Consider the following 57,671-nt stretch of genomic DNA (forward strand, 5'->3'; position numbering starts at 1 on the left):
TTGGTGTTGAACTGCACGTTGAAGGAGTGGATTGTCCACTTGGCGTACAGCGTCAGGTTGTCGGTAATCACCGTGTTGTCGAAATCAAACGCTTGCGTCAGTTCCGAATCGGTAAACCAGCCTTCAAAGGTATATCCGGTGCGTGAAGGCGTGTCGGGTCGATGAGCCAATGCGTTGTAATCGACCTGCTGTCCGCCGACCGCCGAACCGCCGTTGGTGTTGAACTGCACGTTGAAGGAGTGGATTGTCCACTTGGCGTACAGCGTCAGGTTGTCGGTAATCACCGTGTTATCGAAATCAAACGCTTGCGTCAGTTCCGAATCGGTGAACCAGCCTTCAAAGGTATATCCGGTGCGTGAAGGGGCGTCGGGTCGATGAGCGAAGTCGTTGTAATCGACCTGCTGTCCGTCGACCGCCGAGCCGCCGTTGGTGTTGAACTGCACGTTGAAGGAGTGGATTGTCCACTTGGCGTACAGCGTCAGGTCGCTGGTAATCGTCGTGTTGTCGAAATCAAACGCTTGCGTCAGTTCCGAATCGGTGAACCAACCGGCAAAGGTGTACCCGGTGCGGGATGGGGCGTCGGGCTCCGCCAACCTGCTCGCATAGCGAACGCTTTGGGCAGGGGTACTTGTACCCCCGCTGCTGACAAAGGTGACGGTTCGCGGCGCATAGTATTTGAACGCGACTGTCGTTGTGTTACCTGCGGCGTCGGTTACGACCAGGACATGTGTTCCTTCGCGGCTTACCGTTCCACCGCTGGCAAATGGAGAACCGTCCAGCGTGGCAGTCCCCTCGTTAAAGGCAATGGTTGGCGCTGTCTCATAGACGGCATCATCAGCAACCCCTATGACGACAGGAGGGGTGCTGTCGATGACAAAATGCACGGTTGTGGTGCCGGCATTGTTGGTGACCGCCAAGGTGTAGCTGCCCTCACCGGTGATGGAGGTACCGCTTGTAAAAGGAGAACCGTTTAACAGTGCGGTGCCGCCGTCAAACGTAGGCGTAACCGGACCGTTGTAGGTCGTTTGGTCATTCACTCCGGTAATGACCGGTTTATTTGTCGCGGTAACGGTGATCGTGACTGTTGCCGCGTTGCTGTCGCCTATGCTGCCGCTGCCAATATACTGGAAACGGTCATTGCCAGAAAAACCGATATTCGGCGTATACATAAAAGCCCCGTTCGAATTTAACGTAATTGCCCCGTTCGTTGGGGAATTGATCAGTCTTGCCGTTGAAACGTTGATATCGTTGGCGAGAACCCCTGGTGACGCAACGGTTAGAGTCGTGCCCCCATTGGTTAAGTATTGATCGTTATTGGCCAACGCCCGATCACCGATCGGGGAAGCGCCTACCTTGGAAATATAATAAATGATACCAGACGGGTCGCCGGTGAGGTCGGGAATATTGAACCCAGTCATTCCATCCCCGCCGTACCGGTTTCCGAGCAGGTCGAATAGAGCCCGATTGGCATTGATCGTCAACAGCGTTCCATCGGCTTGAATCCATTCCGGATTGCTCACTTGCACGGGCATCGGAATAATCTCGCCCATGTATTCGTCCCCTGTTCCGCCAGTTAGTGGGGAGTAGGTGCTATTTGTGAAAATCGCATAATGAAGCGGGGTTTGCTCATTAGTCGGCAAGTTAGGAAGCTGGAACGTAGTTTCTCCATCTCCGCCGTATTTCTTGCCGATCAGGGAATAAAGCGACGGGAAACTGGCAATCTCTAAGGTCTGCCCTTCTGCCGTCAGCCAGCCGGAAGGCGAAAAATAGTAAGGGAACAAGCGAATTTCGCCCAGGACGGCATTGGCTATGCCGCTTCCTTCTTCTCTTGATGGAAAAATGCCGTTTGTGGCGATATAATATCTGGTCCCTCCCGGAGCCTGGTTGGACAAATTCGGTAAAACGAATGTCTGATTGTCACCCACGCCGTAATTGGCTCCCAGCAAGGAAAATAACTCGGTGTTGGAAGAAATTGCGAGCAGTTGGCCTTCGGCCGGCACCCATCCGTTAGGCGCAGCATCGTAGGGGAACAGCCTGATTTCTCCAAGAAGAGGTTCTGCTGCCGCCGCGTGGGCACGAGGGGTGACGGGAAGGACCGATGAAAGCCCGCTTATGGCAAGCAGAAAGACAAGCGACAGCATGCCCGCTCTTTTGATTCGTTGTGCGATCACAAAAGTTCACTCCATTTTCTCGATGAATGTGTTAATCCTGACTGACTAATGCAAATATTCGGTGCTGCGAAACCATTGGGCTCTCTTGTTCTGAGTTCAGTGTAATGAATTCGCCCTCAAAAATGAATGAAATTTTAATTATTCCATCTCTGATATATTTATCGGTTGCAGCGAATCAAATGAAGAGACCCCATCGAATCGTATTTGTCACTTCCATAACTTGCATCCCTTTCTATACATTAATATTGACTAAGGTATTGCGCTCCGATAAACTAAAGGGCAGGAATACAGGTCGAAGCTAAGGACAGCAGTTCGAGACATGGTTTCGGGCGGCTGTTTCTTTTTCTTTTTCATCATATAAAAACAGGAACAGGTGATACACATGTGCAAGAGCGCGTACCGCGTGCTTTTATATTATAAGTTCGTGAAGATCGATGACGCCGAGGCGTTGACACAGGAACATCTGCAATACTGCAAGGATCTGGGCGTCAAGGGCCGCATCCTGATTGCCTCCGAAGGCATCAACGGCACCGTGTCCGGAACATGGGAACAAACCGAGCAATACATGAAGGACATGCATGCCAATCCGCTGTTCAGCGACATGGTGTTCAAGATCGATGAAGTCGAAGAACATGCGTTCAAAAAAATCTTTGTTCGCCACAAGGCGGAGCTGGTGACTTTCCGCGTGGATCAAGAGCTGGACCCGAACGAAGTCAGCGGCAAACGCCTCTCGCCGAAGGAATTCTACGAGCATTTGCAGCGCGATGACGTCATCGTCATCGATGGCCGCAATGACTACGAATACGAAATCGGCCATTTCCGCGGTGCCATCCGTCCCGATGTCGAGTCGTTCCGCGAATTTCCGGAGTGGATTCGGGAGAATCTGGGCGACATGAAAGACAAAAAGATCATTACGTACTGCACTGGCGGCATTCGCTGCGAGAAGCTGACCGGCTTCATGATCAACGAAGGGTTTCAGGATGTGGCACAGCTTGAGGGCGGTATCGTAACCTATGGTAAGGACCCTGAGGTGCAGGGCCGTCTGTTCGATGGCAAATGCTATGTGTTCGACGAACGCATCTCCGTGCCGATTAACCGTACGGATGAAGATATCGTTATCGCAAGCTGTTACCACTGCGGAACGACGCATGACCGATATATCAACTGTCCAACCTGCAACCTGCAGCACGTATGCTGCGAGGATTGCGAAGAGACGCATAACCGCTTTTGCTCGGATGCCTGCCGGGAGGCAGCGCCCGTACACGCATAAGCCTGAGAGCAGGTGCTGCACGTGAAGCATGAAAATGAAATGACGACGCGTGAACGGATTTTGTTCATGCTGAAACGGCAAGGCACGTTAACCGCCAGGGAAATGACGGCGGAGCTGGGTTTGACCGGCATGGCGATTCGCCGCCATCTGTCGGCGCTTGAGCAGGACGGCCTAATCGAGGTGCGCGAAGCGAGGGCGACGGCTGGCCGTCCTTCCTCCGTGTACCATTTGACGACGCGAGGCGACAGTTTTTTTCCGAAATCCTACCCGGCGCTTACGCTGGAATTGCTGGAAGAGCTGAACGAATCGGTTGGCGGCGATATCATCGGCACGCTGTTCGAGAACCGGCGCGACAAGCTGCTGCGCAGCGGGATGCCGCAGATGGAAGGCCGGGACCTGGCCGGACGAGTCGAGGAACTGGCGCGCATTCAAAACGCAAACGGTTATATGGCCGATTCTTCTGCGGAAGAAGACGGCACGTACGTTATCACCGAATTGAACTGCCCGATCGTACAGGTGGCCAGCGTGCACAAGCAGGCCTGCCGCTGCGAGCTGGAGCTGTTCCGTTCGCTGCTGCAAGCGGATGTGGAACGAACGGAATGCTACGCCGACGGCGGCAAGAAATGCACCTATCGGGTACGTGAGGCGTCGGGAGAATAAAACGAACAACGGGGACTGTTTTTGTCCGGGGCGTTCCCCTCTTGTAATAAGCCATGTTAGAACTGGCTTTCACATAGAGGGGGTGCTGCCGGAATGCAGTCCTTTTTGTATGGACGGAGCTTGGCCCTTATGGGGATTGAAACTTGCGGGCAGCTTCCTGTTAATCGGCCAAGCGTTTGCAATTTAGCTGTAACGAACCTGAGGCGTCTTATTTCGGGTGGATTTCGCTAGTTTTTGTGGTTACGAATCTCAGGCACGCTATTCACCATCGTGTCATCTATATCTCTCATGTTGCCTACAATAAGGTGTCTGAGGTTCGTTAGGGTGCTGGGAGGGCGGAAATCGTCTGAATTAGGTGCGAGAGGTTCGTTAGGGGTAGGAGGAGAGAGCCCATCAATCTCTTTCCATGCACTAAATGATGTATTTAGCTGTCCGTAGATTTGTACGGATGGCTTTTTGGTGTGTCATGTTTCCTCTCACGTGTGAGCGAAAAAACAAAATTGGAAGCGCATCAACCATTGACGGGAAAGAGGACTCACCTTAATATTAGGGAAACACAAAATTCACACACGGGCCATGGACTTCAGTCGCATGCGAAAAGTCTGCATTTGTCTACTTTTGTCGATCAAAGCAACAATGCGTTGAAGCGTTCGTTTTGTCCCGCCTTGTCGCATCACTCGGTTGATCGCGACAAGGCTCACAAATTTGAGAAGGTAGAGAGGGGTTATCACATGAAAAAAAAGTTCTGGATGTCTCTGATGATGGCTGCAACCATGATCGTCGCCGCAGGCTGCGGCAACAATGGCAGTAGTACGAATACCGCTTCCGAGGGAACGGGCAATGCCAGCGAAGGAAGCACCGAGAAATCGTACCGCATCGCCATTTCGCAAATCGTGGAGCATCCGTCGCTCGACGCGACTCGTGAAGGATTCATCGCTGCATTGAAGGATGCGGGAATCGAAGAGAACAAAAACCTGACGATCGATTACAATAACGCGCAGGGTGACTCCACCAACAACCTGTCCATCGCGCAGAAGATTGCCGGCGACTCGAAAAATGATCTCGTGCTGGGGATCGCAACGCCGTCTGCATTGGCATTGGCCCAACAAGTCAAAGATAAACCGCTGCTGTTTGCTGCGGTAACCGATCCGCTGGGAGCCAAACTGGTCACGGATCTGGACAAGCCGGGCAGCAACGTGACAGGCGCTTCCGACACGAACCCGGAAGCGATCGTGCAATTGGCCGATTTCATCGCGAAATACCTGACTGACATCAAAACGGTAGGTTTGGTCATCAACGAAGGGGAACCCAACGCCGTCGTTATGGCAAACAATGCGGAGAAGGCGTTGTCCAAGCACGGCATCAAGCTGGTGAAGGCGGCCGTAACAAACACGTCCGAGGTTAAACAAGCTACCGATTCGCTCGTGGGCAAAGTGGATGCGTTCTACATCACGTTGGACAACTCCGTCGTTAGTGCGGTGGATACGATGATCCAAACCGCAAACCAGAACAAAATTCCGTTCTTCTCCAGTGATCGCGATACGGTCGAAAAAGGCGCATTTGCCACCGTGGGTTTCAAATACTACGATCACGGCTACCAGGTTGGCGAGATGGCTGCCGACATTCTGAAGAACGGCACCAACCCGGGCGAAATGAAAGTAACCGTACCGGACAAACTGGACCTGATCCTGAACCTGAAAGCGGCTGAAGCGCAAGGCATCACGGTAACGGACGAAATGAAAGCCGAAGTGAAGGACCAGGCAGCAAACATCATTCAATAACCGGACGGAACTTGCTCCGGAGGGTCAGATACGAGGCGGACGCTCAGACGGGTTCGCCTCCCTTTTTTCGACAAGTTTCACAGGGAAACAACGGTAGAGCCGAGTATCCGGAATCGGTGTTTGCCATTCGGTGAGAGCGCTAAGTTGGGTGGAAGTGCATTGACAGATGTTTCGGTTACAGATGGGAGGAAGCAATATGTTCAGTATCAGCTGGGGTGCCATTGAAGGAGCGATTGAGCTCGGGTTGTTATACTCGCTTATGGCGCTTGGCGTATACATTACCTTTCGGATTCTTGATTTTCCCGATCTTACGGTAGACGGCAGTTTCACGACAGGAGGGGCCGTGGCGGCCGTGATGATTTCCAATGGCTATTCGTCATGGGTGGCTTGCCTGGTGGCTATGGTTTGCGGAATGATTGCCGGGGCCTGCACGGGGTTGCTGCATACCAAGGGCAAGATTAACGGATTGTTATCGGGGATTTTGATGATGATTGCCTTGTATTCCATCAATATGCGCATTTTGGGCGGTGCCCCGAACAAATCCATCATGGGCATCGACAATCCGTTTTCGGGCGAGCATGTCATGGTTATTATCATCATTGTCGTTTTGGTATTCAAGATCATGCTGGACTTGTTCATGAAAACGGACATCGGACTCGCACTGCGGGCAACCGGCGACAATAAACGCATGATTCGCAGCTTTGGTGCAAACACCGACGTGACAACGATCATTGGCGTCAGCTTGTCCAATGGGCTGGTTGCGCTGTCCGGAGCGTTTATCGCGCAGCAATCCGGTTTTGCCGACATTACGATGGGAATTGGCATGATCGTGATCGGCTTGGCCTCGGTCATTATCGGTGAAGCGATCCTGGGGGCGCGCACTATTTTCTGGGCTACCCTTGCCGCGGTTGTGGGCTCGATTATTTATCGCGTCGTGGTTGCCTTGGCGCTGCAGGTCGATTGGTTCGATACGTCCGATCTGAAGCTGATCACCGCCGTCATCGTGATCATCGCATTGGTCATTCCGACGATGCGCCGTTCAATGAAGCAAAAGCGGCTCGCCCGCATGCGTACCCAAGAACTGATGCAGGGATCGGGTCAGCAGATGAAGGGGGGCATGTGACATGCTGGAGATTTCACAAGTAACGAAGCTGTTCAATCCGGGTACGACCGACGAGAAGACCGCGCTGGTTGGCGTGAACCTGACGATGAAACCCGGCGATTTCGTCACGGTGATCGGCAGTAACGGCGCGGGGAAATCGACCTTGATGAACATCATCTCGGGTGTCATGAAGCCCGATACGGGAGATGTGCGAATCAACGAACGCTCCATCAAACATTTGCCGGAGCATCGTCGCAGCAGCTGGATCGGCCGGGTGTTCCAGGACCCGATGGCAGGAACCGCTCCGCATATGACGATCGAGGAAAACATGGCGATGGCCTATAAACGGGGAAAAGGGCGTGGACTCAGCTTCGGCGTCACTCGGGCCAAACGCGAGCTGTTCAACGCGCAGCTGGTGAAGCTGGGCATCGGTCTGGACAAACGCCCGAACGCCAAAGTAGGGCTGTTGTCCGGCGGCGAACGTCAAGCGCTCAGCCTGTTGATGGCGACGTTTACCCAGCCGCAAATTTTGCTGCTGGATGAACATACGGCGGCTCTGGACCCGGCCCGTGCCGAACTGATTACGGAGCTGACCGAAACGCTGGTGCGCGAGATGCGGCTGACCACCTTGATGGTTACCCACAACATGGAGCAGGCCATTCGTCTTGGCAACCGCCTGATCATGATGGATAAGGGCCGCATCATTCTGGATGTAAGCGAAGAGCGCAAGCGCACGCTGACCGTACCCGAGCTGCTGGGCGAATTCGAGCGGATCAGCGGCAAAACGCTGGCCGATGACCGCGTGGTGCTGGGTTAATCCCAAAAACGCAACAATCAAAAATGATGCCGATTGCAGCTCTGCTGCAGCGGTGATTCCCCCTTTTGCATTTCTGCAAAAGGGGTTTTTGTGCAGACTGTGCGATGCACGGCTATAATGGAGTATACATTTTATGAAAATCCCTATGGGATGACGGCATATATTAGGAGGCGCTGTGCATGTCATTGCAATTTGACGAAGGATCATATACCGTAACGCGCCGTACCGAATCCATTCGCCTGTTGGCCAAGGAGTTTGCGCTGCTCCGCTTTCTCTACGAAAACAAGGAAAAGGCGTTTACGCGCAGCCAGCTGCTTGACCGGGTATGGCCGCTGGAGTATCCAGTGGAGCGCACCGTGGACGACCATGTCTATCGCCTGCGTAAAAGGTTAAGGGACTGGGAAGAGGTGATGATCGAAACCGTGCGCGGTTACGGCTATAGATTGACGATCCGTATGCCTGTTCATGCCATGCCTGCTAATCCTTCCGAAGCGGATCAGGAGCTGCGCGAAGCCGTTCATGGCCTGTTTCGCAAATATCATCTGTTCGGCCAGGGAAAATCCATGTTGACGCTGATCGAACAGCAGGATGTGCTCGGCATCCAAATCGACCCGTTCTACCGGCTGTATATCCGCTTTGTGCAAGGGGATCTGAAATGGCTGGTCACCACGAAGGAAATTCCGTTTGAGGATCGCCTGTACTGGCTGCTTATCTTCATGCATGCCTTGACGGAACCCAAGGAAACTCTACGGCTATATGAAAAAGCATTAAACTCACATGCTTTGTCGGCGGATCAGCAGCGGGAGCTGCGCATTCTCAACATTGTTGAAGTTTATGCGGAAACAGGACGGTATGGGCGCGCAAGATCGCAATTGGTCGAAACGTACGAAGTGATGGAACGGGACGGCCTGGTGAACTTCAGGCTGCCGGTTGCGTTAGCACGGCTCTATGTCGAGCTGTGGGGCGGGAGTGAGGATGCCGTGGAACCGTTGATTGCGTCGTTGCGTGCCAGTTTGAAGGAAGCTCCGTATTTGCGAGAGGTCGGACGATTTCAGGTCATGGAAGGCCTTTGGTTGCTGAGACAGGGCAGGCTGCGCGAGGCGGAGCCAAGGCTGGATGACGGATTGGACGTGTTGAAAATGTCGCTGAATGCGCCGTTGGTCCTGAATTCGGCTTCGCAGATTCTGCTGTTTATGGATCATCATCACATTGAGGGCCGTTTGCGGCGAAAATACAAGATCGTATCCGAAGAAATCGCCAAACACTATGAAGTTCCGGTCTATAGACAACAAATGCTGGATGAAGTCCGCACATTTTTATCCTCGTTTTCCCCGGGCCAAGGCCTCTGATATTCCTCTGATATTGCTCCTATATGATCACAGTCATAAGAGATGCAGCCGTCCAGGCTGCTGGACTGGATCAGGAGGAGACTAACATGACAACAATACCTGAAGAAAAGCATGCCGCCCATTCATCGGCTTCGGCACCCCAAGGCAGCTTGTGGAAAAATATACGATTCGTGCGGTTGTTCCTGGCCTACGCGCTGGCCACGTTCGGCGACTGGTTCGACGCACTCGCCATCCAGGTCATGATTGCTTACCGCTGGGGAGCAGATCCGCTGATTATTGCTCTGGTTCCCGTATGCATGGCCATTCCGGGCATCCTGTTCGGCTCGATTGCAGGCACGCTGGCCGACCGGTGGCCGAAGGTGAACATCATGCTGATTTGCGATGCGGCGAACGTGCTGCTGACCGTGGGCATTCTGTTCGCGCCAGGGCCGGGCTGGCTGCTCCCATTGCTCGGTGCGAGAGCGATGATGGGCGTGTTCCACATTCCTGCACAGCAGGCATTGACACGCCAAGTCGTGTCGGAAAAACACCTGCTGCAGGCCACCTCGATGAACGGCTTTGTTGCCCAATGCTCCAAGGTGGCAGGGCCATTGCTCGGTGCCGTGATTTTGGCGGTATTTTCGCCGCAAATCTGCATTGTCGTCAATGCCTGCAGCCGCCTGCTTTCAGGGATGGTCTTGTGGCCGTTAAGGCGTTTGACAGAGAAGGCGAAGACTACAGATGTCGACCTAGTGGCTGGGAACGATCAAACTCGGCAGGCATCGTGGATAACGCAGTGGAAGGAAGGATGGATTTTCTTGCGCAGCAAACCGGCGGTATTCCGGACGATTTGGTTTGGATGCACAGGGCTGTTGGCCATTCTTATGATCGATTATCAATTCGCCACCCTCTTTCGAAGCATCAAGCCGGACAACGAGGTGTTGGTCGGCTGGCTCGGAGCTTCCGCAGGCGCAGGTGCAGTTGTCATCATCATGGTGCTCAATCGTTTGTCACGCATTAGTTACGGTTGGGGGCTTGGGGGAGGTTTTCTGTTGATCGGGGCGGGGATTGCCGGACTTGGCTGGCTGGAGCCGTCTACGCATGAAGGGTGGATTATCTTCTGGGGACTATGCATCGGTCTCGGCAACGGCTTGTCCATGGTGACCATGAATTATTTGCTGCAAAAGGAAAGCCCGCCGGACATGGTGGGCAGAGTATTCGGTATTCAGAATTCCATGTCGAGCATCGTGCTAGTCGCGGCCCCGCTTGCAGGAGGTGTTCTGATTCAGGCTGCCGGCCCTGGTTTGACCTTTGTGTACATTGGGGCAGCAACGTTTCTCATTGGGTTGGTTGGGGTTGTGCTGCAGCGCCTGTTATGGGGTGCAGCGGGGAATCAGCCGTTCGAAAAGAAACATGCGTCTGATTGAATTTGAACGATACAGCGGGTCGGGCCGGCGAAACGACTGCGGTCAGCCGGTTCGATTTCCTGATATCCAAGATTAAATTTTTATAAATTGTGTGACCGCCATCACTTTTTTTTGTGGACATGCCAAAGTTTGTGATAATTGTCACATGTGCAAATTTAGCGATCTGGCACAATAACGTTCATTAGGACGTGTTTGGCAGGGTGAGGCAAAGGAGACAAACCGATGCCAAACGCGAAAATTTTGCATGTGAACAGAAAGAAGGGGTAAGTTATGGATCCGATTATGCTATCGCGTATCCAATATGCGCTTACGACGATCTTCCACTTTTTCTTTGTGCCGCTGTCCATCGGTTTGGTGCTGCTGGTCGCAATCATGGAGACGTTGTACGTCGTCAAAGGCAAGGAAATTTACAAGACGATGGCCAAATTTTGGGGCAAGCTGTTCCTGATCAATTTCGCCGTCGGGGTAGTTACGGGCATTCTGCAGGAATTCCAGTTCGGCATGAACTGGTCCGAGTATTCCCGCTTTGTGGGCGACGTGTTCGGCGCACCGCTCGCCATTGAAGCATTGCTGGCATTTTTCATGGAATCGACGTTTATCGGATTATGGATTTTCGGGTGGGAGCGCTTGTCCAAAAAGGTGCATCTGGCCTGCATCTGGCTGGTGTTTACCGGCACGTTCCTGTCCGCGCTTTGGATTTTGGCGGCGAATTCCTTCATGCAGCATCCTGTCGGATTCACGATCAACAACGGCCGGGCCGAGATGAACGATTTCTTCGCCTTGATTACCAATGGGCAGCTGCTGGTCGAATTCCCGCATACGATCTTCGGGGCTTTGATGACAGGAGCTTTTGTCGTGACCGGGATCAGTGCGTTTAAGCTGATGAAAAAGCAGGATGTGGACGTGTTCCGCAGATCGTTCCATATCGGCATCGTCGTGGCGCTGGTTTCTTCGATCGGGGTAGCATTCTCCGGTCACTTCCAGGCGCAGTACCTGGTCGAAACACAGCCGATGAAGATGGCTGCCAGCGAAGGAACGTGGACGACGACGGAGGATCCTGCCCCATGGACAGTGGTTGCCTTTATCGATCCGGACAAGCAGGAAAACTCGGGTGAACTCAAAATTCCCGGGCTGCTCAGTTACCTGTCTTACAGCAAGTTTTCCGGCAGCGTAACGGGCATGAAGGAGCTGCAGGCCGAGTATGAACAGAAGTACGGACCTGGCGATTACATTCCGCCTGTGCGCACGACGTTCTGGAGCTTCCGCATCATGATTGCTGCAGGCGGATTGATGATCCTGCTTGCGCTGTACGGCTGTTACCTGGCACTTCGCCGGAAACTGGAAGGTGCCCGCCCTTGGTTCATGAAATCGATGATTTTTGCGATTTCGTTGCCGTTTATCGCCAACACGGCCGGCTGGATCATGACCGAGGTGGGCCGGCAGCCGTGGACGGTCTTCGGTTACATGACGACGGAAGCCGGGGTATCGCCCAATGTGACGGCAGGACAGATTTTGTTCTCGACGATTGCCTTTACGGCAGCCTATACGATTCTCGGCATCGTGATGGTCTACCTGTTCGTTCGCAAAATCAAAGCAGGGCCTTACGCGGTCGACCAATCGGAGGAACAGGATGAATCGGCCGATCCGTTCGGCATGGATGGGGGTTATTCAGTTGTCACTAAGTGAACTGTGGTTTGTGCTGATTGCCGTGTTGTTTATCGGCTTTTTCTTTCTGGAAGGTTTTGATTTCGGCGTGGGCATGTCGACAGGACTGATCGCGCGGACAGACCGGGAACGACGGACGATGATCAATTCGATCGGACCGTTCTGGGATGGGAACGAGGTGTGGCTGCTGACGGCGGGCGGTGCGATGTTTGCCGCTTTCCCGCACTGGTATGCGACCTTGTTCAGCGGATTTTACCTGCCGCTGGTCGTGGTGCTGCTTGCCCTGATCGGACGGGGAGTAGCGTTTGAATTCCGCAGCAAGATGAAACACCAGCGCTGGCGCAAGACATGGGACATTATCATTGTTGTCTCCAGCGCCCTGCTGCCGTTCCTGTTCGGCGTAGTATTCGCAACGCTGATGAAGGGATTGCCGATTGACGGTGACATGCAGCTTCGGGCAGGTTTCCTGGATATCGTAAACCCGTACACCGTGGTAGGCGGACTTGCCGTAACGATGCTATGCCTGGTGCACGGCCTGTTGTTTGCTTCGCTCCGCACGGTCGGACCGCTCCGGGAACGCGCGCTGCACATGGCCCGCAAACTGATGCTGCCGCTGGCAGTCGTTCTTGCGCTTTATGCCGCATTGACCTATTTCATGACGGACATGTTTGACGTCCGCGGATGGGCGCTTTGGATTCTGGTGGCGCTTGGTGCCGCTGCCCTCGCCGCCGCTGCCTATTTTGTGCGGCAGCAGCGCGAGGGATGGGCTTTCGGCATGACGGGTGCCGTCATTGCGATTTTGTTTGCCTCCGTGTTTGTCGGATTGTTCCCTAGAGTCATGATCAGTTCGTTAGGAGAAGCGTTCAACCTCACGGTACATAATGCATCGTCGGGCGCTTATTCCTTGAAGGTCATGACCATCGTTGCCTGCACGCTGCTGCCGTTTGTGCTGGGATATCAGATCTGGAGCTATTACATTTTCCGCAAACGCTTGAACGAGCAGCATCACCTGGAGTACTGAGATGGGAAGGGGGCTGCTGAAGCTGCCGGGCGTGCGCCCTGTGCTGGCACTAGCATCGGCGTTGGTGCTGCTGCAGGCCATGGCCATCATCATGCAGGCCAAATGGCTGGCCCAGGCCATCACCGCTTTATTTGAAGGTGCTGCCGTATCGTCGCAGTATCCTGTACTGCTGCTGTTCCTGGCCGCATTTGCCGCCCGTTACGCGATCTCCTTCTGGTTGCAGTTGATCGTGTCGCGATATGCAGAGAAGACGGGAACCGACTTGCGCAGGCAGATGGTGGAGCAATGGTTCCGGCTCGGGCCGCGTTTTGCCAAGACGGAAGGAACGGGCCATTTGGTCACGCTGGCGCGGGAAGGGACAACGCAGTACAAAACGTATTTGGAGCTGTTTATCCCCCGCATGCTGGGCATGGGACTTGTTCCATTGGTCATATTGTTGTATGTGTTCAAGCTGGATGTGATGTCCGGGATGATTCTGGCCGTAACGCTGCCCATCCTGATCGGTTTTCTCATTCTGCTCGGTTTGGCGGCGCAGCGGAAAATCGACTTGCAGTTCAAGTCCTACAAGGCGCTGGCAAACCATTTCGTGGATACGCTCCGCGGCCTGGAGACGCTTAAAACGCTTGGACAAAGCGGCAGGCACGCCGGGACGATCATGCGGGTGAGCGAGCGCTACCGCAAAGCGACGATGTCTACGCTGCGGATGGCGTTCCTGTCTTCGTTCGCGCTGGATTTCTTCACGATGCTGTCGGTCGCTTCGGTGGCGGTCAGCCTTGGGCTGCGCCTGACAGAAGGAAGCATACTGCTGGCTCCGGCGCTGACGGTGCTTATTTTGGCACCCGAGTACTTTTTGCCTGTGCGCATGCTGGGAGCGGATTATCATGCAACGCTGGACGGCAAAGAGGCCGGAGAAGCGATTCGCGACATGATCTTGAAGGGGGAATCTGCCGAGCAGAAGCAGAAGGAGGCTTATATCCACGCATTAAACCATCAGCCGGCATCTGACACTATGGATGAAGGGGATGCGGCATTGCCGGTATGGGATGCATCCAGCAGGCTGGCATTAAGGGATGTGCAGGTCAGCCATCAGGACGGTGGACCAACATCCTTGAAGGATGTGACTTTCCAGGTTTCCGGCATGGGCAAGGTTGGAATCATCGGCGCGAGCGGGGCGGGCAAATCCACCCTCGTTGACGTGCTGGGAGGTTTCGTGCTGCCGACTTCCGGGCAGATGCTGTACAACGGCCGCCCGTTGTCTCTGGAGATGACAGAGGCCTGGAGGCGGCAGACGGCGGCCATTCCGCAGCATCCGCATATTTTCAGCGGCAGTCTGGCAGACAACGTGCGTTTTTATAGGCCCGAGGCTTCAAATGAAGAGGTGTGGAGCGCCATTCAGGCTGCCGGATTAAGCCATCTGGTTTCGACCTTGCCAAGGGGAATCGACGAGCTGATTGGAGCCGGGGGCAGACAGCTTAGCGGCGGGCAGGAGCAGCGCGTGGCGCTGGCACGGGCTTTAATTAGCAAACGCCCTGTGCTTTTGCTGGATGAGCCAACAGCACATCTCGATGTCGAGACGGAATACGAGCTGAAATCGACAATGCTGCCATTGTTCAAGGAAAAACTGGTGTTTCTGGCGACCCACCGGCTGCATTGGATGCCGCATATGGATCGCATTATCGTCATGGAGAACGGCACCGTGGCCGAGACGGGAACGCATGAACAATTGCTGGCCCAAAAAGGCGTATATTATGAGATGGTTCAGGCTCAGATGGAGGCGGTGTAACATGCAAGGTAGATATGAAGGGGAGGCAATGGAAGGCAAAGCGCCACGGCGTGGCTGGATTGCTCCCCATGCGTTCCGGCATCGCTGGCGCTTCGTGCTCGTTATAGCGCTCGGCACGCTTGCTGCGCTGTGCGCGGTTATGCTGCTGTTCACCTCCGGCTATCTGATCTCCAAGTCTGCCCTCCGTCCGGAAAACATCTTGATGGTGTATGTGCCGATTGTAGGCGTGCGTGCATTCGGCATCTTTCGGGCGGTATTCCGGTATGCCGAACGTCTCGCCGGTCATGATGCGGTATTGCGCGTGCTTGCCGATCAACGCGTGAAACTGTACCGCATCCTTGAACCGCAAGCCTTGTTCCTGCGTTCCCGCATGCGGGCCGGGGATGTACTGGGCGCATTGGCGGATGATGTGGAACGGCTGCAGGACATCTACCTGCGCACCGTATTCCCGGCGGTTACCTCGCTGATTCTCTATGCGGCAGCCGTGGCGGCGTTTGGCAGCATGGACCCGGGATTCGCGCTTTGGATCGGTCTGTATCTGCTGGTTTTGGTAGGCATCCTGCCTGCCTTGTCCCTTAAGATGACATGGAAGCTGCATGTGCGGATGAAACGGGAAAACGCCAACCTGTACACCCGCTTAACGGACGGCGTATTGGGACTGGGCGACTGGATGGCCAGTGGACGCGTACGCGAATTCGTCCTGCAGCAGGAGGCGGAGGAAGGGCGGGCCGATGAGGTTCGCGGCAGATTGCAGCAATGGACGCGCTGGCGCGACCTGCTTGCCCAGTGCGTTATCGGCCTGACGGTCTGCTCCGTCACCATCTGGGCAGGCGGACAAGCCTTTGCCGGGCATGTCCCGGCAGTGATGATCGCGGCCTTTGCGCTGGTCGTGTTTCCGCTTGCGGAAGCGGTACTGCCCGTGTCCGAAGCGGTCCAGCATATCCCGAGGTATCGGGAATCGCTGGACCGCTTGCGGCGGTTGGAAGGTACCGAGGGCGAACAAGGGCAGCAGAAGGAAGCCGAGCCCCGCCTGGAGCGCATTTCGCCGAATCCTGCCGAGCCAAGCCTGGAACGGCTGTCTGACCATCGCATCCGCATCCGGATTCATCCGAAGTACAAAGCGGATATCCGCCTGGACCGCGTCAGCTTTCGCTACGGCCAGGATGACGAGGACGCGGTGCATGAACTCACGCTTCATCTGCCGCAAGGCAAGCGACTGGCGATCCTTGGGCGGAGCGGCGGCGGCAAATCGACGCTGCTTAAACTTATTCAAGGCGCGCTTGAACCATCCGTCGGAAAAGTGTTATTCAACGAACAGCCTGTACAGTCCCTCGGCGAGAGCCTGCCTGAGGTGATTTCCGTATTAAACCAGCATCCGCATCTGTTTGATACGACGGTTGCGAACAATTTGCGGATCGGCCGTCCGGACGCGACAGACGAACAACTGCGCCGCGTTGCAGCCCAAGTAGGGCTTGCCGACCTCATTCAGTCGCTGCCCCTGGGTTACGAAACGCCGATGCTGGAGACGGGCCAACGATTCTCGGGTGGTGAGCGGCAGCGGATCGCGCTGGCGCGGGTTCTGCTTCGTGATACGCCCGTTGTCATCCTCGACGAACCGACGGTAGGGCTTGATCCGATGACGGAACGCGCGCTGATGCGTACGATGCTGGAAAGCATGCAGGGCAAAACGATGATCTGGGTGACCCATCACCTGATGGGCGCCGAACAGATGGATGAGCTGATCTTTATGGAGAACGGGCGAATTGCGATGCGGGGCTCTCACGAACAGCTGCTGGCGAAGGAAGAACGATATCGTCGCTTGGTGGAACTGGATCGACCGGGATGGGCGGGAAACGCTAAACGGGAGCCTTGGGCACAGACCTGGCAAAAGCCCGAGCCGCTTTTCAATCGGAAGATATAAGCGATGATCTGCATGAAGCCTTTTTGTGAAGCCTTCTTGAAGTCCCCTTAATGACGCAAAAACGCAGCAAAGCCCGCTTCCTTTATGGAATGCGGGCTTTGCTTGTACCGGGATCAGCGAATACGGTGGGATATTCGCGCCGGCCTGTTTTTGCAATGGGATCGAATCAGAAAAACTTCTCCAATTGTTGGGCGATTTCCTCATTGGAATTGCCAACGGTCGTTTGATACTGCGGCTTCTCGAACAAGGCCTGAATTTGCTCAGGGTACTCCTGCTCGATGTTCACGAGCGCAATCGATTCGTTGAATTTAGCCGGATGAGCAGTGGCCAAGGTCACGTTGATTTCATCCCGGCTGCCGCGATGCTCCGCGGCCACAACGCCGCAAGAAGTATGCGGGTCAAGCAGGTAGCCCGTGCCGGCATGAATTTCGGCGATTTTATCGAGACACTCCTGGTTTTTAACGCCATAAGCTGCAAAATCGCGCTGAACGATGGCCAGTTTGTCCTCAGGGATGACCACTTTGCCTTCGTTTTTGAATTGGTCCATCAGCGCAACAACCGCGGAGGCATCCTCTTGGTACAGATAGTACAGGTAACGCTCGAAGTTGCTTGCCACCTGAATGTCCATCGACGGGCTATGCGTGCTGCGGAATGCGCCAGGCTGATAAACGCCTTCGCTGACGAAGCGTTCCAGGATATTGTTTTCATTCGTAGCCAGGATGAGTTTGCCGATCGGCAGTCCCATCCGTTTAGCCAGGTAACCCGCGAAAATGTCGCCGAAATTGCCTGTCGGCACGCTAAAGTTAATCGTAGCTCCGTTCGCCTTGTTCAGACGGAAGTATGCGTAGAAATAATACACGGTTTGTGCCAAAATACGGGCGATGTTAATGGAATTGATGGCACGCAAGTGATAACGATGCTTGAAATCAACGTCTGCGAACAGTTCCTTGATAATGCGCTGGCAGTCGTCGAAGTTGCCGTCGACGGACAGGTTGAGCACGTTGTCGCTGTGCACGGTCGTCATTTGCAGCTCCTGCACTTTGCTGACTTTGCCGTGCGGATGCAGGATACAGATCCGGATGCCTTCCTTGCCGCTTACGCCTTCAATGGCGGAAGCGCCGGTATCACCCGAAGTAGCGCCGAGTATGTTGACTTTGATGTCGCGTTTGCGGGAGACGTAAGCGTACAGGTTGCCGAGGAATTGCAGAGCAACGTCCTTGAAGGCAAATGTAGGCCCATGGAACAGTTCCAACACGTATTCGTTGTCTTGCAAGTGCCGCACTGGCGTTACTTCCGGATGACGGAACGTGCCATAGCTGTCGTCTACCAGTCTCCGAAGGTCGTCCTTCGGAATGTCGTCACCAATGTATAGCGAGAACACTTCCGTAGCGAGCTCCTGATAGCTGAGCGACTGCCAGGATTGAAGTGTTTCGGATGATAATTGTGGTATGGCCGTCGGTACGAGCAGGCCGCCGTCGTCGGCAAGCCCCATCAAAATGGAGTCCACAAAACCGATGCCGCCGACATTTCCCCGTGTGCTAATAAATTCCATAGTCATCCCCTCAAGTTACTGAAATTTTTTGCTATTATACCAGATGTGAGAGGGAATCCCTATCTTTTTAGCCCAAGTTTGGCTAAAAATTTTTTTATAGCAACGCGGTGATGCTTTTATGAAGCTGAGGATTTAGCCGTTTGCGGTCCTGCTGTGCGGCGATTAACCAGCACGATGCTGAACAAAATCAGGACCAGGCCGGCAATCAGATTCAGGCTGACGCTCTCGCCGAACATGAGCACGCTGGTCAGGATGGAGATCAGCGGAATCAGGAAGGTGAACGAACCGACCTTGCTAGCTTCGCCGGAGCCGAGCAGTTTGAAATACAGCAACCATCCCAGCGCGATGACCAGCAGTGCAATGAACAATGTGTCCAGCATGAACGGAATCGTCCAGCGCACCGAGGCCCAGCTCTCAGTGATGCTTCCCGTGGCCGTCAACACGATGCCTCCGGCCAATACCGACGTTGCCGTCATCCATAGCCCGTCGACGCGAGCCGCATTTTTTTTCATATAAATCGCGCCGAGGGCCCAGCTAATGGCAGAGGCCAGCGCCAACGCGATGCCCGCTGCCGAGACGTTGCCCGTGATGCCTCCGATGCTGATCGTGGCGACCCCTGCGAAGCCGAGCACCAGTCCGACGATTTTGATGGCATTCATCGACTCGCCCAGCCATAGCCAGGCTCCAATGCCAATCAGCACGGGCTGCAGGAAAACGATGGAGGAGAACAGGCCTGCCGGCGCATGGGCCAAACCAACGGTCTGAAAACCGTAGTAAAACACGATGTTCAGTAGTGCGGACAGGGCATATACGGGCCAGTTCTCCTTTAGCCGCAGCATGTGCAGCCGCGGAAGGGCGATGAGCACGAGAATGACGCCCCCGATCAGCAGGCGGAAGCCTGCAAACAGAAGCGGAGGCATAAAGATTAACCCATACTTCGTGAGCGGCCAGTTCCAGCCCCACAGGAGGACAAGAATGCCGAGATATACGTTCGTTTTGAAACGGGAAAGCTGCATGTGAATCCCTCTTTTCCTTAATTGCACCTGACACGGACGCATGATAGTCACGATGTATCGTCCTGATGGATGATACTGTATACTACATGGTACAATATAAACACCCATGATTGAAATGCATGTTATTCATAAGGAGTATAACCATATTGTTATGAATAGAGCACAATTGGAATTATTCGTTCAAGTAGCCGAAACCGGCAGCTTCACCCGGGCCGGGGAAAAGCTGAACATCACGCAACCTGCCGTCAGCCGGTCCATCTCCGCATTGGAGAACGAGCTGGGCGTCAGGCTGATGATCCGCGACCGCCGCCAAGGACTGATGCTGACCGATATCGGCAGCCGCCTGCTTGTCCAGAGCCGCGTCATTTTGAAGCAGTTTGAACAGATGGAACAATTGGTCGCTGCCGAGAAAGGGTTGGAAATCGGCAAGATTCGCATCGGATCGTTCCCAATGACGTCTACGCACCTGCTGCCACGCGTCATTCGCGACATTCGCGAACGTTACCCGGGCATTGAATTCGACTTGCGTGAAGGAACGGTAAACGACATTAGGGAGTGGCTGGACCAACGCGAAATCGATGTCGGCCTGATTATTGCATCGGAGCAGGGGGAATTCGAGAGCATTCCGCTGCTTGAAGAAGAGATGCAGCTTGTGTGCAGAGATGACCATGCGCTGGCAAGCGAAACCGTACTGTCCATCCGCCAGCTTGAAGGCGTGGCTTTCATTATTTGCAACGGCGGTTACGAGGTGCCAATCTACGACATCTTCCGGCGCAGCAAGGCAGGACTGAACGTCAGTTTCACGGTCCATAACGTCAACGCTTGCCTGAACATGGTTCAGGAGGGGCTCGGCGTGGCATTGCTGCCGACCATGCTTCTCGCCGGGCTGCCGGCAGGACTGAAGGCCATTATGCTGGAGCCTAAAATCTACCGTGAGGTAGACCTGGCCTTGCCTTCGTTTGCCGAAGCATCCAGTGCGACGAAATTGTTCGTAGAAACCGTGCAGCGGCTGTATGGAAGGTCTGGTCGCAGCGGCAGCAACAACGTCATTCAAAACGGCCTGATGTAAACTGAAGAAGGCGGTGGGGGTAGCGACAAGTTCAAATGAAAGCCAAAAGGAACGATTCCCTGCGGGAATCGTTCCTTTCTGCATGCTTCAGGTTGCCAAGCCACACGCTCTAACATCGACTGAATATTGCAAAGTCTGGCAGACGCCGGGATGGACATCTTCTATCGCTCGACGAGCAGCAGAATGATCGATGAAAGGCAAAGGCATGTGCTGATCAGATAGAGCACGCCTACGACCTGTTTATGGCTCAAGCCTGCCCGAAGCAGACGATAGTGGGCTTGGCTGGCATCGGCTTGGTAGATCGCTTTTCCTTGCAGGAAACGTTTGACCACGACAAAGATGTTGTCAAAGATCGGTACGCCAAGCGCAAGGATCGGAATAAAGAGCGACAGCATCGTTGCTTGCTTGAATGCTCCGTCAAGAGCGATGACTGCCAGGATGAAACCTAGGAAGGTTGCGCCCGCATCACCCATGAACACTTTCGCAGGCGGCTTGTTGTATTTCAGATAACCAACCGTGACGCCTACCAGTACGATGGACATCAGGGCTGAATCAGCCTGTCCTTTCGCCAGCGCTACGACGAACAGCGTGACAGCGGAAATGGCCGAAAGTCCGCCAGCCAGCCCGTCCATACCGTCGGAAAAGTTAATGACGGTAGTTACGCCGAAAATCCATAGAATGGTCAGGATGAACTGCAGCCAGACCGGGAGCATGATATACTCGGACGTCAACGGATTAACGAATCCCGTAAAAGCGATGCCTGAGGCAAAAACGAGCACCGCCGCGGAAATCTGGATAATCATTTTGGGCAGCGCTGGAAAGTCCTTGCCCTTCGTTTTATACCAATCGTCGATGGTGCCGATCGTCAGAAGCAGCATCCCGCCGACGAACAGGGCGGCCGTTTCCATAGACAACTGTTTGGTGAACAAAATATATGTAAGAAAAAATCCTGTAAATATCGCATAGCTTGCCGTCAGCGGAATGGGCTGCCTGTGGAGTTTGCGCTCCACGTCCTCGCGGGGCTTGTCCACGAAATCAAGACGGTGGGCAAGACGCCCAAGCGGAGGAATGAGCAGAACCACGACAGCAAATGACAACAGAAATGCAGCTAAATATAACATAACTTTGCTTGTTTCACTCCCATCTCCATATTTCCCCTATTATACGAGTTCGGCAGGAAGTCTGTCGATGTCATTATTGTCATTATTGCCCGGAAGCTCTTGTCGCCATCGTGGTAAGTTCAGGAAAGCCAGGCTCCGAAATACGATTTCACAGCTTCTTCACTGTACCGGTCATTCCCTTGCCAGGTCGAGGCAAAACGGAAATCGCTTGAACCACCTCTTCCGATGCGCGGTGTATCTGTCTCGGCTAAAATGCCGGCTGCGCTCCAAATTTCCAGAATGGCATCGCGCTCATATTGGTTGGACGGGAAGATGGTTTTCCACCGCTTCTCCAGCTTGCGAGCACCCTCACCAGGCTCACAGGCATATATCGTTTCCAGCATGCCGCGCAGGATGGCGATATCGGCATCGGTTACTTCATAGGTATCTTCGTCAGTTAACAGCAGCTCCAAATCCATCAGGCAGTATAACAGCAGATCATGGCGCACTCCGCCCCACCGTATGCGTTCAAAATTCAGGACGTTCAAGTCCTGAGCGACGTACTCGCGATCGGAACGCAGCCGTTGGAAGTTGCAGTCTCCACATGCGCTGGAATTGGCGTGAAGCGCCGGACGCTCGCCGTAGGTATGCAGCGGCAAAGGCGCCGTCAGGGCCCAACTGGAGAGCGCGCTGCGAAGATGTACTTTTCGCGTGGACAGGCTGTGCAGAAATGCGATGGCCGCCTGTTCCTTGATGTTGTGTTCCTGGTGCATGGAGTGCAGCCGCTGAACGATTTCATCATGCGAAATGGTGAGAGGGTCGAACATGACGCCTTTGCTTTTGGCATACTCGAAGTCTTCCCCCGTAAAAGGAGTCTGCGGCGATTTCCATCCGCCGTTTCCCCAGAAGAAACTTTGCAATATTTTGAGTGCTTTTTTGTCCATGAAATTCATTCTCCCATCATATATAGAATAAGGTCTCCAAGCGAGATGAGATACCATAGAAAAAAGAAAACCGACAACCCTCCCGATACCGGAGGGCTGCCGGATTCTACGCCCTGATCACGGGAACGCTGCCGTTGCTGTGATCAGGCGATGCTTATTGCCGTGCAGCCTTGTTCTGGAAAGCGGCGATGTCCGCGTACTCTTCATCGAATTTGCGCGAGATGCGGATGAAGATCGGCAGCAGCTCGCGGTAGACACGCACGCTGTCCGGGTCCGGCTTGTGCCGGTGGGTCGAACCGATCATGCCCGATACGGCGCTCAGCGAATCGATGCGGCCCAGCGCATACAGGCCGAGTACGGCTGCGCCCAGGCAGGAGCTCTCGATGCTTTCCGGAATGATGACATCCTGATCGAAGATGTCGGCCATCATCTGCCGCCACAGCTCGGAGCGTGCAAAGCCGCCCGTAGCCTGGATTTTGGCGGGGCGTCCGATTTTTTCCTCGATGGCCAACATCACCGTGTACAGGTTGAAAAGCACGCCTTCGAGCGCCGCGCGGATCATATGCTCCTTTTTGTGATGCAGCGTCAGGCCGAAGAAGGAGCCGCGCGCATTCGGATTCCAGAGTGGGGCGCGTTCTCCCGTCATGTAAGGGTGGAACAGCAAGCCTTCGGAACCCGGAGGCACGTTTTCGGCAACCCGGGTAAGCACTTCGTACGGATCGATGCCGAGCCGTTTGGCCGTCTCCACCTCCGATGCGGCGAATTCGTCGCGAATCCAGCGGAAGATCACGCCGCCGTTGTTGACCGGACCGCCGATCACCCATGCATTCTCGGTGAGTGCGTAACAGAAAAAGCGTCCCTTCGGATCGGTTACGGGTTTGTCCACGACCGTACGGATGGCGCCGCTGGTACCGATCGTGACCGCGACCACGCCCGGATCGATGGCGTTGACCCCGAGATTGGAGAGTACGCCGTCGCTTGCTCCGATCACGAAAGGAGTCGTTTCGGCAATTCCCATCGCCTTGGCGTGTTCCGGATTCAACCCTTGTTTGATCACATGGGTTGTCGGCACGAGCTTGGACAGGTGTTCCGTCGTAATGCCCGCGACATGGAGCGCTTCTTCGTCCCAATCCAGCTTCTCCAGGTTCATCATTCCGGTAGCCGATGCCATGGAATGGTCGATGACGTAGTCGGAGAACAGCTGGTAGAATACATATTCTTTCATGGAAACCAGTTTGTGCGTCCGTTTGAACAACTCGGGCTCTTCCCGGGTGAACCACATGATTTTGGTCAAAGGCGACATCGGGTGAATCGGCGTCCCGGTCCGCAAATATATTTCGTGGCCGTTCATATCGGCTTTGAGCGCTTCCGTCCATTCGGCGCTACGGTTGTCCGCCCAAGTCATGGCCCGCATTAACGGTTTGCCATGCTCGTCTACGGGCAAGATGCTGTGCATCGCCGAACTGAATGACACCAGCATGACCTCGCCCGGCTGAATGCCTGCAGTGGAGGTAGCCTGTTTGACCGAAGCCAAGACGGCGTTGAAAATGTCGTCCGCATCCTGCTCCGCAATGGCAGGCGTAGGCGTGTATAGCGGATAATCGACACTGCCCTGGGCCACGATCGTTCCGTTTTGTTCGAACAGGACGGCCTTGGTGGAGGTAGTGCCGATATCCACGCCGATCATATAACGTGAAGAAGCCATGGTTGCTATCCCTCTTTTCTGAAACGTCTGGTGGGTACTCTGCCATCAAGCATATCAGAATTCAGGGACGGATCAAAATTACCCGTATCTGGAATTTAAATTAATCTTTTACTGCCCCGGCTGCGATATCCGAGATGAACTGGCGGCTGATGAACAGGAACATGACGATGAGCGGAATGACTGCCAGCAGCGTGCCGGCGATAACCATGGCATAGTCCGTGTTGTATAGCCCGTTCAGTTGGGATAACGCAATCTGCAGCGTGTACTTTCGTTCGTCGGTCAGGACGATAAGCGGCCACAAATAGTCGTTCCATACGCCGATGAACGTGAAGGCGCCGAGGAAAGCAAAGGCAGGTCGCAAGATCGGCAGGGCAACGTTCCAGTATAGTCGGAAGAATCCGCATCCGTCGATCCGACCCGCGTCGAGCAGGTCGCTTGGAATCGACTCGGTCGCATACTGCCGGATCCAGAATATGCCGAAGGCGTTGACCATGCCCGGAATGATCAATGCTTTGAACGAGCCGACCCAGCCGAAGGTAGCCATCAACACGAACGATGGAACGAGCGACAGCTGAGAAGGTACCATCATCGTGGCGAGCAGCACAACGAAGAGCCACTTTCTGCCGGGGAATTCAAACTTTGCAAAGGCAAAACCGGCAAGGGAATCGAAGAACAGCACCAGCAGCGTGACCGTGGCTGCGACGAGAAACGTGTTTACAAAAGCTCCCCAGAAGTCGATTTGCTGCATCACCCGGGTGATGTTGTTCCATAGCTCCCCGCCGAACCAGAGCCTGGGCGGAAAAGCATAAATGTCGGACGTGGTTCGGGTAGACATGACGACCAGCCAGTAGAACGGAAACATCGAAATGATCATGCCTGCGGCCAAGCCGATATAAAGCACGAACGATTTGAGGTGTTTGGATGCCATGAGCGCTCCTCCTTGTCACATCAGGATGACTTGCCTTGAACGAGCTTCCAGTTCACGATCGAGAACAGCGCGATGATCAGGAACATGCCCCACCCGACGGCAGCGCCGTATCCGAAATAGTTGTTGATGAACGATTCCCGGTACAAATAAAGCACGATCGTCATTCCGGCAGCGCCTGATCCGCCGTCATTGCCCACCAGAATTTGCGGTTCCGTAAACAGCTGCATGCCGCCGATGGTCGACGTGATGACTGTGAACAGAATGACGGGCCGCAGCATCGGGATCGTAATTCGGAAAAAGGACTGCACGCCCGAAGCCCCGTCAATGCGGGCAGCTTCGTACAGCGTTTGGGGAATGCTCTGGAGACCGGCCAGGTAAATGACGGCATTATACCCGGTCCAGCGCCAGACGACCATGGAAGAAATCGCAACCTTGATGCCCCATGGCGCATTCAGCCATTCCACGACCGGAAGGCCGACCGATTGCAGCAAATAATTGAGGAAGCCGTAATTGTTGGCAAACAAGGCCCCGAAAATAATGGCAACGGCCACGATGGACGTGACGTTGGGCAGAAAATAGCCGACGCGGAAGAGGGTACGGAATTTCACAAACGGTGCATGCAGCAGGAAGGCTATAATCAGGGCAAAGAAGAGCATCGGAATCGTCGAGTAGATCCAGATGGCAAAGGTGTTCCCCACCGCCTGCCAGAACTCGGCATCGGTTAACATGTATTTGAAATTGTTCAGTCCGTTATAGGTCATGATGCCGATGCCATCCCACTTGTGGAAGGCAAGATATAATGAAAATCCGATCGGAAAGAGTCCGAAGACGGCAAACAGAATATAAAACGGCGAAATAGCTACATATAACGAGCGGTTTTCCCAGATGCGGGACAGGAGAGGTTTCTGACGATCCAGATCGGGGCGTGCGCCGGCTTGATCCGGAGTAAGACGCGGTTCAGTTACGGCCATGGGAATTTCCTCCTTTGCGGGTCATCCTTGCATGGGCGGTGCCATTCATACAACCTAACGCTGCAGCTCGCGGTCGACGCGCTGCACCGTATCATTCCATACTTGCTGCGGATTGGCATTCTGCTTGGCGATATCGTTCAGGCGCCGCGTAATGATGCCATGCACGGAAGGATACCTTTCGCCAAAGAAGGCAATCGGGACGTGTTGTGCCGATTCGGCAAATACGCTTCCGGTAGCTTGCCCGCCAAAGAAAGGCTCTTCCTCTTTCATGGAAGGCGAATCGAATACGCTTGGCGCGGACGGGAACAGGTTCAACGTCTGGTATTGTTCCAATTGGTTTTCCGGATTTTGCAGCCAGCGAATCAGTTCAAAAGCTTCCTGCGGATGTTCGCTGGATTTAAGAATGGACAAAAAGGATCCGCCATTGTTGCCATCTCCGCCCGGCGCACGGGCTACCCTCCATTTGCCGGACGTATCCGGGGCGGCCTCCTGCAGCACTTGCTTCATCCATACAGCGCCCACGAAGGAGGCGATTTCCCCGTTGTTCATGGCTGCGTTCCAGCCGGGAGTCCACCCGTCGGCATTGGCCAGCAGTCCCTTTTCCTTGAAGGATATCGCGGTATCCCAGCTCGTCTTGACCAGAGGCGAATCCAGGCCAAGGAACGTTCCGTCCGGCTGGAAGTAGCGGTCCGTGCCTTGAGACAACACTTGATTGTAAACGCTACCAATATTGTCGGTCAGAAACACTTTGCCTCCGAACGCATTCTTGAGCTTCTCGCCGGCCGCTGCATAAGCTTCCCAGCTGTTGATCTGACGGGATACTTCATCCGGATCGGACGGCAGTCCGGCTTCCCGGAACAGGTCTTCGCGATAGAACAGGGCGGTTGGTCCCGTATCCATCGGGAATCCGATCATTTGTCCGCTTGGCGTCACGCCTTGTTTCCACTTCCACTCCAGATATTGGTCTTCAATGTCTCCCGCGCCGAGATCATACAGGTTATAGAAACGGTCCTCACTCGGAAAGAGCTCCATGATCCAGTCGTTCAACGCAACGATATCCGGTTCGCCGGAACGGGCTGCAAGCGTGGTTTTGAGTTTGGCTTTGAAGTCGCCCCCGATTTTTTGGGCCGTTAGTTGAATGTTGGGGAACTGCTCCTGTGCCTTGGCTAACAGCTTGTCGTCAATGGAACGGTTCCAATACCACAATGTAAGCGCTACCTTTTTGCTGGTCGCTGAATCGTCCTGCCCTGGCCAAATGGAACACCCGCCCAATAGCAGAACGCATGCCATGAATGCGGCGACCCAGCAAGCTCTTTTTCGGCGGATCATATGCACTACCCCCTTAAGGTTAAGATGCCAACGTGAAGTAAAGTGGATTTTGCCGACTACAACATCATTGTATGAGCAGTTTCTAAACTCATAACCAATATTCCTGAAACGAATCACAAATTTGTGTCCATGATTTAGTTATAGATTTGTCAGTTACTTTAAAAACAAAAGTTACTTGACACCATCTAATTTTTATTTTAAACTTGCTTACATAAAGTAACTAATGATGATGACAATGATATATATCACTGCAGATGCCTATTCAAGTGGTCCGCTTGCCCGGACGCGAATCATAAAATAGCTTTAGAACGCATAGCGGGAGGAACCTTTCGATGATAAATTCGCATACTATACAATTGCTCGCCCCGAAAATACAGACTATTCCAAGTGGAAAAGAATTTATATACTTGGTCGGCCCCATCAAGCTTCCGGTGAATCTGGATGGCGAAACACGCATCTTCCAATGGTACAGCTGGATGAAGGCGGAGAAAGAGATGGACAGCCGCGAACTGATCGAATCACTGGCGGCGGCTGAACTGGCGGAACGTCAACAATCCAGCGTGCTTGTTTACGGCGATTTCGCCCAAGCCGCGGAAGCGCTCATTCGGATGCACAGCATTTGCCATACCGGCGACATTTTTGGCAGCAAGCGCTGCGACTGCGGCTTCCAGCTGGAGCAATCCATGAAGATGATTGCCGCTCACGGCGCTGGAGCTTTGTTCTACTTGGCGAACCATGAGGGTCGCGGCATCGGTTTGTTCAGCAAAGCCATGGCTTATCTGTTGCAGGAAGAAGGCATGGACACCGTAGATGCCAACCTTCAGCTTGGATTCACGGACGATGCACGCAATTACGATGACGCCATCGCCGTGCTGCGCGCACTGCGTCCAGAGCCGGTTACTCTGATCACCAACAACCCTCGCAAGCTGGCTGCCTTGCAGGAGGCTGGACTGAACGTTGGCGGACGTGTTCCGCTCTGGGGGGACCGTTCGGCGTATAACGAGAAATATTTGCAAACCAAGGTCAATCGTTCCGGCCACCTTTCGGAAAGTGATGTTTGGGATGTGGCAGCAAGTTCTCTTCCGCATGCCCAGGCGTAACGAAAGAACCAAGAAGCTTTCGCCGCAGATCATTGTTTGTTAGACCCGCCTGATGCCTGATGAATAGATGCGAATTCATTCGTATAAAAAACAACGAGGAGCCAGTCACTATTGACTGGTTCTTTTTTCATGCACGGAATACTTAAAATTTGAAATAATTTCTCGTATTCGAAAATCTTGCTGACCGACAGTTGTCAATTATACAATGGAACCATCCGAAACATGTAAGGGGGAGCTCCATGCCATTTGAGGGACAATGCATGTTACCGGCGGCCAAAAACATGAAGCAGTTCGAAGCGATCATCGCAGGGCCGTACCGATACGGCATTCTGCTGGATACCCATATCGGCCAGCTTCAGGGCATTTTGAACGAGGCTCGGCGGCGGGACAAAAACATGCTGCTGCATGCCGACCTGGTGCAAGGTCTCAAAAACGATGAATTCGCGGCAGAGTTCCTATGTCAGCAGATCCGTCCGGCAGGATTGATCTCGACGCGGGCGAGCGTGATTCAGAAAGCGAAGCAAAGAGGGATCACTGCGATTCAGAGGGTGTTTCTGCTGGATACGAATGCACTGGAAAAAAGCTATCAGCTGCTCGACAAAACGCGGCCCGATTACATCGAGGTGCTGCCCGGCGTCATTCCGCATATCATTACCGAGGTGTATGAGCGCACAGGGATACCGATTATAGCGGGCGGTTTGATCCGTTCCGTACAGGAGGTCGAGCAGGCTCTTCATGCCGGAGCTCGAGCGGTAACGACGTCCAATGACGATCTGATCCGACACTATGGGAAAACGCTTACAAAGTAACCCGGCGTGAAATCGCAATGAACAGTGCTGTGAACATAACGAATGCGTGCAGGAGGGGATGCAAGGATGGATCAATATATTATGGCCCTTGACCAAGGGACCACCAGCTCAAGGGCAATTTTGTTTAATCGAAACGGGGAGATCGTGCACACGGCACAGCAGGAATTTCCGCAGTATTTTCCTAAACCGGGGTGGGTGGAGCAGAATGCCAACGAAATCTGGAGCTCCATTCTGGCCGTCATGGCTTCTTGTCTGGCGGAGAGCGGCATTAAGCCGGCGCAAATTGCCGGCATCGGCATCACCAATCAGCGCGAAACCGTGGTGGTCTGGGACAAGGAAAGCGGGCGTCCCATCTACAATGCCGTCGTCTGGCAGTCGCGCCAAACGGCGGGAATTTGCGAGGAGCTTAAGTCCAAAGGGCTGGACGACGTATTCCATCGCAAAACAGGGCTGCTCATAGATCCTTATTTTTCGGGAACGAAAGTACGTTGGATCCTGGATCATGTGGAAGGTGCGCGGGAACGCGCCGAGCGCGGAGAATTGCTGTTCGGTACGATCGACAGCTGGCTGATCTGGAAGCTAAGCGGGGGGACGCATGTGACCGATATGTCCAATGCTTCCCGTACGCTGATGTACAACATTTACGAGTTGAAATGGGACGAAGAGCTGCTGGCCATTCTCGATATTCCGCAAGCGATGCTGCCGGAAGTGAGGGGATCCTCCGAAGTATATGCCCACACGACGGAATATCATTTCTTCGGCCACCGGGTTCCGATCGCGGGTGCGGCCGGAGACCAGCAAGCCGCATTGTTCGGTCAAGGCTGTTATACGCGGGGGAGCATGAAAAATACGTACGGAACCGGCTGTTTCATGCTGATGAATACGGGCAAAGAGCCGGTTCAATCGGAGCATGGGCTGATTACCACGATTGCCTGGGGCATCGACGGCGGAGTGGAGTATGCGCTCGAGGGCAGCATCTTCGTTGCAGGCTCGGCGATTCAATGGCTCCGGGACGGCTTGCGGATGCTGCGTTCGTCGCGTGACAGCGAGGACTACGCAGCACGCGTCCCATCGACGGATGGCGTGTACATGGTGCCGGCTTTTGTGGGGCTCGGAAGTCCATATTGGGACAGCGAGGTCAAAGGTGCGATATTCGGCCTGACGCGCGGCACGACCAAGGAGCATTTCATACGGGCGACGCTGGAGGCGCTGGCCTATCAGACCCGGGATGTCCTTGAGGCTATGGAATCGGACTCGGGTATCGAGGTGGGGGCCTTGCGCGTGGACGGCGGGGCAGCGGCCAACGATTTTCTCATGCAGTTCCAGAGCGACATTCTGGGCATGCCGGTAGAGCGGCCTGCAGTGAATGAAACGACGGCTTTGGGAGCGGCTTATCTTGCCGGTCTTGCGGTTGGTTACTGGAAGAGCAGAACCGAGCTGAGCAATCATGAAAATACGGAGCGTTTGTTCCGTCCGAGCATGCCGGAGGAAAGAAGAACGGAGTTATACAAGGGTTGGCAGCGGGCAGTCCGGGCGGCAATGGCGTTTAAATAGACCCGGCGGGCCTTGTTGTGGATATTTGTACTTTATCGACAAAGATATACAATAGCTGTGATTAAATGGTGGAAAATCATTCAAAAGAGGCAGGTTTAATTTTCCTGGTCCGCAGAATTGGGGTAACCATAATAAGGGAAATAAAAGGGTATGTGGGTCATATTGAAATTACACCCTATAGCAAAAGGTGGATTCAAAAATTTTTTGAATAATGTGTCATTTCAGGCCTTCACGCCGCCCAAATTGTGTGGTAGGATTAAGGCACAAGTTAAAAAATGATGTCTGGAGATCGGGAGAGACCACGTAACGCTCAGCTATCGCTGCGGCGCATGACGTGGTCTTTTTTTTGTCCTTTTGCGGAGAAAATGAATGGAAATCAGTGGAGGCGATTCGGATGACTGCAACGTTCTCGGCCGGAAAACGAACCGATGTATTACATGAAATGGCGAATGCACATTTTGACATACTGATTATCGGAGGAGGCATCACCGGAGCCGGCATCGCGCTGGATGCCGCATCGCGCGGACTGAAGACGGCTTTGGTGGAGATGCAGGATTTCGCTGCCGGAACCTCCAGCCGCTCGACCAAGCTGATTCATGGCGGACTTCGTTATTTAAAGCAATTCGAAGTAAAAATGGTTGCCGAAGTCGGACGTGAGCGAGCCGTCGTTTATGAAAACGGACCCCATGTGACGACGCCGGAGCCCATGCTTCTGCCCATTTATAAAACCGGAACGTTCGGTCGGCTGAGCACCTCCATCGGTTTGATGGTTTACGACCGCCTGGCGGGCGTGAAGTACAGCGAACGCCGCCGTATGCTGAATGCCCGTGCCGTCTCGGATATGGAGCCGCTGCTTCGTAGGCAGGAGCTTCTGGGCGGCGGCCTATACGTGGAATATCGGACGGACGATGCCCGCCTTACGATCGAAGTGATGAAAGAGGCGGTGAGCCGCGGAGCTCAAGCCATCAACTATGTGAAGGCCGATGGCTTCATTAAGAAGGACGGCAAAGTCGTTGGCATTCAGGCGACCGATCAGTTGGATGGACGAACCTGCATGCTGCATGCCGACAAGGTGATAAACGCTTCGGGACCATGGGTGGACCGTCTGCGCGAGTTGGACGGTTCCCGCCAAGGGAAGACGCTGCAGCTCACCAAGGGCATTCATCTGGTGTTTGACGGCAAGCGTTTTCCGCTCAGGCAGGCGGTATATTTCGATACGCCCGACGGGCGCATGGTTTTTGCCGTCCCGCGGGATGGGAAAACCTATGTAGGAACGACGGACACGGTATATAAGGATGACCCGGCTCATCCGCTCATCGACGATTCCGACCGGGAGTATGTGTTGGAGGCGATCCGGAACATGTTTCCGGACGTGCGTGTTACGGCGGAAGACGTGGAGTCGGCCTGGGCAGGCGTGCGCCCGCTGATTCATGAGGAAGGAAAGGGTCCCTCCGAGATTTCCCGCAAAGACGAAGTGTGGGTGTCCCGCTCGGGATTGATTACGATTGCAGGCGGCAAGCTTACCGGTTATCGGAAAATGGCCGAAATGGTCGTTGATCTGGCGGCCCGCCAACTGGAAGAGGAAACAGGCCGGTCCGCAGGCCCGTGCATTACGAAGCGGCTGCCCATTTCCGGCGGAGACGTCGGCGGGTCGGCAGGATATGCTGTTTATGCGGAGCGCAAAATCAAAGACGGCGTAGCGTTGGGGCTGGAGCGAGCCGTCGCGGAAAGGCTGGTCCGCACCTATGGCTCCAACGTGGATCGGCTTTATGCACGTTTGTCGGGTCTGCGGGGCAGATCAGAGGTGCACGGCATGCCGATCGAACTTTTCTTGATGGCAAGCTATGCCATGGAGGAAGAGATGGCAGCGACGCCGGCGGACTTCTGGGTACGGCGCACAGGTGCTCTCTTTTTCCGGATCGGGGAAGTTCGCCAATGGAAGGGCGCTGTCGCCGCATACATGAGCCAGGTTTTGCACTGGACGGAGGAGCAGGCCTCGCATTACGGCGAAGAATTGGACCGATTGTTGTCCGAGGTTTCGTTTCGGCGTTAAGGGAGGATTTAGCGAATGGGGGTCGAATGGAACATGTAAGCGTATAACATGGAGAGGGGACTGCAGCGATGACTTTACAGATTGGCATAATCGGCACAGGCTGGTTCAGCAAGGTGCATGCAGATATATTGACCCGGATGGAGGGTGTGCGCGTGGCTGCCGTTCTTGGCACATCACTGGAAAAGGCGGAAGCCATGGCCAACGTCTACGATGCTGGCGGGTATGAAGAGTTGGGACATATGTTGGATGGACAGAAGCTGGATGCGGTCTATATTTGCGTGCCTCCGATGTCCCACGGTGCGATTGAATTGGAATTGATTCGCCGCGGCATCCCGTTCCTGGTCGAGAAACCGCTGAGCACGGGATTGGATGTGCCGCAGCAGGTGCTTGGCGAAATCAGAAAGACGAATATGTTGACATCGGTGGGATATCATTTCCGTTACCAAGGGGCTGCACAGGTGCTGCGGGAAGCGATGCAGAATCAAAAAGTGGGCATGGCCCTTGGCCGCTGGATGGGCGGCATGCCGGGAGTAGCCTGGTGGCGTCGCCAGGATGGATCGGGTGGTCAGTTCGTGGAGCAGACCACCCATATCGTGGACCTGCTGCGCTTCTGCGCGGGCGAGGTGACAGAGGTATACGCGGCCGCTGCGCAGCGAGTCATGCACGAGACTCACGAGAATGTCACCGTGGACGATGTGGCCAATGTCACGCTCAAATTGCAAAGCGGCGCCATCGCAAGCATTGCGAACACCTGCCTGCTCCCGGACGGAGAAGGCGGAGCGGGGCTGCAATTCTACACGGCTAGCGGCGTGTGGGACTGGACGCCTGATCGGCTTCTGCTGCCCGTTGCGGCGCCGCATCCGATGGCCGGCCATGAGATTCCGGCGGGAGCCAATCCGTACGAACGGGAAAATGAAGCGTTCATTCACGCGCTTCGCACCGGCGACCGCTCACGCATTTTGTCCGACTACGAAGACGCTTATCGGACGCAGGAAATCACTGTGGCGGCGCAGGTTTCGCTCGAGTCCGGCCTGCCTGTAAAGCTCCACGTCCGCTAACTCTCCATTCGATAAACGAAAACGCCTGATTCTGAACCGACCCGCAAGGGTCAGCCAGAATCAGGCGTTTTGTGTTAAAGCATGTTGTTTTTGTCGGCAGGCAGCCATAAAGCCTATTTCTTGAGCCACTCCGATGACCAGCCATAAATTTGATTGATGACAGGTTCGATGGCTTTGCCTTTTGGGGTCAGTTCATATTCGACGCGGGGAGGAATCTCCGGATACATGTGCCGCGAGACGATGCCCTCCATCTCCATTTCCTTCAGGCGTTCGGATAATAGTCGGCCGCTGATGGCCATCTCGGCTTCCAATTCGGTAAACCGTTTCGGGCCGGACAGCAGTTGATACATGATCAGCAGCACCCACTTTTTGCCGATGATATCCATGGCCTGAGTGATCAGGCAAGGGCTGGGCGACGCTTTTTTTCTCAGCTTCAATCTATTCACCTCAATTCCGGTAAAGACATATCCATATTTGTATATATAAAGAGCTTGGCTTTCTGTCACTCGAACCGTGGTAAGGGGACAAGCAAGTCAATAAAGAGTTACTACAATTATTACTGTAACATACCTTTTGTATGTATTATACACCATTCCGCAAAAAATTACTTGATTAAATAATGTTATTATTATATACTCGCTTCATAAAAGTAAGTAAATAATAAAAATATAACAATGTATTAAATAATACCAACTAAATTATCGATACTAGAAATTCGTTTTAAAAATAAAGCTGTTTGCTCAGCTATTACATAGATTCTTTTTAATATGCATTTCGTTGGCAGGATGCTTTCGAACATTCAAATATAATGCGTCAGGAGTGAATGGAAATGAAAATGTTGGGTTATATTGCGCTGGTTATTTTGGCAGGGGTGTTCGTGATGACGGGGTTCAACAAGGTAAGCGGATCGGAGATGATGGTGCAGACCTTCGAAGGATTTTCATATCCGGCTTGGACGATGTATCTCATCGGTGCAGTCGAGCTGCTGAGCGCCGTGGGCCTGCTTATCCCGCGTACACGCATGGTTGCGGCCGGTTTGTTGACTTTTATCCTGATTGGGGCTGTGGGCACCCATCTGATATATGGCCAATATGCGGCCTTAGGGTTCCCTGCAATTCTGCTTGTGGCGAATATCATTGTGCTGCTGATCGGAATGCGCCAAATGGAGGAAGAGGAGCTCGACGCTTTTCAGGCGATCTCATAATATGACTTTACACTGAAAAAGAGGAACGCCCGAATCCGCGGCAATCCTCTTTTTTTGGCTTGATGCAAAAAAAGAAGAACCCGCATGTTATTCAGGGTTCTCTTGCAACGGGATCCCGGTCACCCGGAAGTCTCCATATGTTTTTGATGTCGCGATTATAGCAGTTTCTTTAATTGGGAGACGCGTCCTTGGCTGATGCCAAGCTTCTCTGCAATTTGCTGCTGGGCCAGGCCGGGATGCTGTTCAACGATTTCTCTCATTTGCTGCAGCATGCGGGCCGTTTTGGGCCGCAGGTCCGGATACTCGTTGCCGGCTTTCTCGTCCGAATCGGATGAAGCGGCTCGGGCGGATTCGGAAGCAGGACGCTCCGCGGATGCAGGAGATTTTTTCGGTTGAGGAACGAACCATTCGGGAGTGTCTTCCGGGTGTTTTAATTGAGTTGCACAGGTCCGGCAGATGAATTGCTCTTTGAAATACATTTCTGTATCCAGGTTTCCGCAAAACACACACAATGTCGATTTGTACTTTCTTAAAATCAACTCTTTCCCTTCAATGAAAAATTCAAGAGGATCGCCGATATGGATTTCCATCGTATCCCGCATTTCTTTGGGAAGGACAATTCGTCCAAGGCGGTCCAGAGATCTCTTCATTCCGGTTCTTTTCATCGCATCTCCCCCGCAATATTAACTTTGAAAACCTGTCCTTATTGTAAGGAAGAAAGGGCTTTATTACAACAATTATATTTCAAAAAAAAGGGATAATTCCATCTATTATATTACGGAAAAATAAGCTTGGAGAGCAGGGGGGCCACTGCCAAGGTGAATAAGGCGGCGAGCACCATGGAGATGCTGGAGATGGTGCCCGTCAGCGAGCTGAATTCGAACGCTTTGGACGTTCCCGTGCCGTGGGCCCCGGTCCCAAGCAGCGTGCCGCGGGCAATTTCGCCTTCGATGCGCAGCATTTTTACGATGGACGGGCCGATGGTTGCGCCGAGCAAGCCGGTCATGATGACAAATACGGCCGTAACGGCCGGAATGCCGCCGATGGTGGCCGAGACGTTCATCGCAATCGGCGTGGTGATCGATCTCGGAATCAGGCTGTGTACAAGCCCGGCGTCGAGGTGCAGCAGCTTGGCCAGCAGGGCCGAGGACAACACCGCGACCACGGAGCCCGTCATGACGCTGAAGACGATCTCCGAGACGTGTTTTTTGAGCACATGGAAAAACGTATATAACGGAACGGCGAAGGCAACGGTAGCCGGTTGAAGCAAAAGGCTCAGCCATTTGCCGCCCATGCTGTACGTTTCATAATTGGTGCCTGTAGCGATGAGCACCAGCGTGACAATCAACGGTGTGATGAGCAGCGGTGACAAATATACTTTGGGCAGACTGCGGTACATGCGTTTGGCGATCCAGTAAATGCCGACCGTGAGCAGCAAGCAAAGAAATCCGATCATCCCGTATGACGCTCCTTTCTTTTGGCGATTCGGCTGGCGACGAGACCCGTGCAGGCCATCACCAGAAACGTGCTTAACAGCACGATGAACAAAATTTGCAATCCGTCCTGTTCCAGCATCGGCACGTAATTCATGATGCCTACGGCCGACGGAATGAAAAACAGCAGCAGCTCGCCCAGGAGCCAGCCCGCGCCAACCTCGATCCAGCGCAGCTTCACGACGCCGGCCTGGAGCAGAAGGAACAGGATCACCATGCCGAGGATCGATCCCGGGACGGGCAGATGGAGAACTCGGGCCAATTGGTCCATCCCGAGCGAGAACACCATGAGCAGCGCAACCTGCACGATGCCAATGCCCCATTTTTTCACGGTAAACCCTCCTTTGAATATGTGAATGAAGAACATGTTTGTTATGAAAAATGAAAGTAATAAAGCTTTGTCATTTCAAATTTTACAGCGACATCTTTCATGAGTAAAATGCATATTAAGAATATTTATCATTCCATTTATCTATGGAAGGGGTGGGCATATTACGATGGATATTCGCCATTTGCAATATTTTCTCGAGGTAGCGAGACAGCAGAGCTTCACCAAGGCGGCAGAAGTGCTGTTCATCACACAGCCCACGATCAGCAAAACGGTAAAAAGCCTGGAGGACGAGCTGGGCGTGATCTTGTTTGATCGTTACGGCAAAAGGGTGGAGTTGACCGATGCGGGCCATGTGTTTTTCCGTCAGGCGCAGGAAATCGAAAAGTCGTTCCGCAGCTTGTCGTCGGAATTGGACGATCTGATGAACCTGAAGAAGGGACATTTGCGCATCGGTCTGCCGCCCATGGTGGGATCCAGCTTTTTCCCGATGATTATTGGCGAGTTCCACAAGGCATTTCCCCAAGTGACCATCGAACTGTTCGAAGACGGCGCGAAAAAAGTGGAGGCCGACGTGATCAGCGGTGCGCTGGATATCGGCGTGGCGGTGCTGCCCACGGTGGACGAGGTGCTCGATCACTTCGTATTCGTGGAGGAAAAGTTGAACCTGCTCGTACATCCTTCCCATCCGCTTGCCGACAAGGGGACGGTTGCGCTGCGCGAACTGGAGCATGATGCTTTCGTGCTGTTCAGGGAGGACTTCGCGCTGCACGACCGGATTATCGCTGCCTGCCAGGGAGCGGGATTCCAGCCGCGCGTCGTCTATGAGAGCTCGCAGTGGGACCTGCTTAGTTCGATGGTGGCTGCCAATTTGGGCGTGGCGCTGCTGCCGGAAACGATCTGCCGCGAGGTGGACCATATGCGCGTGCGGATCATGTCCGTGGAAGAGCCCGTTATTCCTTGGCAGCTGGGCATGATCTGGCGCAAAGATCGTTATCTTTCGTTTGCCGCGAGGGAGTGGATTTCGTTTACGCAATCGAAGCTGAAATGATTAGGAATATCACGGTTTCATTGGTAAAATGAAATCAGACTATGGAGGAGGTGTTTGTTCGATGAAACTGCGGGTATCCGCTGTGCAATACCATTTGGAAACGATCGGCTCGTTCGAGCAATTTGCTGCTCAGTCCGAGCATTACATACGGGCAGCCAGCGAATTCGGCACTGAATTCGTGCTGTTTCCCGAGTTTTTTACCACGCAGTTAATGTCCATCGGGGATGAGCAGGGTAACGCACTGACCATTGAGGACTTGCCGGATTTCACGGACCAGTATGAACAGTTGTTTACGTCGCTGGCGGCGAAGTATGGCATGCACCTCATCGGGGGAACACATGTCATCCGCCGTGAAGGCAAGCTGTACAACACGGCTCACCTGTTCTATCCGGACGGCCGCATCGCGCGCCAAGCCAAAATCCACATTACACCTACGGAAGTGGATGAATGGAACATGGCGCCTGGCGAAGGGCTTGAGGTGTTCGACACGGATAAAGGCCGGATTGCGATGCTGACTTGTTATGATATTGAATTTCCGGAAATCGTACGCATGGCGAAGGCGAAAGGGGCTGACGTCATTTTCTGCCCATCCTGCACGGATGACCGTCATGGCTTCTATCGCGTCCGTTATACGAGCCACGCGCGTGCGGTGGAGAACCAGGTCTATGTTGTACTCACCGGAACGGTGGGCAGCCTGAAAACGGTTGACTTCATGCGGGCCAATTATGGTCAAGCCGCGATTATTACGCCGAACGACGTGCCGTTTCCGCCGCGCGGCATTTTGGCCGAAGGGGAAATCAATGACGACATGCTCGTAACGGCTGACCTTGATTTGGATCTGCTGTATGAGGTGCGCGAACGCGGTTCGGTTACCACATGGCGCGACCGTCGTACCGATCTGTACACCGATTGGAAATAAACGTGCTTCGATTATGGCAGAAAGGGGGTTCAGCGATGGCTCAGCATGGCTTGTATCGGAAAGAGATGTACATTGCCGGCCCGGATCGGAACGGCAGACCGGCCAAGGCCGTCATTCGCAGCTATGCCGCAGCCGACTTCGACGAGCTGATCCGCATTCAGGCGGAGAGTTTCCCGCCGCCATACCCGGAGGAGCTGCTGTGGAACCATGAGCAGCTCACCAGCCACATTGCGCATTATCCTCACGGAGCCATATGTATCGAAGTGGATGGCGAGCTGGCAGGATCAATGACGTCGCTGCGCATGAACTGGGACCCTGATCACCCGGCGGAGCATACCTGGGCCGAAGTGACGGATGACGGTTATATTCGCAATCATCAGCCGGATGGCAATACGTTATATATCGTCGATCTGTGCGTTCGTCCCAAGTATCGCAAATGGGGGCTGGCCCAGCTTATGATGCAGGCGATGTACCATCTGGTGATCGCTCAAGGGATGGACCGCTTGCTGGGCGCAGGCCGGATGCCGGGGTATCATCTCGTTGCCGGACAGATGTCGGCAGAAGCGTACCTGGAGAGCGTAACCGCGGGAGAGCTTCGCGATCCGGTCGTCTCGTTCCTTTTGCGCTGCGGGCGAATGCCCGTGGGCGTTGCGGCGGACTATTTGGACGACGAGGAGTCCTGCAACTATGCCGCCCTGATGGAGTGGCGCAATCCGTTCAAGTAACGTGCGGCAAAGTACTTTTAAGTCAACGATTCTTGGTTGAATTGGACATTTATACGATAACGATCGGAAGATGTTTCTGACCAAGCAGTGGCTCCGTTTAACAATCATTCATTCAAAAGCATGTAAATGATAAGGAGGCCGTCATCATGGAATATCAACGAATTACATCGATTGAAGACCCGCTGTTCGCCCAGATGCACAACCTGATGAAGGAGATTTTCCCGCCTGAGGAAGTGCTGGACTTCCCGCTGTGGAAGGAACCGCTGGAAGACCCGGGCATCCGCGTATTCGTGGCGGTTCATGAAGGACAGGTTGTAGGTGCGACCGAATATCGCTATTACGAGGACTGGAACGTGGCCATGACCGACTTCACGATCATCGGCCGCGAAGGACTTGGCATTGGCGCATTTCTGGCCAACCACCGGAAGCGTGACCTGCAGGCACTCGCTGCAGCGAACGGCAAAGAGCTGTTCGGCATGTTTGCCGAAATCTACAACCCGTACCTGAGCCAGGATCATTCGTTCGGCGGCATTAAACCGATGGACCCTTACGTACGCCGCGAGGTGCTGTCGCACCTCGGATACAAACGGATCGACTTCCCGTATGTTCATCCGTCCTGGCAGGGAGACGGCGAAGCGGTGGGAGGATTGGATCTATGCTTCATGCCTGGCGACGAGGAGCTGGCCGAGCTCCCGGCTAGCCTGGTGTACGATTTCCTGAACCGGTACTATGCCGTACTGCCGAACAAACCGCAGGAATGGCTGGACATGGCGGCCAAGCTGTCGGAACGGGATACGGTGTCCCTGCTGCCGTTGTAATTCATTGTATGAGACGATGAGCAACATAGAGTAACCGTTCTTAACACAAAATAGCCCGCAGAGCAGTCCGTCATCGGACCCGCGTCTGCGGGCTTTCGACATTTCATGAATATATAAACCGCAAAAAACAAACACACGTTAACGAAGAGGCAGAACCAATCTGGAGAAGCAAAGCGTTCTAAAAGCTTTCTGAAAGAAAGCTGCATCGGAAGCATAGGCTTATCACCGGATTTTCCCCTTAGAAAAGGGGAATCCGAAAAATCTGGGGATAACAGCGATCGGAAGATGGTACTGCACTCGCAGTGCCCTAGTGTGAATGATTAGTGCGGTTTATATAGATTGAATAATGGCGTTATTGATCTTGATTTCGGTCCGGGAGCTGGCTCAGATAACTATTGGACAAATGAATGAGTTCCAGTGCCCGTTCATATTGTTCTTTGGTGATGTACGGCGTGGAAGCGGCCGATGAATTCTCGTCCTGAGCAGTCCCTGCCTGATGATCCTCTGTTTGATCCTCCGATTTTACGGTATCAGCAGCATGAACGTCTTTAGTGTTACCTTCCTCAGCATTGCCATTCACCATCGCCGGAGTGGCTTCATCTTGTGCGGAGTCATCCACGGCCGGTTTCAGCGCAAGCATGTTTCTCGCCGCAGCTTCTTCCAAAGAATAATGGGTGCCGTCCCCATACCCGGTTTTCGGAATAAACAATGACGCATCGTTCAGCACCGATCCGGAAGGCAAATAATAACGCTCCGGCAGCAGGTTGCCGCCTTCCCTCAGCAGATCTTGCCCGAAGTGCAGCTGATTCTCCAAGGACAAACCCGTCAGTCCGGCGATCGTTGGCAGAATGTCGACCTGGCCGCCGATCTGTCCGAGCTGTGTTCCCGGCGCCACGCCCGGCGAAGAGATGATCAGCGGAATGTTGATCATGTCCGCAGACGTATATTCGCGGCCGTAGATCTCTTTCATGAGCGCTTTGTCGTCTTTGTCGAGCGAGTAGATCGGAAGACCGAGGTGATCGCCGTATACGACGAGCAGGCTGTTATCCCACAATCCGCGCTGCTTCAGTCCCTCGATGAAAGTCCCCACAGCCTTGTCTGCATAATGCTGGGACACCAGGTAGTTGCCGGGCAGCGTATTTTTGAATCGTTCGGGAAGGGTCATATCGACCTTTCGTTCAGGCAATTCATAAGGATGGTGCGCCGACATAGAGATGACCTGTGCGTAAAAAGGAGATCCTGAAGCTTGCATTTCCTCCAGTTTATCCAGCGTTTTGGCGTATAACACCTCATCTGATGCGGAGAAAGCAACCGTGTCCTCCGTTCCGAAATATTTCAAATCATAATAATGGTCGAATCCTAGCGCTTGATACAGCTGATCCCGGTTCCAGAAATGAACGTCATTGGTGTGGAACGTCGCCGTCTGGTAACCGTTTGCCCCCATCAGTCTGGGCAGGCTGGGCAGTTCTTTACTGGCATAGACTGTTGAAGCGGCTCCGTTTGGGGGAATATAAAACGACGTATTCACCACAAATTCAGCATCCGACGTATTTCCCTGTCCCACCTGTTGGTAGAAATTCGGGAAATACAGGCTTTTCCGTGCCAATTCGTTCAAATTCGGAGTCACTTCCTGCCCATCCACTTCCAGCCCGATCAGGAAGTTCTGGAATGACTCCAACTGCAGCACGATGACATTACGGCCTTTGGCTGCGCCGGCTTCCACGACGGCAGGCACGCTCGTTGTCTGCTTGAGCTCGTTCACGGCGTTCTGGTCGATCGCCTCCAGCGGGACGGGTTTTTTCGGCCGATCCGCCAGAATCGTAAATGCCTCATACCCGAGAATGCCCATCTGTTCAGCCTGGATAAGCTCGTTCATGCTAGCCCGATTGGGATAAATGTTGAGCAAGCAAACGACTAAGGAGAGCACGAGAATGACGGACGCAATCCGTCTCCGGGTACGCTTCTCAAGTGGAATGCGCCCCGGGAGTTCAAGGCCTCCATGCCGGATGCGACGACGGATCAGGATGCCTCCGATGACGATAATATCGGTGAAAATAAACAGATAATACGGATCAAGCAGGGAGAACATGCTGCTCTTCACCGCAGTGACCTGGTTGACTTGCGCCAGGGCATGGTAATTGACGATGACCCCGTAATATTTGTAATACATAATGGCTGCAAAAAAAATGCCGGACAGGAGCAAATCCAATCCGAGGTACGCCCACATGCGCCGTTTAGCCGCAAACCATTCGATCAGGCAGAAGCAGATCCAGATGAGCGGCAATTCGGTCAACAAGGGCTTCCATACCGGAATATCGTCGAAGATCACGATCCAGGCGAGAGAGCTCTTGATCATCATGATCACGGTGAATAAGATGAACGGTCCGCTTAGAAACCGGCCGAGTGAGCTGCGTGACAAAATACCGCCTTCCCTTCCGTTGTTTCATTTACAATTATTATGCTATGTTCAGGCGAGCCGTGTCAAAAAGCACCAAGCATCATCCTGAAACGAATCGAAACGACCCATCTTTGCGGGGTTGGTCAGGAAACGACCAGGTATTGAATAGAGGTACATGAGCTTCTCCCCCTTATTGTGCATTTCTTTATGGTTTACTACTCAAGATAGCTTATGGTAACGCTGATCCAAACCCGGTTTGATGGCTCCTGGCGGACATGGGTGCTGCATTTAAATACGTCCGTAAACATGAAATCAGCCAGTATTTCATGGTAAAGTATAGGGACTATATACGGAACGGGTGATCGCATGACAACTGAAATTCGAATACCGGTAAGACCGTTGGTGGAATATGTATACCGGAGCGGAAGCATTCGTCCCGGCTTTCGTACCAATGCCTCGATGCATGAAGGAACGCGCATTCACCAGCGGGTGCAGAAGGATTATGCGGAGGAAGACCTGAAGGAGGTGTTCCTGGAGGCGAAGCTGCAATACGGCGATTTGGTCTACGTCATCGAAGGGCGCTGCGACGGCTTGATCCGCCTGGATGGGCAGCTGACCGTGGATGAGATCAAATCAACGGCAGGCAATCTGGACGATCTGGGGGAGGGTGCTCCCGTGCATTGGGCTCAAGCCATCATGTACGCTTACATGATAGCCGTCCAGCAGGATGAGCCGCGTATGCAGGTACAGCTTACTTACGTGCATTCGATGAGCAACGAGGAGCGCCGCATGCGGCGCATGCTGGAGCGGGAAGAGCTGGAGCAGTTCGCTGCCGAGGTCATCGCGGGTTACGCGCCGTATGCGGAAATGATGGTTGCCCATGAGCAGAAACGGGATGAGACGGTTCGCGGGCTTGGTTTTCCTTTTCAAAAGTATCGGGAGGGACAGCGAAAGCTGGCCGGGGCGGTATACCAGACGATTCGCGAGGGCAAGGGGTTGATGGCCAAGGCTCCCACAGGGATCGGCAAAACGATGTCCGTGCTCTTCCCGACGGTCAAGGCGATCGGGGAAGGCGAGGCAGGCAGGCTGTTTTATTTGACCGCCAGAACGACGACGCGTGCTACTGCGGAAGAGGCGTTTGCGCGCATGCAGGCACAGGGTCTTCACATGCATGTCATCAGCCTGACCGCCAAGGATAAAATTTGCTTCAAGGAAGAGGAAGCATGCGACGCAGGGCAATGCGGGATGTGCGAAGGCTATTATGACCGGATCAACGGTGCGGTGCTGGACATGCTGGAACACGAGACGTTGATGACGCGCCCGGTGATCGAGCAGTATGCCCGCAAACATCGGGTATGCCCGTTCGAATTCTCGCTGGATGCCGCGTATGCGGCCGATGCGGTGATTTGCGACTACAACTATATTTTCGACCCCCGGATTTCCCTGAAACGCATGCTGGAAGAGCAGAAACGCAAGACGGTTCTGCTCGTGGACGAGGCCCACAATCTGGTGGACCGCGGCAGGATGATGTTTTCGGCCGAACTGGCGAAGTCCGCGTTCTTTGATACCCAGAGCACGTTCAAAGCGCTTGAGGGCAGCTTGCCTGCAGCGAAAGGGATCGCCAGCACGGCGGGTGCGGTGGACAAATACATGGGCACGATTCGCTCGCACGGCGAAAACGCGGGCGAACTGCTGAAGAAGGAGCCTCCCGAAGAGCTGTTCGACCTGCTGGAACCCTTCGTCATGGCAGCGGAGCAGTGCCTGCTTGAGGGTGGAGCGCAGGACGAGGAGGCTCAGGCACTGCTGCTGGACACATATTTTGCGTCCCAGAACTTCCTGCGGATCGGCAAGTTGTATGATGAGCGATTCATCACGTATGCCGAATGCGAGCGCAGCGAGGTGCGAATCAGGCTGTTCTGCCTGGACCCTTCGGTGCTGCTGCGTCAGACGGCCAAAGGTTTTCGCTCGGTCGTTCATTTCTCGGCCACGCTGTCGCCGATGGGGTATTACCGCGACATGCTGGGCGCGGGCGAGGACGACTACACGCTGCGGGTACCTTCGCCTTTCCGGCCGGAACAGCTCGACGTCAGGCTGATGCCGCTGTCCGTGCGCTATAAGGACCGGGAGCGCTCCCGAAGACCGATTGCGGGAATGCTGCGACAGCTGGCCGCGGAATGGCCGCGGGGCAATTTACTCGTGTTCTTTCCTTCCTATCCGTACATGCGCGAAGTGTACGACACGTTCATGGAACAACCGGGCAATGTCGACGTCACCATGCAGCGGCAGGGCATGAGCGAGGAGGAGCGTGACCAGTTCCTGAATGCTTTCCAGCCTGATCCGGAACGTACCCGCATCGGCTTCGCCGTTCAAGGCGGTGTTTTTTCCGAAGGCGTCGATCTGCCGGGCGACCGCTTGAACGGCGTCGTTGTAGTGGGTGCGGGTTTGCCGCAGATCGGACTGGAAAACAACGTGCTTCGCGATTATTTTAATGAAACGGGACGCAACGGCTTTAATTACGCCTATATTTTCCCTGGCATGAACAAGGTGCTGCAGGCTGGCGGCAGGCTGATCCGTACGGAGGAAGACACCGGCGTACTGGTTCTCATCGATGACCGGTTTACGCAGGAGCCTTACCGTTCCCTGCTTCCGGAGGAGTGGCAGCATTTCACGCGCATTGCCCCTTCTGCAACTAATTTCTCTTCCAATGATTAAACCATGGGCCGAAAAGGGTATTACTTGGTTAGTTGACAACACGTAGAACTACCGAGCGAGCCGTTTTGCGGTCGGCTTCTGAAGCAATCCTAGGGAGGTTGGTTTATGAAGAGAAATCATACGATGATGCAGTTTTTCGAATGGCATCTGTCCGCAGACGGAAACCACTGGAAAAGGTTGGCCGAGCTGGCCCCCGAGCTGAAGGCGAAGGGAATCGACACGGTGTGGATTCCGCCCGTGACCAAAGCCATATCCAATACGGACACGGGATACGGCGTATACGACCTGTACGATCTTGGCGAATTCGACCAGAAGGGAAGCGTGCGCACGAAATACGGCAGCAAGCAGGAGCTGGTTGATGCCATCGCGGAGTGCCAAAAGAACGGCATCGCCGTTTATGTCGACCTGGTCATGAACCACAAGGCAGGAGCGGACGAAACGGAAGTGTTCAAAGTGATCGAGGTCGATCCGAACGACCGGACGAAGGAAATTTCCAAGCCGTTCGAGATTGAGGGGTGGACCAAGTTCACTTTTCCGGGGCGCGGGGACACGTATTCCTCTTTCAAATGGAACTACGAGCATTTCAACGGCACCGATTACGATGCCAAAGGGAGACGAAGCGGGGTGTTCCGCATTGCCGGGGAGAACAAAACCTGGAACAAAAACGTCGATCGGGAGTTCGGCAACTACGATTATTTAATGTTTGCGAACATCGACTACAACCATCCCGACGTCCGGCGTGAAATGCTGAACTGGGGCCATTGGCTGATCGACACGATTCAGTGCGACGGCTTCCGGCTGGACGCCATCAAACATATCAACCATGAATTCATCCGGGAATTTGCCGGAGAGATGATCCGCAAACGCGGCCAGGATTTTTATATTGTCGGCGAGTTCTGGCACCCAAGTCTGGATGCCTGCCGCAAATTTCTGGATACTGTCGATTACCGGATCGACCTGTTCGACGTATCGCTGCACTACAAGCTGCATGAGGCGTCCCTTCAGGGCCGCAACTTCAATTTATCCTCCATTTTTAACGATACGCTGGTGCAGACGCATCCTACCCATGCCGTTACGTTCGTGGACAACCATGATTCCCAGCCTCACGAAGCGCTGGAATCGTGGGTGGCGGACTGGTTCAAACCGAGCGCTTATGCACTTATCCTGCTGCGTAAGGATGGATATCCGGTTGTGTTTTATGGCGACTATTACGGGATTGGCGGTCCTGAACCGGTGAAAGGCAAACAGGACATTCTGGATCGTTTGCTGTATGCACGAACCAACAAAGCGTACGGGGAGCAGGTCGATTATTTCGATCATCCGAACACCATCGGCTGGGTAAGAAGGGGAGCGAAGGAGTTCGAGGGCTCCGGCTGCGCGGTGGTTATCTCCAACGGGGACGATGGCGAAAAACGCATGTGCGTAGGGCAGCACCATGCCGGCGAAACGTGGACCGATCTGACACTGAGCCGAAAAGAACAGATTAAGATCGGTCAGGACGGATGGGCCAGTTTCCCCGTTAACGGTGGTGGGCTGTCCGTGTGGGCACTGCCCGACGCGGCTGCGGGTCAGTCTTCGTCTTAATTCCTAATACAAAGCAAGCGGGCACTGTTTCCTGACTGAGTCGGTCTGGGACGGTGCCTTTTTGGATTAAACAAGGCAAATTACAGAGCCGCCCAAGCCGATAATATGACTATGTCAGTGGGGGGCATTTCGGATCGATTCTAATCGGTCTTCCCATGGGTGTTATTTAGGTTTTAAAATGAGGATTAGGGAGAAAAGGAGACAGAACAATGACAGTATACGACAAAGCAAAATACCATTATGACGGTGACTTTCCGGCGGAATTGTCCCATGATCAGGCTTATGTGCATATTGGTTTTTTCCTGGGGTGGTTGGTCGATCAGGGACTGTGCAGCAACGAGTTCTTGGATAAATACCGCGCGGATGTGGAGGCATTCAAAGCCAGAAAGCTCCTGAGCTCGCAGCTGTGCCGAAAAACGGGGGGTGTTCTTGCGGCAGATATGTTGAACGATGAAGGGAATGCTTTTGCCGAGCGTGGGTATGAAAGTTATCTGAGCGACTACCTCTTTTTCGTGAACCATGATGACGCAGAATCGGTCTACCATGTGCCGGACACGTGGGAAAATTACGAGATGATTCGAGAGCAGTTGGATATTTCATATGAAATGTGGCGTGAAAGAAGACAGGGTTGATCCTTTAAAAGTAAGCAGCGACTCGTATGCCCTGAACTCCGAGAGCTTGATCTGGAGCAGTTGATCGCCAAGCAGCGGATAGGTTTCAAACAGGACAATCGGAAGGATACACGCTGCCGGCCGGCAAAGGCTAACAGCGGTACCCTTCCATTCCCGCTCAAGAGACGTATGAGAACCGCTTTGGCGCGCCGTTGCGTGTTACCCGTTTCAGAAGGGCGCTTTACCCTCTCAGTACAAAGCTTTGAAGCTGTCCGGCCATTTGCAGGTCATGCGCCTGATTGAATGCGGCCCTTTTGCCGGCATCCGCATATTCGTCATGGTAATGCATCAGCACCGTTTTCTGCCGGATCTCGGCTGGCAGCTGCTGCAGATCCTGCAGCGAGGTATGGGATTTAATCACCAGATCGTGCATGTGGCATTCGTGGAAAATCAGCTGCACTTCATCGGCCGTCGCAATCAGCCTGTCCTGATCCAATGTGCTGTCGCCGCTGTAATCAAAGTATCCGCGGGCCAGCAGGCCGTTGCTTACCATGCCCGGCACATGCGTTGTCCGGAATGTTTCGAAGGTGACTCCGCCCAGCTCGAACGTGCCGCCGTCCGGCAGCGGAACGATGTCGTAATAATCATGCAGCGTACGCTCCCCATCCGTCGTATGACGCATGCCGGGAGACAAGATGCTCCATAACGGGTCTACCAATGCTTCGTGGATGTACAGGCGCGGTTTGCGTCCGCTTACGATTTGGGAATAATAACCGAGCAGCTGGACGCCGTTGATATGGTCCTCATGAAGGTGCGTGATAAACACATTTTCGATATCGGTTAAAGGAAAGCCGTATTCTTTCAGCGCCCTGGCGTTCGATTCGGGAAAATCGATGACGAGATGCGTGCCGCCGAATTCGGCCAGCATGCTGTTGTGGTGCTGCTCGAAGCTAAACATGTCCCCCGTGCCGAGAAACGTAACCTTCATCTGTGTCATAACCCTTGATCATCTCCTCTGGATATGAATCTTCAAAACGGCATAAACAGGATAAATTCAGTATACCTTGTCTTTCGGTGGTGTGCCTAAATCAACCTTTTTTGAAATCGTTATCATTTTGTATTGAACTTTCGGGGCAAACAGTGTAGCGTAAAAATGGGAATGAACCCATGTGAACGTAAACTCACCCAAAGGGAGCGTGCGAGGCGAATGAAATCTTTTTTGGATGAACAGTTTTTGCTGCACAACGAAACCGCGGTAAGGTTATACGAGGATTATGCCAAGGATATGCCGATCATCGACTACCACTGCCATCTCAGCCCGCAGGAAATCTACGAAAACAAAACGTTTGCCAACATTACTGAAGCGTGGTTGTACGGCGATCATTATAAATGGCGGCTCATGCGAGCGAACGGCATCGAGGAGAAATACGTGACGGGTGGAGAAGGCGTGACCGATTACGATCGTTTTCTCGCGTATGCCCGGACCGTGCCGATGATGATCGGCAATCCGCTCTATGCCTGGTCGCATCTGGAGCTGCAGCGTTATTTCGGCGTATACGAAATTTTGAATGAGCAGAGCGCCCCGGCGATCTGGGAAAAGGTCAACGCCAAACTGAACGGTCCCGGATTCGGCGCGCGTGACCTGATCACGAAATCGAACGTCTCCGTAGTATGCACCACGGACGATCCGTGCGATTCGTTGGAGTACCATCTGCAAATCAAGGAGATCGAGGGCTTCAATACAAAGGTGCTGCCTTCGTTTCGTCCGGATAAAGGGCTTGAGCTTAACCGCGACACGTTCGTAGACTGGGTAGGCAAACTTTCGCAAGCCTCCGGCACGGCCATTTCCGATTACGATTCGTTCTTGTCCGCCCTGGAATCGCGGGTAGAGTTCTTCCACTCCGTGGGGGGACGCGTATCCGACCATGCCTTGGATTATGTGCCTTACGGTGTGGCGACCCGAGAGGAAGCCGCAGCGATCTTTGCCAAGGCGCTTGCAGGCCATAAGGTCAGCCGGGAAGACGAGGACAAATACAAAACGGTGACGCTGACCTTCCTGGGCAAACTTTACGCCGAGCGCGGCTGGGTCATGCAGTTCCATATCAACGCGGCACGCAACAACAACCGGCGCATGTTCGAACGGTTGGGACCGGATACGGGCTACGACTCCGTAAACGATGCGCCGTTATCTGCGGCCGTGATCGGACTGCTCGATGCGCTCGACCAGCAGAACGCGCTGCCGAAGACGATTCTGTATTCCCTGAATCCGCGCGACAACGAGGTGCTTGCAGCCATCGTCGGCAGCTTCCAGGGCGACGGCGTTCCGGGCAAAATTCAGCTGGGTGCCGCATGGTGGTTCAACGACACTAAAGACGGCATGCTCGCCCAGATGCGAGCGCTGGCGAACGTGGGTCTGCTCAGCCGTTTCGTCGGCATGCTGACCGATTCGCGCAGTTTCTTGTCCTACACGCGGCATGAGTATTTCCGCCGTCTCGTCTGCAACCTGATCGGCGAGTGGGCCGAGCAGGGCGAAGCCCCGCATGATATGGAGCTGCTCGGACGGATGGTGCAAGGCATTGCCCATAACAATGCCGAGCAATACTTCCCGTTCTCCTCGGCTCGCGAAACGGTAACGGCTTCGCGCTAATCCTAAAGGAACTTAAAAAAACCGCCCCTTTGCGGAGATTGTATGCAGACATCTCGCAGAATGGGGCGGTTTTTATTTTGAAACGGCTGCTTAGCAAGCCATTCACTGCTTGGCATACTTTCTGCGAGGAGAAAAGATGAACAGAAAGGCCGCATAAATCACGGCAAAAATGATGAATTCCAACGTATTTTTATATAAGGCGCTTGATAAGTTGGCGGTTAGATGGAGAAACAGTACGCGCGAGATTACATAAGCGATCAGAAGTAAAATGATGTTTTTCAGCATAGCTAGGTCCTTTCGGTAAGCTCTTCTTTAATTAGACTGGTATCTTTGCATAGCACAAAAATGGGAATATTTAAATCTGATTAAAGGTTATCACAGCAGCCTAAGTATGTAAATTATTCCTTATGAATACGACCGCTAAACGATCGTTTGACATTCGGACTTCATGATAATATACTTAGTACACCTAATTAATTTGATGGCTATTTATTATGTGATCTATTTAATAGATGCCCTAAGAAGGAGGGAGACATATGACGGGTCTGGATCCGGTTGCCCGCAAACTGCTGTATTCCATCATGCAATTCAACAAAGGCAAATGGCGGCAGCACAAGCCTCACGGGCGAAATCACAACGAAATCATGGTGCTGGCTTGTTTGCTGCACGGGGCGCATCCCGGTGAACGCATCGATTGGAGAGACAATCCGCCTGATTTCGACAGCGGTCCCGAACCTAATCCGCGCGGACTGAAGGTATCGGAAATCAGTGCGCTGCTTCGCGTGAAGTCGCCTACGATCACGCCGGTGATTCGCGGTTTGGAAGACGAGGGACTGGTTGAACGGACGATGGATGAGGAGGATCGGCGCGCCGTACGCATCACGATCACGGAAGCGGGCCGTAAGATTATCCAGGCGGCGCATGAAGAACGAATGGAGATTTTCAACAAACTCGTCGCACATTTGGGGGAGGAAGACAGCTTGCAATTGGCCGAATTGTTGACCAAGGTGTACAGCTTTTTCGATACATTGAAGTCCGTTCAGACGGAACAGTCCAACGACCAAGGAGATGATAAGCCATGATGAAATTGTTTCGCATGCTGAAGCCGTATCGGATCCCCATTTTTTTTATCGTCGGGTTGGTGCTGCTGCAGTCGCTTGCTGAACTGTACCTGCCGACCCTGATGGCGGACATTGTGAACGATGGTATCGTCAAAGGCGACGTGCCTTATATCTGGAAAATCGGAGGCTGGATGCTGGTCATTGCCATCGGCGGAACCGCAGCCTCCGTAACGGCGAGCTACCTTTCCTCCAAGACGGCTGGCGGCTTTGCCAAACAGCTGCGCAGCAGGGTGTTCCGCCATGTCGAGAACTTCTCGCTGCAGGAATTCGACAAGTTGGGTACGGCATCGCTCATTACCCGTACCACCAATGACATCACGCAGGTGCAGAACGTGTTGACCATGATGCTGCGCATGATGATCATGGCGCCGCTCATGAGCATCGGCGGCATTTTCATGGCCATTTCCCAGGATGCCAAGCTGTCTACGATCTTCCTGGTCGTACTGCCCGTGCTGGCCGGAGCCATCGCGCTGATCGGTGCCAAGGGATTGCCGCTGTTCAAGCAAATCCAGAAAAAGCTGGATCGGTTGAACCTGGTGCTGCGGGAGCAGTTAACCGGCATTCGGGTCGTACGTTCCTTTAACCGCGGGGAACATGAACGCCAACGTTTCAACAACGCAAATACCGATCTGAGAGACATCTCCATTAAGGTAAACGTCTTGATGGCTACGCTGATGCCTGTCATGATGCTGGTCATGAATTTCTCCATGATTGCCATCTTGTTCTTTGGCGGGCAGCGCATCGACAGCGGAAGCATGGATATCGGTTCGTTGATAGCCTTTGTCCAATACGCGATGCAGATTATGTTCTCGCTGATTATGGTATCCATCATTTTCGTCATGATTCCGCGGGCTTCGGCTTCCGCAGAGCGGATCAACGAGGTATTGGAAATGCAGCCGGAATTGGAAGATCCGTCGCAGCCGCGCAGCATGGGCTCAGAGCAGGGCACCATCGAGTTTGACAACGTGACCTTCCGTTATCCGGGAGCAGAGAATGCGGCATTGTCGGGCATTTCGTTTACGGCTCGTCCAGGTGAAACAACGGCGATTATCGGTGGTACCGGGTCAGGCAAAACGACGCTGCTCAGTCTCATTCCCCGGTTTTATGATGTGACAGAGGGGCATGTCCGTGTGAATGGCACGGATGTGCGCGAACTCACGCAGGAGCAGCTGAGATCCAAAATCGGCTTTGTTCCGCAAAAGGCGGTTCTGTTTACCGGAACGATTGCGGAAAACATCCGTCACGGCAAAGAGGACGCTTCGATGGAGGAAGTGGAGCATGCAGCCCGGATCGCCCAGGCCGAGAACTTTATTTCCGAAATGAAGGATGGCTACGAAAGCCTGATTGCCCAAGGCGGGAATAACGTTTCGGGGGGACAAAAGCAGCGTTTGTCCATCGCTCGCGCACTTGTACGTCGTCCGGAAATTTACATTTTCGACGACAGCTTCTCGGCGCTTGATTTCAAAACGGATGCCCGGCTTCGCGCAGCCTTGAAATCAGAGACGAAAGAGGCTGCGGTCATTATCGTGGCCCAACGCGTAAGCACCGTGATGGATGCAGACCGCATCCTCGTCATGGACGAAGGTAAAATCGTAGGTTCAGGAACGCATCAGGAACTGCTGGAGAACAATGAAGTGTACCGTGAAATTGTATCTTCCCAGCTGACAGAGGAGGAGATCGCATGAGTGAACGTCCATCGAACAATGCACGTCCTGCGGCAGGACCGAGGCATCCCGGCCCGGGTCCCGGCATGGGCATGCGTCCTCCGGGTGAAAAGGCCAAAGACTTCAAGGGTACGATGCGTCGGCTGATCCAATATCTTAAACCTCATCGCTACCGGCTTCTTGGCGTGCTCGTTACAGCGATTCTGAGCACCGTGTTCGGCATCATCAGCCCGAAGGTCATGGCGGAAGGAACGGATATTTTGGCCCAGGGCGCGATTGCGATTATGACAGGAATTCAGGGCGGTGGCGTTGATTTTCCTGCCTTGATGAAAGTGTTGTATTTGCTGCTTGGTTTGTATCTGTTCAGTGCAGCCTTTATGTATGTTCAACAATATCTGATGGCTGGCGTCGCTCAACGAGTCGTGTACGATATGCGCGAACAGATTAGTGCAAAGATCGGCCGTTTGCCGCTCAAATATTTCGACTCCCGCACGCATGGGGAAACGTTGAGCCGTGCAACCAATGACGTGGACAACATCAGTAACACGCTTCAACAAAGTTTGGCCCAGTTCATTACATCGGTTGTGACGGTGGTCGGCGTCATTATCATGATGCTGACGATCAGCCCATGGATGACGTTGATCACGGTACTGACGCTGCCGCTGAGCATGATCGTCGTCGTTGCGGTGGCATCCCGTTCCCAGAAACACTTTGCCGGCCAGCAAAAATCGCTCGGCGAATTGAATGGTCATGTGGAGGAAATGTACACAGGCCACAAAGTCGTCAAAGCGTTCGGACGGGAAGAGCAGTCTGTGGCGCAGTTCGAAAAAATCAATGAAGAATTGTACGCTTCCGGTTGGAAGGCTCAGTTCATTTCGGGTATCATCATGCCGCTCATGAGTTTTGTAGGTAACCTGGGATATGTATTGATCTGTGTAGTTGGCGGCATTTTCGTCACTCGCGGCTCGATTTCCATCGGGGACATTTTGGCCTTTACGCAATATTCGCGTCAATTCACGCAGCCGATCAACCAGATCGCGAACATCTCGAACATCATCCAATCCACGATTGCTTCGGCAGAGCGGGTGTTCGAGCTGTTGGACGAAGAGGAAGAGGTTCCGGAAACCAGCCAACCTGCGCAGCTGAAACAGCCTAGAGGCGCGGTCACGTTCCAGGGCGTGAACTTCGGCTACAAAGCCGATGCGCCGCTCATCCGCAACATGAACATCAATGTTGCGCCAGGGCAGACGGTGGCCATCGTGGGACCGACCGGCGCCGGGAAAACGACGCTGATCAATCTCCTGATGCGTTTCTACGAAATCCAGGATGGGCGCATCGCTATTGACGGCGTGGACATTCGCGACATGGAACGCGGCCAGCTGCGCAGCATGTTCGGCATGGTGCTTCAGGATACGTGGCTGTTCAACGGCACGATCCGTGACAACATTGCCTACGGCAAAGAGGGGGCCACGGAAGACGATATTGTGCGTGCCGCGGTTGCCGCGCATGCCGACCACTTTATCCGCACGCTGCCGGATGGATATGACACGGTGCTGAACGAGGACGCATCGAACATCTCCCAAGGGCAGAAACAGCTGCTGACCATTGCAAGAGCGATTCTCGCGAATCCGTCCATCCTGATTCTGGACGAAGCAACGAGCAGCGTCGATACGCGCACCGAGGTATTCATCCAGAAAGCGATGAACGATCTGATGAAGGACCGCACCAGCTTTGTCATTGCCCACCGTTTGTCTACGATTCGCGGAGCGGACCTGATTCTGGTGATGGACCACGGGAACGTGATCGAGCAGGGCAACCACGAAGCGTTGATGGAAAAACAGGGCTTCTACGCCGATCTGTACAACAGCCAGTTTGCGGAGGAACAACCGCAAGCGGTTTAGAGCCAGGCATACACTGCAAGCAACATCAAAAAAACCGAGGTCGGAATTACGCCGATCTCGGTTTTTTTCTTTTTCAGAGTTCGATGGAAGTACATATCAGGCACGTACATAGCGTTCGCGGAACTCTTCTTCCAACATGCTCATCAGAATGGCGTCATGATACCGATGATTGTAGAACAGCACATCCCTTCTCACGCCCTCGCGCTTAAAACCGAGCTTCTCATACGTACGAATAGCCCGATCGTTGAACGCATAAACTTCAAGCTCGATCCGGTGCAGATTGCAGATGCCGAAGCCGTAGTCCAGCAGGAGCTTCATGGCTTCGGTTCCGTAGCCTTTGCCCTGATGCGCCGCACTGTCGATGGCGATGCGGATGTGTCCGCTTCGGTTTTTGGCATGCATATCCATCAAGGCGATCTCGCCGATCATTTCGTCGGTATCCTGCAGGCAGATGAGCAGCATGATTCGGGAGCCGTCCTGCGAAGCCTCCTCCACGAATCGTTCCACCTGCTGATGGGTAAAGCTGCCCTGCGTGCCGGTCAGCCTGCGCATTTCCTCGTCGAACAGACTAGGGAAATACGCATCCACATCGGTCGGTTCAAATGGACGCAGATAGATGCGCTCCGTCTCAAGCAGACGTGGGATGCGCGCTTTCGTTGGTTTTGTATCGGTCATTGCTGATCCCCCTCCACTATGCAAGGTTCGGTTTGATTCGGGTAACACCGATTATAGACCATTGTTATACATTTGAAAATATAGCGTTTTGTTCATCTTCTACAGAAGAAGTTGATCGACAGGAAAAGAGTGCATTATAAGCTTCCCCGGATTAGTATCGAGCGGGGTGTGCCAGGGATAACGACACGGGCGAAGGGCTGGGTAGGGATTCACGCTTGTTGAGCGGCTCCCTCCAGAAACAGGTTCACCAGCTCCCGTGCCAGGTCGGCAATATTCTCGTGCATGCTGCGAACGTCCTCGCGGTTGGCCAGCATCAGCAGGGAGGTAAAAGCCTGTGCCAGCAGCAGCGGATTGCTCCGGCGCAAATAACCGATCTGCATTTCCCGCTCAAAGTGGGTGGCCAGCACTTGGAAAATGCGGGTTTCGGCCTCGCGGATTTGCTGCAGTTGGTCCGGATCGAGGTACGTTTCCGCCTCTCGCATCATCGTTTCCGTATCGACATGGGAGCGCTGCATTTTGGCTTCAGCGATGCTTTCCAGCCGTTCGCGCAGCGTACCGGGAGCATCCAGTCGAAGGGCGGTCTGCTCCATGCCCATGGCCATCATATGGGTGATGGCCACGGTGAACAGGCCGGGTTTGCTGGAGAAATGGTAATAGATCGACGCTTTCGTCACGCCGCATAAGGATGCGATCTGTTGCAAAGAGACCGGTTCATAACCGTATTCCATAAACAACCGGGACGCAGTCGCCAATATTTTCGTGCGGGCAGATGCCTGTTCCGCATTTGCCTTTGGCCTGCCCGGCGTACGGGCAGGATTTGATTTTTTGCTCATGGAGATACCTCTTTCCATGGGATTATGCATCATTAGATTGTACATGTTCCGGACGGTAAAGTATAGGCAACGGCGTTCACAAAAATATCAATTGCATAATTAACCTTCCGGTATATATAATTAATTCGATTGTACGATGACCGACGGTTCATTTCTATGATTTTTCACACATACGGTCATACGCTGCTGAAATAAAGGAGATGAAACAAACATGCAGGAAGGTTCAGGCTACGGCCGTTTTGTTGCGGGCAAACGAAGTAAATGGATCACCTTGGTGGTATGGATTGTTGTAGCTGTGCTGCTAGGGGTTATATGGCCGGCAGTAGGCGATCGTGAAACAAACAACGCACAGGATCTGGACGAATCGAAGCCTTCGGTGCAGGCAGCTGCCGTTGCCGGGCGGGAATTTCCGGGCGGGCAAGGACTGCCCGCATTGATTGTGTGGCATCAAGCCGGCGGCCTGAAGGATCGGCAGATTGAACAGATTCAGGCATTGACCGAGCGGCTGGACCAGGACCCGGTGGAACAGCAGCAAACCGTCGTTCCGCTGTATCAACTGCCGCCGCAGGCGATCAAAGGGCAGTTGTCTGAAGACGGCAGCACACTCGTAATGCCGCTGTTTTTCAATGAGACGGCAGACTCCGGTCAGCTCAAGGAAGGCATTAAAGGGCTGGAACGGAAAACCGAGGATATTTTCGGCAGCAACCCATTCACGGTGGCCGTTGACGATTCGAATGGAACGCTGAGTGCACGCGTGACCGGCCCGGTTGGCATCTCGATCGATGCGAGCGGCCTGTTTGCGTCGGCGGACGTGTCGCTGCTCATCGCTACGGTACTTCTTGTGCTCGTGCTG

47 protein-coding genes (1 of these 47 cut by a window edge) are annotated in these 57,671 nt (G+C 53.7%); 30 read left to right on the forward strand and 17 right to left on the reverse strand.

Annotated features, from left to right (window positions below; all coding sequences use genetic code 11):
- Positions 1-2,171: InlB B-repeat-containing protein (locus tag RSX24_RS22240; protein ID WP_343261809.1), on the reverse strand; the 2,171-nt coding region annotated here is incomplete at its 3' end.
- 382 nt (positions 2,172-2,553) lie between these two features.
- Here RSX24_RS22240 and trhO point away from each other — a divergent pair.
- From trhO to cydC, 11 genes are all read left to right on the forward strand, one after another.
- Positions 2,554-3,441 carry an oxygen-dependent tRNA uridine(34) hydroxylase TrhO gene (gene trhO / locus RSX24_RS22245; protein ID WP_339275150.1) on the forward strand — a complete coding sequence of 296 codons (888 nt, stop codon included), beginning with the start codon at positions 2,554-2,556 and terminating at the stop codon, positions 3,439-3,441.
- A 21-nt stretch (positions 3,442-3,462) separates the two neighbouring features.
- Positions 3,463-4,101 (forward strand): helix-turn-helix transcriptional regulator, encoded by a 639-nt coding sequence (locus tag RSX24_RS22250; protein ID WP_343261810.1) that lies wholly within the window; start codon positions 3,463-3,465, stop codon positions 4,099-4,101.
- 731 nt (positions 4,102-4,832) lie between these two features.
- Complete coding sequence (locus tag RSX24_RS22255) at positions 4,833-5,882, forward strand: ABC transporter substrate-binding protein (RefSeq protein WP_343261811.1); 1,050 nt, start codon at positions 4,833-4,835, stop codon at positions 5,880-5,882.
- A 196-nt stretch (positions 5,883-6,078) separates the two neighbouring features.
- On the forward strand, positions 6,079-7,005 hold the full coding sequence (locus tag RSX24_RS22260) for an ABC transporter permease (RefSeq protein WP_236413306.1): 927 nt from the start codon (positions 6,079-6,081) through the stop codon (positions 7,003-7,005).
- A gap of 1 nt (position 7,006) precedes the next feature.
- Positions 7,007-7,801, forward strand: a complete 795-nt coding sequence (locus RSX24_RS22265) for an ABC transporter ATP-binding protein (protein WP_236413305.1) — start codon at positions 7,007-7,009, stop codon at positions 7,799-7,801.
- A 179-nt stretch (positions 7,802-7,980) separates the two neighbouring features.
- Positions 7,981-9,150 (forward strand): winged helix-turn-helix domain-containing protein, encoded by a 1,170-nt coding sequence (locus tag RSX24_RS22270; protein WP_343261812.1) that lies wholly within the window; start codon positions 7,981-7,983, stop codon positions 9,148-9,150.
- A gap of 86 nt (positions 9,151-9,236) precedes the next feature.
- Positions 9,237-10,556: an MFS transporter gene (locus RSX24_RS22275; RefSeq protein ID WP_343261813.1), complete on the forward strand. Its 1,320-nt coding sequence runs from the start codon at positions 9,237-9,239 to the stop codon at positions 10,554-10,556.
- Positions 10,557-10,826: 270 nt separating this feature from the next.
- Positions 10,827-12,242, forward strand: coding sequence for a cytochrome ubiquinol oxidase subunit I (locus tag RSX24_RS22280; RefSeq protein ID WP_236413302.1), 1,416 nt, complete (start codon positions 10,827-10,829; stop codon positions 12,240-12,242).
- Positions 12,187-13,242, forward strand: a complete 1,056-nt coding sequence (gene cydB, locus RSX24_RS22285; RefSeq protein WP_339275142.1) for a cytochrome d ubiquinol oxidase subunit II — start codon at positions 12,187-12,189, stop codon at positions 13,240-13,242. Before RSX24_RS22280 ends, cydB begins: the two co-directional genes overlap by 56 nt.
- 1 nt (position 13,243) lies before the next feature.
- On the forward strand, positions 13,244-15,025 hold the full coding sequence (gene cydD / locus RSX24_RS22290) for a thiol reductant ABC exporter subunit CydD (protein WP_343261814.1): 1,782 nt from the start codon (positions 13,244-13,246) through the stop codon (positions 15,023-15,025).
- Position 15,026: 1 nt separating this feature from the next.
- On the forward strand, positions 15,027-16,946 hold the full coding sequence (gene cydC / locus RSX24_RS22295; RefSeq protein WP_343261815.1) for a thiol reductant ABC exporter subunit CydC: 1,920 nt from the start codon (positions 15,027-15,029) through the stop codon (positions 16,944-16,946).
- A 166-nt stretch (positions 16,947-17,112) separates the two neighbouring features.
- Here the strand turns inward: cydC and thrC are convergent, their stop codons facing one another.
- Complete coding sequence (thrC, locus tag RSX24_RS22300) at positions 17,113-18,498, reverse strand: threonine synthase (protein WP_236413296.1); 1,386 nt, start codon at positions 18,496-18,498, stop codon at positions 17,113-17,115.
- A 116-nt stretch (positions 18,499-18,614) separates the two neighbouring features.
- A complete protein-coding gene (locus RSX24_RS22305; protein ID WP_236413294.1) occupies positions 18,615-19,514 on the reverse strand; it encodes a DMT family transporter in 900 nt (299 codons plus the stop codon).
- A gap of 151 nt (positions 19,515-19,665) precedes the next feature.
- Here RSX24_RS22305 and RSX24_RS22310 point away from each other — a divergent pair, with 151 nt between their 5' ends.
- Positions 19,666-20,583 carry a LysR family transcriptional regulator gene (locus RSX24_RS22310; RefSeq protein WP_343261816.1) on the forward strand — a complete coding sequence of 306 codons (918 nt, stop codon included), beginning with the start codon at positions 19,666-19,668 and terminating at the stop codon, positions 20,581-20,583.
- Between the two features lie 161 nt (positions 20,584-20,744).
- Here RSX24_RS22310 and RSX24_RS22315 read toward each other — a convergent pair whose 3' ends face one another.
- From RSX24_RS22315 to RSX24_RS22340, 6 genes are all read right to left on the reverse strand, one after another.
- Positions 20,745-21,704, reverse strand: coding sequence for an MraY family glycosyltransferase (locus RSX24_RS22315; RefSeq protein WP_343261817.1), 960 nt, complete (start codon positions 21,702-21,704; stop codon positions 20,745-20,747).
- A gap of 119 nt (positions 21,705-21,823) precedes the next feature.
- The gene (locus tag RSX24_RS22320) at positions 21,824-22,627 is read right to left on the reverse strand and encodes a hypothetical protein (protein ID WP_343261818.1); all 804 of its coding nucleotides are present in this window, start codon (positions 22,625-22,627) and stop codon (positions 21,824-21,826) included.
- 154 nt (positions 22,628-22,781) lie between these two features.
- Complete coding sequence (gene gntK, locus RSX24_RS22325) at positions 22,782-24,332, reverse strand: gluconokinase (protein ID WP_343261819.1); 1,551 nt, start codon at positions 24,330-24,332, stop codon at positions 22,782-22,784.
- Positions 24,333-24,432: 100 nt separating this feature from the next.
- A complete protein-coding gene (locus RSX24_RS22330; protein ID WP_339275131.1) occupies positions 24,433-25,260 on the reverse strand; it encodes a carbohydrate ABC transporter permease in 828 nt (275 codons plus the stop codon).
- A 20-nt stretch (positions 25,261-25,280) separates the two neighbouring features.
- Positions 25,281-26,231 carry a carbohydrate ABC transporter permease gene (locus RSX24_RS22335; RefSeq protein WP_236413282.1) on the reverse strand — a complete coding sequence of 317 codons (951 nt, stop codon included), beginning with the start codon at positions 26,229-26,231 and terminating at the stop codon, positions 25,281-25,283.
- 54 nt (positions 26,232-26,285) lie between these two features.
- The gene (locus RSX24_RS22340; protein WP_339275130.1) at positions 26,286-27,560 is read right to left on the reverse strand and encodes an ABC transporter substrate-binding protein; all 1,275 of its coding nucleotides are present in this window, start codon (positions 27,558-27,560) and stop codon (positions 26,286-26,288) included.
- Positions 27,561-27,892: 332 nt separating this feature from the next.
- On the opposite strand from RSX24_RS22340, the gene RSX24_RS22345 reads away from it, so the two are divergent.
- From RSX24_RS22345 to RSX24_RS22365, 5 genes are all read left to right on the forward strand, one after another.
- Positions 27,893-28,660 (forward strand): GTP cyclohydrolase II, encoded by a 768-nt coding sequence (locus RSX24_RS22345; RefSeq protein ID WP_339275129.1) that lies wholly within the window; start codon positions 27,893-27,895, stop codon positions 28,658-28,660.
- 239 nt (positions 28,661-28,899) lie between these two features.
- A complete protein-coding gene (locus tag RSX24_RS22350; protein WP_343261820.1) occupies positions 28,900-29,469 on the forward strand; it encodes a glycerol-3-phosphate responsive antiterminator in 570 nt (189 codons plus the stop codon).
- Positions 29,470-29,535: 66 nt separating this feature from the next.
- Positions 29,536-31,023, forward strand: coding sequence for a glycerol kinase GlpK (gene glpK, locus RSX24_RS22355; protein ID WP_236413274.1), 1,488 nt, complete (start codon positions 29,536-29,538; stop codon positions 31,021-31,023).
- A 394-nt stretch (positions 31,024-31,417) separates the two neighbouring features.
- Positions 31,418-33,076 carry a glycerol-3-phosphate dehydrogenase/oxidase gene (locus RSX24_RS22360; RefSeq protein WP_236413272.1) on the forward strand — a complete coding sequence of 553 codons (1,659 nt, stop codon included), beginning with the start codon at positions 31,418-31,420 and terminating at the stop codon, positions 33,074-33,076.
- Positions 33,077-33,144: 68 nt separating this feature from the next.
- Complete coding sequence (locus RSX24_RS22365) at positions 33,145-34,134, forward strand: Gfo/Idh/MocA family protein (protein ID WP_343261821.1); 990 nt, start codon at positions 33,145-33,147, stop codon at positions 34,132-34,134.
- 113 nt (positions 34,135-34,247) lie between these two features.
- Here RSX24_RS22365 and RSX24_RS22370 read toward each other — a convergent pair whose 3' ends face one another.
- Positions 34,248-34,520, reverse strand: coding sequence for a winged helix-turn-helix transcriptional regulator (locus RSX24_RS22370; protein ID WP_236413730.1), 273 nt, complete (start codon positions 34,518-34,520; stop codon positions 34,248-34,250).
- A gap of 443 nt (positions 34,521-34,963) precedes the next feature.
- On the opposite strand from RSX24_RS22370, the gene RSX24_RS22375 reads away from it, so the two are divergent.
- Complete coding sequence (locus tag RSX24_RS22375) at positions 34,964-35,338, forward strand: DoxX family protein (protein ID WP_339275121.1); 375 nt, start codon at positions 34,964-34,966, stop codon at positions 35,336-35,338.
- A gap of 155 nt (positions 35,339-35,493) precedes the next feature.
- Here the strand turns inward: RSX24_RS22375 and RSX24_RS22380 are convergent, their stop codons facing one another.
- The 3 genes from RSX24_RS22380 to RSX24_RS22390 all read right to left on the reverse strand — a co-directional run bounded on the left by RSX24_RS22380 (position 35,494) and on the right by RSX24_RS22390 (position 37,162).
- The gene (locus RSX24_RS22380) at positions 35,494-36,003 is read right to left on the reverse strand and encodes an AbrB/MazE/SpoVT family DNA-binding domain-containing protein (protein WP_339275120.1); all 510 of its coding nucleotides are present in this window, start codon (positions 36,001-36,003) and stop codon (positions 35,494-35,496) included.
- 110 nt (positions 36,004-36,113) lie between these two features.
- Positions 36,114-36,794, reverse strand: a complete 681-nt coding sequence (locus tag RSX24_RS22385) for a CidB/LrgB family autolysis modulator (protein WP_236413267.1) — start codon at positions 36,792-36,794, stop codon at positions 36,114-36,116.
- A complete protein-coding gene (locus RSX24_RS22390) occupies positions 36,791-37,162 on the reverse strand; it encodes a CidA/LrgA family protein (RefSeq protein ID WP_236413266.1) in 372 nt (123 codons plus the stop codon). Before RSX24_RS22390 ends, RSX24_RS22385 begins: the two co-directional genes overlap by 4 nt.
- A 166-nt stretch (positions 37,163-37,328) precedes the next feature.
- Here RSX24_RS22390 and cidR point away from each other — a divergent pair, with 166 nt between their 5' ends.
- From cidR to RSX24_RS22410, 4 genes are all read left to right on the forward strand, one after another.
- Entirely contained in the window at positions 37,329-38,210 is an 882-nt protein-coding gene (cidR, locus tag RSX24_RS22395) for a cidABC operon transcriptional activator CidR (protein WP_236413265.1), read from the forward strand.
- Between the two features lie 61 nt (positions 38,211-38,271).
- Complete coding sequence (locus tag RSX24_RS22400) at positions 38,272-39,129, forward strand: carbon-nitrogen hydrolase family protein (RefSeq protein WP_236413264.1); 858 nt, start codon at positions 38,272-38,274, stop codon at positions 39,127-39,129.
- 35 nt (positions 39,130-39,164) lie between these two features.
- On the forward strand, positions 39,165-39,854 hold the full coding sequence (locus tag RSX24_RS22405; RefSeq protein ID WP_343261822.1) for a GNAT family N-acetyltransferase: 690 nt from the start codon (positions 39,165-39,167) through the stop codon (positions 39,852-39,854).
- Between the two features lie 146 nt (positions 39,855-40,000).
- Positions 40,001-40,672 carry a GNAT family N-acetyltransferase gene (locus RSX24_RS22410; RefSeq protein WP_343261823.1) on the forward strand — a complete coding sequence of 224 codons (672 nt, stop codon included), beginning with the start codon at positions 40,001-40,003 and terminating at the stop codon, positions 40,670-40,672.
- A 352-nt stretch (positions 40,673-41,024) separates the two neighbouring features.
- Here RSX24_RS22410 and RSX24_RS22415 read toward each other — a convergent pair whose 3' ends face one another.
- Positions 41,025-43,031, reverse strand: a complete 2,007-nt coding sequence (locus RSX24_RS22415; RefSeq protein ID WP_438286871.1) for an LTA synthase family protein — start codon at positions 43,029-43,031, stop codon at positions 41,025-41,027.
- 405 nt (positions 43,032-43,436) lie between these two features.
- On the opposite strand from RSX24_RS22415, the gene RSX24_RS22420 reads away from it, so the two are divergent.
- The 3 genes from RSX24_RS22420 to RSX24_RS22430 all read left to right on the forward strand — a co-directional run bounded on the left by RSX24_RS22420 (position 43,437) and on the right by RSX24_RS22430 (position 47,998).
- Positions 43,437-45,782 carry a helicase C-terminal domain-containing protein gene (locus RSX24_RS22420; protein WP_343261825.1) on the forward strand — a complete coding sequence of 782 codons (2,346 nt, stop codon included), beginning with the start codon at positions 43,437-43,439 and terminating at the stop codon, positions 45,780-45,782.
- A 105-nt stretch (positions 45,783-45,887) separates the two neighbouring features.
- A complete protein-coding gene (locus RSX24_RS22425) occupies positions 45,888-47,366 on the forward strand; it encodes an alpha-amylase (RefSeq protein ID WP_339275112.1) in 1,479 nt (492 codons plus the stop codon).
- 209 nt (positions 47,367-47,575) lie between these two features.
- Positions 47,576-47,998, forward strand: a complete 423-nt coding sequence (locus RSX24_RS22430; protein WP_236413256.1) for a DUF7832 domain-containing protein — start codon at positions 47,576-47,578, stop codon at positions 47,996-47,998.
- A 220-nt stretch (positions 47,999-48,218) separates the two neighbouring features.
- Here RSX24_RS22430 and RSX24_RS22435 read toward each other — a convergent pair whose 3' ends face one another.
- Positions 48,219-48,974 carry an MBL fold metallo-hydrolase gene (locus RSX24_RS22435; protein WP_343261826.1) on the reverse strand — a complete coding sequence of 252 codons (756 nt, stop codon included), beginning with the start codon at positions 48,972-48,974 and terminating at the stop codon, positions 48,219-48,221.
- A 210-nt stretch (positions 48,975-49,184) separates the two neighbouring features.
- Between RSX24_RS22435 and uxaC the strand changes: the two genes are divergently transcribed.
- The 4 genes from uxaC (at position 49,185) to RSX24_RS22455 (ending at position 55,310) form a co-directional block, all read left to right on the forward strand.
- On the forward strand, positions 49,185-50,624 hold the full coding sequence (gene uxaC / locus RSX24_RS22440) for a glucuronate isomerase (RefSeq protein ID WP_236413252.1): 1,440 nt from the start codon (positions 49,185-49,187) through the stop codon (positions 50,622-50,624).
- Between the two features lie 536 nt (positions 50,625-51,160).
- Complete coding sequence (locus RSX24_RS22445; protein WP_236413250.1) at positions 51,161-51,706, forward strand: MarR family winged helix-turn-helix transcriptional regulator; 546 nt, start codon at positions 51,161-51,163, stop codon at positions 51,704-51,706.
- Positions 51,703-53,430, forward strand: coding sequence for an ABC transporter ATP-binding protein (locus RSX24_RS22450; protein ID WP_236413248.1), 1,728 nt, complete (start codon positions 51,703-51,705; stop codon positions 53,428-53,430). Before RSX24_RS22445 ends, RSX24_RS22450 begins: the two co-directional genes overlap by 4 nt.
- Positions 53,427-55,310, forward strand: coding sequence for an ABC transporter ATP-binding protein (locus RSX24_RS22455; RefSeq protein WP_343261827.1), 1,884 nt, complete (start codon positions 53,427-53,429; stop codon positions 55,308-55,310). Before RSX24_RS22450 ends, RSX24_RS22455 begins: the two co-directional genes overlap by 4 nt.
- A 96-nt stretch (positions 55,311-55,406) precedes the next feature.
- On the opposite strand, the gene RSX24_RS22460 is transcribed toward RSX24_RS22455, so the two are convergent.
- A complete protein-coding gene (locus RSX24_RS22460; protein WP_236413245.1) occupies positions 55,407-55,985 on the reverse strand; it encodes a GNAT family N-acetyltransferase in 579 nt (192 codons plus the stop codon).
- 209 nt (positions 55,986-56,194) lie between these two features.
- Positions 56,195-56,818: a TetR/AcrR family transcriptional regulator gene (locus RSX24_RS22465; RefSeq protein ID WP_236413243.1), complete on the reverse strand. Its 624-nt coding sequence runs from the start codon at positions 56,816-56,818 to the stop codon at positions 56,195-56,197.
- A 211-nt stretch (positions 56,819-57,029) separates the two neighbouring features.
- Between RSX24_RS22465 and RSX24_RS22470 the strand changes: the two genes are divergently transcribed.
- Positions 57,030-57,671, forward strand: the start of a protein-coding gene (locus RSX24_RS22470; protein ID WP_343261828.1) for an MMPL family transporter. The gene runs 1,593 nt beyond the window's last position; the window shows 642 of its 2,235 coding nt (coding positions 1-642); it begins with the start codon at positions 57,030-57,032; its stop codon lies off the right edge, out of view.

This window comes from Paenibacillus hubeiensis (assembly GCF_032334105.1).
Lineage (GTDB): Bacteria > Bacillota > Bacilli > Paenibacillales > Paenibacillaceae > Paenibacillus > Paenibacillus hubeiensis.

Coding starts and splice junctions, on each gene's coding strand:
- trhO (WP_339275150.1), top strand. CDS start 2,554: ATGTGCAAGAGCGCGTACCGCGTGCTTTTATATTATAAGTTCGTGAAG.
- RSX24_RS22255 (WP_343261811.1), top strand. CDS start 4,833: ATGAAAAAAAAGTTCTGGATGTCTCTGATGATGGCTGCAACCATGATC.
- RSX24_RS22260 (WP_236413306.1), top strand. CDS start 6,079: ATGTTCAGTATCAGCTGGGGTGCCATTGAAGGAGCGATTGAGCTCGGG.
- RSX24_RS22265 (WP_236413305.1), top strand. CDS start 7,007: ATGCTGGAGATTTCACAAGTAACGAAGCTGTTCAATCCGGGTACGACC.
- RSX24_RS22270 (WP_343261812.1), top strand. CDS start 7,981: ATGTCATTGCAATTTGACGAAGGATCATATACCGTAACGCGCCGTACC.
- RSX24_RS22275 (WP_343261813.1), top strand. CDS start 9,237: ATGACAACAATACCTGAAGAAAAGCATGCCGCCCATTCATCGGCTTCG.
- RSX24_RS22280 (WP_236413302.1), top strand. CDS start 10,827: ATGGATCCGATTATGCTATCGCGTATCCAATATGCGCTTACGACGATC.
- cydB (WP_339275142.1), top strand. CDS start 12,187: ATGAATCGGCCGATCCGTTCGGCATGGATGGGGGTTATTCAGTTGTCA.
- cydD (WP_343261814.1), top strand. CDS start 13,244: ATGGGAAGGGGGCTGCTGAAGCTGCCGGGCGTGCGCCCTGTGCTGGCA.
- cydC (WP_343261815.1), top strand. CDS start 15,027: ATGCAAGGTAGATATGAAGGGGAGGCAATGGAAGGCAAAGCGCCACGG.
- thrC (WP_236413296.1), bottom strand. CDS start 18,498: ATGGAATTTATTAGCACACGGGGAAATGTCGGCGGCATCGGTTTTGTG.
- RSX24_RS22305 (WP_236413294.1), bottom strand. CDS start 19,514: ATGCAGCTTTCCCGTTTCAAAACGAACGTATATCTCGGCATTCTTGTC.
- RSX24_RS22310 (WP_343261816.1), top strand. CDS start 19,666: ATGAATAGAGCACAATTGGAATTATTCGTTCAAGTAGCCGAAACCGGC.
- RSX24_RS22315 (WP_343261817.1), bottom strand. CDS start 21,704: ATGTTATATTTAGCTGCATTTCTGTTGTCATTTGCTGTCGTGGTTCTG.
- RSX24_RS22320 (WP_343261818.1), bottom strand. CDS start 22,627: ATGGACAAAAAAGCACTCAAAATATTGCAAAGTTTCTTCTGGGGAAAC.
- gntK (WP_343261819.1), bottom strand. CDS start 24,332: ATGGCTTCTTCACGTTATATGATCGGCGTGGATATCGGCACTACCTCC.
- RSX24_RS22330 (WP_339275131.1), bottom strand. CDS start 25,260: ATGGCATCCAAACACCTCAAATCGTTCGTGCTTTATATCGGCTTGGCC.
- RSX24_RS22335 (WP_236413282.1), bottom strand. CDS start 26,231: ATGGCCGTAACTGAACCGCGTCTTACTCCGGATCAAGCCGGCGCACGC.
- RSX24_RS22340 (WP_339275130.1), bottom strand. CDS start 27,560: ATGATCCGCCGAAAAAGAGCTTGCTGGGTCGCCGCATTCATGGCATGC.
- RSX24_RS22345 (WP_339275129.1), top strand. CDS start 27,893: ATGATAAATTCGCATACTATACAATTGCTCGCCCCGAAAATACAGACT.
- RSX24_RS22350 (WP_343261820.1), top strand. CDS start 28,900: ATGCCATTTGAGGGACAATGCATGTTACCGGCGGCCAAAAACATGAAG.
- glpK (WP_236413274.1), top strand. CDS start 29,536: ATGGATCAATATATTATGGCCCTTGACCAAGGGACCACCAGCTCAAGG.
- RSX24_RS22360 (WP_236413272.1), top strand. CDS start 31,418: ATGACTGCAACGTTCTCGGCCGGAAAACGAACCGATGTATTACATGAA.
- RSX24_RS22365 (WP_343261821.1), top strand. CDS start 33,145: ATGACTTTACAGATTGGCATAATCGGCACAGGCTGGTTCAGCAAGGTG.
- RSX24_RS22370 (WP_236413730.1), bottom strand. CDS start 34,520: ATGGATATCATCGGCAAAAAGTGGGTGCTGCTGATCATGTATCAACTG.
- RSX24_RS22375 (WP_339275121.1), top strand. CDS start 34,964: ATGAAAATGTTGGGTTATATTGCGCTGGTTATTTTGGCAGGGGTGTTC.
- RSX24_RS22380 (WP_339275120.1), bottom strand. CDS start 36,003: ATGAAAAGAACCGGAATGAAGAGATCTCTGGACCGCCTTGGACGAATT.
- RSX24_RS22385 (WP_236413267.1), bottom strand. CDS start 36,794: ATGATCGGATTTCTTTGCTTGCTGCTCACGGTCGGCATTTACTGGATC.
- cidR (WP_236413265.1), top strand. CDS start 37,329: ATGGATATTCGCCATTTGCAATATTTTCTCGAGGTAGCGAGACAGCAG.
- RSX24_RS22400 (WP_236413264.1), top strand. CDS start 38,272: ATGAAACTGCGGGTATCCGCTGTGCAATACCATTTGGAAACGATCGGC.
- RSX24_RS22405 (WP_343261822.1), top strand. CDS start 39,165: ATGGCTCAGCATGGCTTGTATCGGAAAGAGATGTACATTGCCGGCCCG.
- RSX24_RS22410 (WP_343261823.1), top strand. CDS start 40,001: ATGGAATATCAACGAATTACATCGATTGAAGACCCGCTGTTCGCCCAG.
- RSX24_RS22415 (WP_438286871.1), bottom strand. CDS start 43,031: ATGATGATCAAGAGCTCTCTCGCCTGGATCGTGATCTTCGACGATATT.
- RSX24_RS22420 (WP_343261825.1), top strand. CDS start 43,437: ATGACAACTGAAATTCGAATACCGGTAAGACCGTTGGTGGAATATGTA.
- RSX24_RS22425 (WP_339275112.1), top strand. CDS start 45,888: ATGAAGAGAAATCATACGATGATGCAGTTTTTCGAATGGCATCTGTCC.
- RSX24_RS22430 (WP_236413256.1), top strand. CDS start 47,576: ATGACAGTATACGACAAAGCAAAATACCATTATGACGGTGACTTTCCG.
- RSX24_RS22435 (WP_343261826.1), bottom strand. CDS start 48,974: ATGACACAGATGAAGGTTACGTTTCTCGGCACGGGGGACATGTTTAGC.
- uxaC (WP_236413252.1), top strand. CDS start 49,185: ATGAAATCTTTTTTGGATGAACAGTTTTTGCTGCACAACGAAACCGCG.
- RSX24_RS22445 (WP_236413250.1), top strand. CDS start 51,161: ATGACGGGTCTGGATCCGGTTGCCCGCAAACTGCTGTATTCCATCATG.
- RSX24_RS22450 (WP_236413248.1), top strand. CDS start 51,703: ATGATGAAATTGTTTCGCATGCTGAAGCCGTATCGGATCCCCATTTTT.
- RSX24_RS22455 (WP_343261827.1), top strand. CDS start 53,427: ATGAGTGAACGTCCATCGAACAATGCACGTCCTGCGGCAGGACCGAGG.
- RSX24_RS22460 (WP_236413245.1), bottom strand. CDS start 55,985: ATGACCGATACAAAACCAACGAAAGCGCGCATCCCACGTCTGCTTGAG.
- RSX24_RS22465 (WP_236413243.1), bottom strand. CDS start 56,818: ATGAGCAAAAAATCAAATCCTGCCCGTACGCCGGGCAGGCCAAAGGCA.